This window comes from Streptomyces sp. A0642 (genome assembly GCF_004795105.1).
Lineage (GTDB): Bacteria > Actinomycetota > Actinomycetes > Streptomycetales > Streptomycetaceae > Streptomyces.
The window spans coordinates 399,430-441,419 of the sequence record NZ_SSBL01000005.1; the positions used below are offsets into that span (position 1 = coordinate 399,430).

38 protein-coding genes, 2 tRNA genes and 1 pseudogene (1 of these 41 running past the window's edge) are annotated in these 41,990 nt (G+C 69.0%); 19 read left to right on the top strand and 22 right to left on the bottom strand.

All coding sequences use genetic code 11. The features are described 5' to 3' along the window. The 5 genes from E6R60_RS13445 to pknB all read left to right on the top strand — a co-directional run. Positions 1-470, top strand: partial view of an FHA domain-containing protein gene (locus tag E6R60_RS13445; protein ID WP_136326722.1) — the 3' portion only. The gene continues 46 nt to the left of window position 1, outside the view; only the last 470 of its 516 coding nucleotides appear in the window; the start codon falls outside the window, past its left edge; its stop codon occupies positions 468-470. Positions 471-599: 129 nt separating this feature from the next. Next, the gene (locus E6R60_RS13450) at positions 600-2,096 is read left to right on the top strand and encodes a Stp1/IreP family PP2C-type Ser/Thr phosphatase (RefSeq protein WP_136326723.1); all 1,497 of its coding nucleotides are present in this window, start codon (positions 600-602) and stop codon (positions 2,094-2,096) included. A 23-nt stretch (positions 2,097-2,119) separates the two neighbouring features. Continuing rightward, positions 2,120-3,532, top strand: a complete 1,413-nt coding sequence (locus tag E6R60_RS13455; protein ID WP_136326724.1) for an FtsW/RodA/SpoVE family cell cycle protein — start codon at positions 2,120-2,122, stop codon at positions 3,530-3,532. Then, positions 3,529-4,992: a penicillin-binding transpeptidase domain-containing protein gene (locus E6R60_RS13460; protein ID WP_136326725.1), complete on the top strand. Its 1,464-nt coding sequence runs from the start codon at positions 3,529-3,531 to the stop codon at positions 4,990-4,992. The genes E6R60_RS13455 and E6R60_RS13460 overlap by 4 nt, the downstream gene beginning before the upstream one ends. Positions 4,993-5,159: 167 nt before the next feature. Continuing rightward, on the top strand, positions 5,160-7,160 hold the full coding sequence (pknB, locus tag E6R60_RS13465) for a Stk1 family PASTA domain-containing Ser/Thr kinase (protein WP_136326726.1): 2,001 nt from the start codon (positions 5,160-5,162) through the stop codon (positions 7,158-7,160). A 96-nt stretch (positions 7,161-7,256) separates the two neighbouring features. On the opposite strand, the gene E6R60_RS13470 is transcribed toward pknB, so the two are convergent. From E6R60_RS13470 to E6R60_RS13495, 6 genes are all read right to left on the bottom strand, one after another. Continuing rightward, entirely contained in the window at positions 7,257-7,985 is a 729-nt protein-coding gene (locus tag E6R60_RS13470) for a class E sortase (RefSeq protein WP_136326727.1), read from the bottom strand. Between the two features lie 34 nt (positions 7,986-8,019). Beyond that, on the bottom strand, positions 8,020-9,441 hold the full coding sequence (locus E6R60_RS13475) for a class E sortase (RefSeq protein WP_136326728.1): 1,422 nt from the start codon (positions 9,439-9,441) through the stop codon (positions 8,020-8,022). Beyond that, positions 9,438-10,076 (bottom strand): aminodeoxychorismate/anthranilate synthase component II, encoded by a 639-nt coding sequence (locus E6R60_RS13480; RefSeq protein WP_136326729.1) that lies wholly within the window; start codon positions 10,074-10,076, stop codon positions 9,438-9,440. The genes E6R60_RS13475 and E6R60_RS13480 overlap by 4 nt, the downstream gene beginning before the upstream one ends. Further along, positions 10,073-10,255 carry a hypothetical protein gene (locus E6R60_RS13485; RefSeq protein WP_136326730.1) on the bottom strand — a complete coding sequence of 61 codons (183 nt, stop codon included), beginning with the start codon at positions 10,253-10,255 and terminating at the stop codon, positions 10,073-10,075. The genes E6R60_RS13480 and E6R60_RS13485 overlap by 4 nt, the downstream gene beginning before the upstream one ends. 159 nt (positions 10,256-10,414) lie before the next feature. Further along, positions 10,415-11,125, bottom strand: a complete 711-nt coding sequence (locus E6R60_RS13490) for a class E sortase (protein WP_136326731.1) — start codon at positions 11,123-11,125, stop codon at positions 10,415-10,417. Between the two features lie 25 nt (positions 11,126-11,150). Beyond that, the gene (locus E6R60_RS13495; RefSeq protein WP_206309405.1) at positions 11,151-11,918 is read right to left on the bottom strand and encodes a DUF881 domain-containing protein; all 768 of its coding nucleotides are present in this window, start codon (positions 11,916-11,918) and stop codon (positions 11,151-11,153) included. Positions 11,919-12,059: 141 nt separating this feature from the next. Between E6R60_RS13495 and crgA the strand changes: the two genes are divergently transcribed. Beyond that, on the top strand, positions 12,060-12,314 hold the full coding sequence (crgA, locus tag E6R60_RS13500) for a cell division protein CrgA (protein WP_136326732.1): 255 nt from the start codon (positions 12,060-12,062) through the stop codon (positions 12,312-12,314). Between the two features lie 309 nt (positions 12,315-12,623). Here the strand turns inward: crgA and E6R60_RS13505 are convergent, their stop codons facing one another. Next, positions 12,624-13,523 (bottom strand): rhomboid family intramembrane serine protease, encoded by a 900-nt coding sequence (locus tag E6R60_RS13505; protein ID WP_136326802.1) that lies wholly within the window; start codon positions 13,521-13,523, stop codon positions 12,624-12,626. Between the two features lie 155 nt (positions 13,524-13,678). Beyond that, on the bottom strand, positions 13,679-14,206 hold the full coding sequence (locus tag E6R60_RS13510) for a peptidylprolyl isomerase (RefSeq protein ID WP_136326733.1): 528 nt from the start codon (positions 14,204-14,206) through the stop codon (positions 13,679-13,681). A 381-nt stretch (positions 14,207-14,587) separates the two neighbouring features. Between E6R60_RS13510 and E6R60_RS13515 the strand changes: the two genes are divergently transcribed. Further along, a complete protein-coding gene (locus E6R60_RS13515) occupies positions 14,588-15,307 on the top strand; it encodes a DUF5324 family protein (protein ID WP_136326734.1) in 720 nt (239 codons plus the stop codon). A gap of 71 nt (positions 15,308-15,378) precedes the next feature. On the opposite strand, the gene E6R60_RS13520 is transcribed toward E6R60_RS13515, so the two are convergent. Beyond that, positions 15,379-15,451 (bottom strand) — tRNA-Ala (locus E6R60_RS13520). 170 nt (positions 15,452-15,621) lie between these two features. Between E6R60_RS13520 and E6R60_RS13525 the strand changes: the two genes are divergently transcribed. Together E6R60_RS13525 and E6R60_RS13530 are read left to right on the top strand one after the other, a co-directional pair. Continuing rightward, the gene (locus E6R60_RS13525; RefSeq protein WP_136326735.1) at positions 15,622-16,170 is read left to right on the top strand and encodes a DNA-binding protein; all 549 of its coding nucleotides are present in this window, start codon (positions 15,622-15,624) and stop codon (positions 16,168-16,170) included. Positions 16,171-16,292: 122 nt separating this feature from the next. Then, entirely contained in the window at positions 16,293-17,669 is a 1,377-nt protein-coding gene (locus E6R60_RS13530) for a serine/threonine-protein kinase (RefSeq protein ID WP_136326736.1), read from the top strand. Between the two features lie 16 nt (positions 17,670-17,685). On the opposite strand, the gene E6R60_RS13535 is transcribed toward E6R60_RS13530, so the two are convergent. The 3 genes from E6R60_RS13535 to E6R60_RS37355 all read right to left on the bottom strand — a co-directional run bounded on the left by E6R60_RS13535 (position 17,686) and on the right by E6R60_RS37355 (position 20,636). Then, positions 17,686-19,011, bottom strand: coding sequence for a hypothetical protein (locus tag E6R60_RS13535; protein ID WP_206309406.1), 1,326 nt, complete (start codon positions 19,009-19,011; stop codon positions 17,686-17,688). Positions 19,012-19,983: 972 nt separating this feature from the next. Continuing rightward, positions 19,984-20,352, bottom strand: coding sequence for a hypothetical protein (locus tag E6R60_RS37350; RefSeq protein WP_240802532.1), 369 nt, complete (start codon positions 20,350-20,352; stop codon positions 19,984-19,986). 149 nt (positions 20,353-20,501) lie between these two features. Continuing rightward, positions 20,502-20,636: a DLW-39 family protein gene (locus E6R60_RS37355; RefSeq protein ID WP_003958712.1), complete on the bottom strand. Its 135-nt coding sequence runs from the start codon at positions 20,634-20,636 to the stop codon at positions 20,502-20,504. A 317-nt stretch (positions 20,637-20,953) separates the two neighbouring features. Between E6R60_RS37355 and E6R60_RS13550 the strand changes: the two genes are divergently transcribed. Next, entirely contained in the window at positions 20,954-21,325 is a 372-nt protein-coding gene (locus E6R60_RS13550; protein ID WP_136326739.1) for a DUF6344 domain-containing protein, read from the top strand. A gap of 456 nt (positions 21,326-21,781) precedes the next feature. Here the strand turns inward: E6R60_RS13550 and E6R60_RS13555 are convergent. From E6R60_RS13555 to dnaA, 9 genes are all read right to left on the bottom strand, one after another. Further along, a tRNA-Ile gene (locus E6R60_RS13555) sits at positions 21,782-21,855 on the bottom strand. Between the two features lie 77 nt (positions 21,856-21,932). Continuing rightward, a complete protein-coding gene (locus E6R60_RS13560) occupies positions 21,933-22,544 on the bottom strand; it encodes a DUF3566 domain-containing protein (RefSeq protein WP_136326740.1) in 612 nt (203 codons plus the stop codon). Positions 22,545-22,637: 93 nt separating this feature from the next. Next, positions 22,638-25,307: a DNA gyrase subunit A gene (gene gyrA, locus E6R60_RS13565; RefSeq protein ID WP_136326741.1), complete on the bottom strand. Its 2,670-nt coding sequence runs from the start codon at positions 25,305-25,307 to the stop codon at positions 22,638-22,640. A gap of 67 nt (positions 25,308-25,374) precedes the next feature. After that, positions 25,375-27,462 (bottom strand): DNA topoisomerase (ATP-hydrolyzing) subunit B, encoded by a 2,088-nt coding sequence (gene gyrB, locus E6R60_RS13570; RefSeq protein WP_136326742.1) that lies wholly within the window; start codon positions 27,460-27,462, stop codon positions 25,375-25,377. Positions 27,463-27,876: 414 nt separating this feature from the next. After that, positions 27,877-28,422, bottom strand: coding sequence for a DciA family protein (locus tag E6R60_RS13575; RefSeq protein WP_240802533.1), 546 nt, complete (start codon positions 28,420-28,422; stop codon positions 27,877-27,879). Between the two features lie 23 nt (positions 28,423-28,445). Then, positions 28,446-29,576, bottom strand: coding sequence for a DNA replication/repair protein RecF (gene recF / locus E6R60_RS13580; RefSeq protein WP_136326744.1), 1,131 nt, complete (start codon positions 29,574-29,576; stop codon positions 28,446-28,448). 76 nt (positions 29,577-29,652) lie between these two features. Continuing rightward, positions 29,653-30,531: a phosphogluconate dehydrogenase (NAD(+)-dependent, decarboxylating) gene (gnd, locus tag E6R60_RS13585; RefSeq protein ID WP_136326745.1), complete on the bottom strand. Its 879-nt coding sequence runs from the start codon at positions 30,529-30,531 to the stop codon at positions 29,653-29,655. Positions 30,532-30,676: 145 nt separating this feature from the next. Then, on the bottom strand, positions 30,677-31,807 hold the full coding sequence (dnaN, locus tag E6R60_RS13590; protein WP_136326803.1) for a DNA polymerase III subunit beta: 1,131 nt from the start codon (positions 31,805-31,807) through the stop codon (positions 30,677-30,679). Positions 31,808-32,758: 951 nt separating this feature from the next. Further along, positions 32,759-34,606 carry a chromosomal replication initiator protein DnaA gene (gene dnaA, locus E6R60_RS13600; protein ID WP_136326746.1) on the bottom strand — a complete coding sequence of 616 codons (1,848 nt, stop codon included), beginning with the start codon at positions 34,604-34,606 and terminating at the stop codon, positions 32,759-32,761. 380 nt (positions 34,607-34,986) lie between these two features. On the opposite strand from dnaA, the gene rpmH reads away from it, so the two are divergent. The 9 genes from rpmH to E6R60_RS13645 all read left to right on the top strand — a co-directional run bounded on the left by rpmH (position 34,987) and on the right by E6R60_RS13645 (position 41,805). Continuing rightward, positions 34,987-35,124, top strand: a complete 138-nt coding sequence (rpmH, locus tag E6R60_RS13605) for a 50S ribosomal protein L34 (RefSeq protein ID WP_010985740.1) — start codon at positions 34,987-34,989, stop codon at positions 35,122-35,124. A gap of 21 nt (positions 35,125-35,145) precedes the next feature. Further along, positions 35,146-35,517, top strand: coding sequence for a ribonuclease P protein component (gene rnpA / locus E6R60_RS13610; protein WP_136326747.1), 372 nt, complete (start codon positions 35,146-35,148; stop codon positions 35,515-35,517). Further along, complete coding sequence (gene yidD / locus E6R60_RS13615) at positions 35,514-35,873, top strand: membrane protein insertion efficiency factor YidD (RefSeq protein ID WP_136326748.1); 360 nt, start codon at positions 35,514-35,516, stop codon at positions 35,871-35,873. Before rnpA ends, yidD begins: the two co-directional genes overlap by 4 nt. A 3-nt stretch (positions 35,874-35,876) precedes the next feature. After that, positions 35,877-37,133 (top strand): membrane protein insertase YidC, encoded by a 1,257-nt coding sequence (gene yidC, locus E6R60_RS13620; protein ID WP_136326749.1) that lies wholly within the window; start codon positions 35,877-35,879, stop codon positions 37,131-37,133. 14 nt (positions 37,134-37,147) lie between these two features. Further along, on the top strand, positions 37,148-37,657 hold the full coding sequence (locus E6R60_RS13625) for a R3H domain-containing nucleic acid-binding protein (protein WP_136326750.1): 510 nt from the start codon (positions 37,148-37,150) through the stop codon (positions 37,655-37,657). 107 nt (positions 37,658-37,764) lie between these two features. Then, positions 37,765-38,481: a 16S rRNA (guanine(527)-N(7))-methyltransferase RsmG gene (gene rsmG, locus E6R60_RS13630; RefSeq protein ID WP_136326751.1), complete on the top strand. Its 717-nt coding sequence runs from the start codon at positions 37,765-37,767 to the stop codon at positions 38,479-38,481. A 245-nt stretch (positions 38,482-38,726) separates the two neighbouring features. Further along, positions 38,727-39,803, top strand: coding sequence for a ParA family protein (locus E6R60_RS13635; protein ID WP_136326805.1), 1,077 nt, complete (start codon positions 38,727-38,729; stop codon positions 39,801-39,803). Next, positions 39,800-40,903: a ParB/RepB/Spo0J family partition protein gene (locus E6R60_RS13640; protein ID WP_136326752.1), complete on the top strand. Its 1,104-nt coding sequence runs from the start codon at positions 39,800-39,802 to the stop codon at positions 40,901-40,903. Before E6R60_RS13635 ends, E6R60_RS13640 begins: the two co-directional genes overlap by 4 nt. Positions 40,904-41,187: 284 nt before the next feature. Beyond that, complete coding sequence (locus tag E6R60_RS13645) at positions 41,188-41,805, top strand: GNAT family N-acetyltransferase (protein WP_136326753.1); 618 nt, start codon at positions 41,188-41,190, stop codon at positions 41,803-41,805. Between the two features lie 87 nt (positions 41,806-41,892). Here E6R60_RS13645 and E6R60_RS13650 read toward each other — a convergent pair. Next, positions 41,893-41,990 (bottom strand): annotated as a pseudogene (locus E6R60_RS13650) (thiol reductase thioredoxin); the annotation flags it as partial.

A 41,990-nucleotide genomic window follows, 5' to 3' on the forward strand; every position in this document is an offset into this window, starting at 1 on the left:
TTCTGTGGCTGTTCGTGATCGTGGCCGTCCAGGTCATTCGAAGTGACCTGTTCGGAACGCGCGTCACGCAGCGCGGCTCACGCCGCACTGCTGCCGACGCGCGGCCTCCACAGGCACGCCAGAACGCTGCGGCACCGCCGCAGCAACGCCAGCAGCCCGGCCGCCAGCGCCGGGGAGCACCGACCAAACTGGTCGTTTCCGAGGGGACGCTCACCGGCACCACGGTGGCCCTCCAGGGGCAGACCATCACGCTGGGCCGGGCCCATGATTCAACGATCGTGCTGGACGACGACTACGCGTCCAGCAGGCATGCCAGGATCTACCCCGACCGTGACGGCCAGTGGATCGTCGAGGATCTCGGGTCCACCAACGGCACGTATCTTGACCGGACCCGCCTCACCACCCCGACGCCCGTTCCGCTGGGCGCGCCGATCCGGATCGGCAAGACCGTCATCGAGCTGCGGAAGTAGTACGACAATGAGCGAGCGGAGCGAGCGAGCCGCGGCGGCCCGGGCAACGGACCCGGGCAGGCTCCCGACCGGAGGGTGGGCAGTGTGGCTCGAGACCGGCTGTACCCCGAACCGACGGGCGAGGTGCGCATGAGTCTTTCCCTGCGCTTCGCCGCCGGATCGCACAAGGGCATGATCCGGGAGGGCAACGAGGACTCCGGCTACGCCGGACCGCGCCTGCTCGCCATCGCCGACGGCATGGGCGGACAGGCGGCCGGTGAGGTCGCCAGCTCCGAGGTGATCTCCACGCTCGTCCAGCTCGACGACGACGTGCCCGGCTCCGACATCCTCACCTCGCTCGGTACGGCGGTCCAGCGGGCCAACGACCAACTGCGCATGATGGTCGAGGAGGACCCCCAGCTGGAGGGCATGGGCACCACGCTCACCGCCCTGCTGTGGACCGGCCAGCGCCTCGGCCTCGTACACGTCGGCGACTCACGCGCCTATCTCCTGCGGGATGGCGTCCTGACGCAGATCACGCAGGACCACACGTGGGTCCAGCGACTGGTCGACGAGGGCCGGATCACCGAGGAGGAGGCCACCACCCACCCGCAGCGCTCCCTGCTGATGCGCGCGCTGGGCAGCGGCGACCACGTCGAACCCGATCTCTCCATCCGTGAGGTCCGGGCCGGCGACCGCTATCTGATCTGCTCCGACGGCCTCTCCGGCGTCGTCTCCCACCAGACGATGGAGGAGACGCTCGCCAGCTACCAGGGCCCGCAGGAGACCATCCAGGAGCTCATCCAGCTCGCCCTGCGCGGCGGCGGTCCCGACAACATCACCTGCATCGTCGCGGACGTCCTCGACGGCGACAGCAACGACACCCTGGCCGGTCAGCTCAACGACACCCCGGTGATCGTCGGAGCGGTCGCGGAGAACCAGGCCGCCCAGCTGAACGACGGCGGCGCCATGGAGACCCCGGCAGGACGCGCGGCCGGCCTCGGTCGCCCCGTCCCGCCGCCCTCCGGCGGCTTCGGCCCTCCCGGCAGCGGCGACGACGTCGGCTACGACGGACTGCCCGACGGGTCCTTCGGTTCCTACTCCGACGAGGACTTCGTCAAGCGCGGCGGCCGCAAGTGGCTCAAGCGGTCCCTGTACACCGTGCTCGCCCTGGCGGTCATCGGCGGCGGTCTGTACGGCGGCTACCGCTGGACCCAGGGCCAGTACTTCGTCGGCGTGAAGAACGAGAACGTCGCGCTGTACCGCGGCATCAGCCAGGACCTCGCGTGGGTCTCGCTCTCGAAGGTCGAGACGGACCATCCCGAGATCGAACTCAAGTACCTCCCGCCCTACCAGCGCAAGCGGGTCGAGGCGACCATCGCCGAGGGCAGCCTGGCCGACGCACGCAAGAAGATCACCGAGCTCGCCACCCAGGCAACGGCCTGCAAGAAGGACGCTCAGCGCCGCGCAGCCGAGAAGAACGCCCCGAGCGACGAGGGCCAGGCCGGCGGTACGGACACGGACGCCGCCAAGACGTCCGCGGCATCCGGCACCACCAAGACCAAGCAGACTTCAGCGACTCCCACTCCCGGTCCCAGCCTCTCGGAGGAAGAGAAGAAGCTGGTCCCGCAGTGCGGTAAGCAGTAAAGCCGTAGGGGGCCTTCAGCACCATGAGCGTTGTCACCAACACGACCACGATCGGCGCGATCGACGCACCGAGCCGGCGCAACACCGAACTGATGATGATGGTCTTCGCCATCGCCATCTCGGTGTTCGCCTACGCCAACGTGGGCCTCGCCATCGATGGCTCGCTGCCTTCCGGCATGTTCGGATACAGCCTCGGCCTGATCCTGCTCGGCGGCGTGGCCCACCTCGTGGTGCGCAAGTTCGCCCCGTACGCGGACCCGCTGCTGCTGCCGCTCGCCACGCTGCTCAACGGGCTGGGGCTGGTGCTGATCTGGCGTCTGGACCAGTCGCAGAGGCTCATCCACCGTGCGGAGACTCTGTACGGGGCGTACGCCCCGGACGCCCCCAAGCAGCTGATGTACTCGGCGATCGGCGTCGCACTCATGGTCGGGGTGCTGGTAGTCCTCAAGGACCACCGCATCCTGCAGCGGTACACCTACATCTCGATGGTCGCGGCGCTGGTCCTGCTGGTCATGCCGATGTTCTTCCCCGCGGTGAACGGTGCGAAGATCTGGGTCAGCCTGGGGCCCTTCTCCATCCAGCCCGGTGAGTTCGCGAAGATCATCATCGCGGTCTTCTTCTCCGGCTACCTCATGGTGAAACGCGATGCCCTGGCCCTGGCCAGCCGCCGCTTCATGGGGATGTACCTGCCGCGCGGACGCGACCTTGGCCCGATCCTCGTCATCTGGGCGCTGTCGATCCTAATCCTGGTCTTCGAGACCGACCTCGGTACGTCCCTGCTGTTCTTCGGCCTCTTCGTGATCATGCTGTATGTCGCCACGGAGCGGACCAGCTGGATCGTCTTCGGGCTGCTGATGTCCGCGGTCGGCGCGGTGGGCGTCTCCACCTTCGAGTCCCATGTGCAGCAGCGTGTGGATGCCTGGATGGACCCGTTCGGCTGCTATGCGACGGACGGCGCGTGCGAACAGATCGGCAACGCCATCATGTCCTTCGGGTCCGGCGGCACCCTGGGCACCGGCTGGGGCCAGGGCCACTCCGACCTGATCGGCTTCGCAGCCAACGCCGACTTCATCCTCTCCACGGTCGGTGAGGAGCTCGGCCTCGCCGGAATGATGGCCGTCCTGCTGGTCTACGGCCTCATCGTCGAGCGCGGTGTCCGTACGGCACTCGCCGCCCGCGACCCCTTCGGCAAGCTCCTCGCGATCGGCCTCTCCGGCGCCTTCGCCATCCAGGTCTTCGTCGTCGCCGGCGGTGTCATGGGGCTCATCCCGCTGACGGGTATGACGATGCCGTTCCTCGCCGCCGGCGGGTCCTCCGTGATCGCCAACTGGGCCCTGATCGGAATCCTGATCCGGATCAGCGACACCGCCCGGCGCCCCGCCCCGGCTCCCGCCCCCTCCTCCGACGCCGAGATGACCCAGGTGGTCCGACCGTGAACAAGCCCCTGCGCCGGATCGCGATCTTCTGCGGCGTCCTCATCTTCGCCCTGCTCGCACGGACCAACTACCTCCAGTACGTGAAGGCCGACGAGCTCAACACCCGCGACGAGAACCGCCGCGTCCGCATCGAGCGGTACGCCCACGAGCGCGGCAACATCATCGTGGACGGCGGCACGGCCGTCACCGGGTCCGCCGAGACCAAGGGCAGCGACTTCAAGTACAAGCGGGTCTGGAAGGACGGCCCCCTGTGGGCGCCCGTCACCGGCTACTCCTCGCAGGCCTTCGGCGCCACCCAGCTCGAAAGCATCGAGGACGGCATCCTCACCGGCAACGACGACCAGCTCTTCTTCGACCGCACCATGTCGATGTTCACCGGTGACGAGAAGCAGGGCGGCAACGTCGTCACCACCCTGAACAGCGCCGCGCAGCGGGCCGCCTTCGAGCGGCTCGGCGACAAGAAGGGCGCCGTCGCCGCCCTCGATCCGCAGACCGGTGCCATCCTGGCGCTCGTCAGCACCCCCTCGTACGACCCCTCGACCTTCGCGGGCAACGACGCCGCCGACACCAAGGCCTGGCAGTCGCTGCTGAAGGACAAGGACAAGCCCATGCTCAACCGGGCCCTGCGCGAGACGTACCCGCCGGGCTCCACCTTCAAGGTCGTCACCGCGGCCGCCGCCCTGGAGAACGGGCTCTACACCGACATCGACGCGAAGACGAAGTCGCCGCTGCCCTGGCGGCTTCCGCTGACCACCGGCCAGCCGCTGGCCAACGAGGGCAACATCCCGTGCGAGAACGCCTCGCTCCGGGAGGCCCTGCGGATGTCCTGCAACACCGTCTTCGGCAAGATCAGCGATGACCTGGGCAACCAGAAGATGATCGACGAGGCCGACAAGTTCGGCTTCAACAAGGAGATCTTCACTCCGGTCCGCGCCGACGCGAGCATCTATCCCAAGGACAACCGGCCGCAGAACGCCATGGCGGGCATCGGCCAGGCGTCCAACCGTGCCACCCCGCTCCAGATGGCCATGGTGGCCGCCGCGGTCGCCAACGACGGCAAGCTGATGCAGCCGTACATGGTCGCCAAGCGTCAGTCGCCCGGCCTCGACGACATCTACACCCACGAGAAGGAGCAGCTCAGCCAGCCCCTCTCGGGTGAGAACGCCCAGAAGCTCCAGCAGATGATGGAGACCGTCGTCAACTCCGGCACGGGAACGAACGCCAAGATCAGCGGCGCCACGGTCGGCGGCAAGACGGGTACCGCCCAGCACGGTCTCAACAACAGCGAGAAGCCGTACGCCTGGTTCATCTCGTACGCGAAGACCGACAGCGGCTCCCCCGTGGCCGTTGCCGTGGTCGTCGAGGACGGCGACGCCAACCGGGACGACATCTCCGGTGGCGGCCTGGCCGCTCCCATCGCGAGGGCGGTCATGAAGGCAGTCATCGACAGCAAGAAGTGACACCGCTCACGCCCGAGCGCGTATCCGCCCCTGTGGATACCGGTCGGATATCAGGTATTGCCTGCGGGCTGATCAGGTAGTGCGCGGCCGGTAGCGTATGCGCGAACAGCACACCGCCGGACCGCACACCGGTGCGGTCAGGACTGACGGAGAGGGCTGGAACAGTTATGGAAGAGCCGCGTCGCCTCGGCGGCCGGTACGAGCTGGGCTCGGTGCTCGGCCGTGGTGGCATGGCCGAGGTCTACCTCGCTCACGACACCCGGCTCGGCCGCACCGTAGCTGTGAAGACGCTCCGGGCGGACCTCGCCCGCGACCCGTCCTTCCAGGCCCGGTTCCGCCGTGAGGCCCAGTCCGCCGCCTCGCTCAACCATCCGGCGATCGTCGCGGTCTACGACACCGGTGAGGACTACGTGGACGGGGTCTCGATCCCGTACATCGTCATGGAGTACGTCGACGGGTCGACGCTCAGGGAACTGCTCCACTCCGGTCGCAGGCTGCTGCCCGAGCGCACGCTCGAAATGACGGTCGGCATCCTCCAGGCGCTGGAGTACTCGCACCGCGCCCAGATCGTCCACCGCGACATCAAGCCGGCGAACGTCATGCTGACGCGCACCGGCCAGGTCAAGGTCATGGACTTCGGCATCGCCCGCGCCATGGGCGACTCCGGCATGACGATGACCCAGACCGCGGCCGTCATCGGCACCGCCCAGTACCTCTCCCCGGAGCAGGCCAAGGGCGAGCAGGTCGACGCACGCTCCGACCTCTACTCCACCGGCTGTCTGCTCTACGAGCTGCTGGCGGTCAGGCCGCCGTTCGTCGGGGACTCACCGGTCGCGGTGGCCTACCAGCACGTACGGGAAGAACCCCAGCCGCCCAGCAACTTCGACCCCGAGATCACGCCCGAGATGGACGCGATCGTGCTGAAGGCCCTCACCAAGGACCCCGACTACCGCTACCAGTCGGCCGACGAGATGCGTGCGGACATCGAGGCCTGCCTCGACGGTCAGCCGGTCGCGGCGACCGCGGCGATGGGCGCGGCCGGATACGGCGGCTACGGCGGTTACGACAACGACCAGCCCACCACCGCCCTGCGGCCCGCGGACCACGGCGGCGACCGCACGTCGATGCTCCCGCCGGTCAACCCGGACGACGGCGGCTACGGCTACGACGACCGCCCCGACCGCCGCCGGCAGAAGAAGGGCAACACCTCCACGATCCTGCTGGTCATCGCGGGAATCCTGGTGCTGATCGGCGCGATCCTCATCGGCAAGGCCGTCTTCGGCGGCGACGGTGACAGCGGCGACGGCACGTTCAAGGCGCCGAACATGATCGGTTCGACCGTCAAGGAAGCGCAGCTGCTCGCGGACAACACCAACACGGTCCTCAAGGTCGGTCCGAAGGAAGAGTGCGAGGAACAGCCCGCGGGCAAGATCTGCCGGCAGACGCCGACGAAGGACGCCATGGTGGCGGAGAACGACACCATCACGGTCTTCGTCTCCAGCGGCGCGCCGAAGGTCGAGGTGCCGGACGTCACGGAGAAGTCCGAGGACAACGCCCGGAAGCTCCTTGAGGAAAAGGGCTTCACCGTCACGGTCAACTCGGTCGAGTCCGGCGACGCCGAGCCGGGCACCGTCCTGGAGCAGACGCCGAAGGGCAACGCGAAGGCCGAGAAGAACTCCGAGGTGAAGCTCACGGTCGCGACCGAGAAGCTGCTCACCATGCCGCCGGTGACCGACCGCTCGTACGACGATGCGGTCGCCCAGCTCAACGGGATCGGCTTCACCAACATCGGCAAGACCGAAGTCGACAGCGAGAAGCCCGCAGGCGTGGTCGTCGGCCAGAACCCGGCGGCCAACGAGAAGGTGGGCAAGGACACCTCGATCATCCTCAAGGTGTCCAAGGGCCCGACGCAGCCCCCGACCGTCCCCGTCCCGGAGGTCAGGGGCGGGAAGGTGTCCGAGGCCAAGCAGAAGCTGGCCCAGGCGGGCTTCACGCAGATCAAGTTCGCCGACGGCAGCTCGCCGGACGACAACGCGACCGTCATCAACATGGACCCGCAGCCGAACACCCAGGGCGACCCGGCCACCACCGTCATCACGCTCACCACGGTGGGCGGAGGCGGGGGCGGTAACGGCGGCGGCCTCTTCGGCGGGGGCGACGGCCACTAGCGGTCGGCACGCCCCAGCCCACCAGCGGTCACGACACGGCACAGGGCCCCGGTCACCTCTGAGGTGACCGGGGCCCTGTGCTGTGTGCCGTGCGGGTCAGCGCAGCTCCGCCGGCTTCGTGCGGTCCCGATCGACCTTCTCCGTACGCACCAGCTCGCCCCAGACGATGTAGCGGTACTTCGACGTGAAGACCGGCGTGCACGTCGTCAGCGTGATGTAGCGGCCGGCCTTCTTGGCGCCCGAACCCTTCGGAACGGCCCGGAGCACGTCGACGTTGTACTTCGACGTCTCGGGCAGTTCGTTGAAGACCTTGTAGACGTACCAGGTGTCCTTGGTCTCGAAGACGATCGCGTCCCCGGTCCGCACCTTGTCGATGTTGTGGAACTTCGCCCCGTGACCGTCGCGGTGGGCGGCCAGGGTGAAGTTGCCCTGCTTGTCCGAAGGGAGCGCCGACTTCACCGGATCGGTGTAGTAACCGGCGATGCCGTCGTTGAGGCTCTCGGTGTCGGTGCCCTTCTTGACGAGCACCTCGCCGTTCCTCATCGACGGGACGTGCAGGAAGCCGATCCCGTCCTTGGTGTCCAGTGCTCCCGGTCCGCCGGCCCAGCGGTCGCGGATGGTGTGGCTCTGCTTGGTGGCCTCGCGGTCGGCGAGCACGTTCGTCCACCAGAGCGAGTAGACGACGAAAAGCCCGAGCACCAGGCCCGCGGTGATCAGGAGTTCACCGAAGACGCTGACGGCGGTCGCCACGGGATGACGGCCCCTTGGCCCCACCGGGGGCGCGGACTCACCGGTCAGCTCTTCGTCCTCGGTCGTCGCTGCCACCGCACCGTCCCTGTCGTGATGTCGTCCGGCCCGCTCAGTCCAGCAGCGCGTCGGGTTTGCCCTTGCTGCGCGGCCGTTCCTCGACCATCTTGCCCCAGACGATCAAACGGTACGTACTCGTGAATTCGGGCGTACAGGTCGTCAGTGTGATGTAGCGGCCGGGCTTCTTGAACCCCGACTGCGGCGGAACCGCACCGATGACCGACACGTTGGACGGCGAGGTCTGGGGAAGGGTGCTCGTCATCTCGTACGTGTAGTACGCGTCCTGCGTCTCGACCACGATCGGGTCGCCGGGGCGCAGCCGGTTGACGTAGCGGAACGGTTCGCCGTGCGTGTTCCGGTGACCGGCCAGGGCGAAGTTGCCCTGCTTGTCCGAGGGCATGGCCGTGCGGAGCGGTTCCTCGCCGTAGTGCCCGACCATTCCCCGGTCGAGGACCTTCTCCTTGCTGATGCCTTCCGCGATCGGTGTGACCACGTCCAGCTTGGGGATGTGGATGATCGCGAAACCCTGCCCCGGCGCGAACACACCGGGGTTGCGATTGCCCTTGGCCCAGTCGTCCTGGATCTTGTGCGTCTCCTTGCCGGCGATCTGGTCGGCACGCACGTTCGTCCACCACAGCTGGTACGTGACGAACAGCAGCATCAGTACACCCAGCGAGATGAACAGCTCGCCGACCACCCGGCTGACGACGACCGCGGGGCTGTCCTTGGCCGCCTTGGCCGCCCGTCGGGCCTCGACGCGCGACATCGGTTTCGGGGGTGCGGCGCCCACGCCTCCGGCCCCCGCCGGCGCCGCCTCCGCGGGCCCCTCGCCGCGCCTGCGGCCCCGGCCCTTGGCGGCACGGCGCCGCTCGGCCCGCCCGCCGGTGGGCGGGGCGGAAGAGCCCGGAGCGGAGGGATCCAGCGCATCGGCGTCCCCGCCCTCACGCTCCGGCCGCGGGCGGGGGGCCGTCACCGGCAGGACCGCCGTCACCGCCTGGTCGGCGACGGCCGTGTGCCGGGGCTCCGGCCTCCGCAGCGCGACCGTCTCGTCGTGGCGGACGGGCGGGGCGGGCGACGCGGGGACGGCCGAGGCGGGGGCGGGCGGAGTGGGCGCGGGCGGCACAGGCGCGGGCGACGCGTGCGCAGGCCCCTGGCGGCCGTACCAGTCCCGTTCATAGCCCGCGGGGTCGTACCACTCGCGCGGAGGCTCCTGGGCCTCCTGCGACCCCTGTGGCGGCCGCGCCGAAGCCGTCACGGCGTCCGGCTCGCTCGGCGCCCCCCCGTCCGCGGCCGCCTGCCCGGCAGGGCCGTTCTCCGTCCGGAACCACGGTGCCGCGTGACGCCCCGGCAGCGGGTCGTTCAGCGGGTCCGCCATATGGTCCACCGCCGCCTCGAACGCACCTGCGGCCTCGAACCCGCCCGGTTCGTGCGGGCCGTCCTGTCCGGCGTGGGATCCGTGGCGGGGTGGGGTCACGCGACGGCCTTGCCCACCACCGGCGCGAGTCCCGCCGACCTCTCGACGGCTCCGGTGTCACCGCACTGCGCCAGCCAGTTCGCCAGCATCAGATGGCCGTGCTCCGTGAGCACCGACTCCGGGTGGAACTGCACCCCTTCGACCGCCAGCTCGCGGTGGCGCAGCCCCATGATGATGCCGTCGGCCGTGCGCGCGGTGACCTCCAGCTCCTCGGGGACCGTGTCCGGCTCCGCGGCGAGCGAGTGGTAGCGGGTCGCGGTGAAGGGCGACGGCAGACCGGCGAAGACGCCCCTGCCCCCGTGGATCACCGGAGACGTCTTGCCGTGCAGCAGCTCGGGCGCGCGGTCCACCACGCCCCCGTACGCCACCGCCATCGACTGCATGCCCAGACAGACGCCGAAGACCGGGACACCGGTCGCCGCGCAGTGCCGCACCATGTCGATGCAGACGCCCGCGTGCTCGGGGGTGCCGGGCCCCGGCGAGAGCAGGACGCCGTCGAAGCCGTCCTGGGCGTGGGCCGTGGTCACCTCGTCGTTGCGGAGCACCTCGCACTCGGCGCCCAGCTGGTAGAGGTACTGGACGAGGTTGAAGACGAAGCTGTCGTAGTTGTCGACGACCAGGATGCGGGCGCTCATCGGCCGGCCCCCATCGCGTTCGTACCGTCCACCGTCACGTCGCCGAACGGAAGCAGCGGCTCCGCCCACGGGAAGACGTACTGGAACAGGACGTAGACGACCGCCAGGGCGAGCACGAGCGAAATGACCCCGCGCACCCACGCGTTGCCCGGCAGATGCCGCCAGATCCAGCCGTACATGCTGACCCCTTCATTCGGTACGGGACCAGACTAAAGGGCCGGGGCATTGCCGTGGGTCAGCCGGGGAAAGCGACCGGGGCATCGCCAGGGCCGCCGGGAAAGCCGGCGGGGCGCGGCCGTGATCCGCCCGGGGAGGGCGCACCGCGGAAGCCGGGCGGCTCAGCGGGGGAAAGCCGCCGGCCTGCCGGCGGTGACGGGCTGGGTCGCGTCCAGGTGCGCCCAGGCGATCAGCCGGTGGCTGCTGCCCCACTCGGGCTCGCAGGTGGTCAGCGTCAGATAGCGGCCGGGCCCGTCGAAGCCCGACTTGCGGGGAACCGGGTCGATGACGCCCACGTCGCCCGGCACGGTGCGGTAGGGCTTCTTTTCGATGCGGTACGTGAACCACGTCGTCCCGTCGGTGAGCAGCACCGCGTCACCGGGGCGCAGCTTCGGGAAGTCCTTGAACGGATCGCCGTAGGTGCGACGGTGTCCGGCCACCGCGAAGTTGCCTGTCGCCCCCGCCGCCGCGGTGCCCCGGTAGTGCCCGAGACCCTTCTGCAGGGTCTTGACCTCCGTGTTCTCCAGGACCGGCCACTCCCAGCCCTTTCCGAAACGGGGGATGTAGAGCATCGCGAACGGCTTCCCGTCGCGGTAGGCCCGGGGTGCGGCGGGCGGGGCCGTCGGCTTCGGGGTCCCTCCGGATCCCTGCGGTGCGGGCGCGGCCACCGCCCCCCGGGCCCACCGGCTCTGCAGGTCGTCGATCTGTCCCTCGGTCGCGCCCGCGGCCTTCACTCCGGTCCAGAACAAGACATAGACCACGAAGAGGATGATCAGGGCTCCGACGGTGATGCACAGCTCGCTGAACGTCCTGACGATCAGTCGCACCGACACCGGTCGGCCTCCCCGCAGCTGCTCGCTACTTCACCGGCTCCGCATAGTGGAGATCCACTGTGCCCGAGTAGCCGGGAAGAGTCACCGCCCCGTGCTCGTCGACTTTCCAGCCGAGCCCGTACGCCTTCACGTACAGCAGGTAGTTCTGGATCGCCGGGGAGGCGTCGAGCGCCCGCTGCAGCTTTCCGGGATCGCCGACGGCGGTGATCTTGTACGGCGGCGAGTAGACCCGGCCCTGGAGGATCAGCGTGTTGCCGACGCAGCGCACCGCACTGGTGGAGATCAGCCGCTGGTCCATGACCTTGATCCCGCGGGCGCCGCCCTGCCAGAGGGCGTTGACGACGGCCTGGAGGTCCTGCTGGTGGATGACGAGGTCGTTGGGCTGCGGGTCGGGGTAGCCGGGGCTCGCGGTGGCGTTCGGCGGGGCGTCGTCGAGGGTGACGGAGACGGCACGGCCGGAGAGCTTCGCCGTACCGGCGGCGCGCTCCAGCGCCTGGAGCCTCGCGTCCTCCGCCTTCGTGCTGCCGTCGTCGCGCTGGGCGAGGGTGTCGATGTCCTCGCGCACGGAGGCGGCGGACTCGTCGAGGCCGGCATTCTTCTCGCTGCGCTGCTGAATGAGATCGGACAGCTTCAGCAGGGAGGAGTCCGTACGGATATTGGTGCCCTTGGCGGTATTGGCGCTGGTGACGAAGATGAGACCGGCCAGGGCGAAAACGGCAGCCGTGAGCACTTTGGCCGGATGCCGGAAGGTGCGCCGGACCGGGCCTGGGGGAGAGTCGGCAGAATTGCTCAACGTACCCTTATCTCCTTCGGCGCCACGGAAGCACTACGCTAACGGACGCCCCGGGGAGGCAGCATTCCCCCTCGCGCCCAGCCCCGGCGCCAGCCACAGTTCCCTGCGCGGTCACGCAGCGCATCGACAGGAGAGTCCCTCGTGCCGAAGTCACGTATCCGCAAGAAGGCCGACTTCACGCCCCCTCCGGCGAAGCAGGCAACCAACATAAAGCTGACCAACCGCAGTTGGGTGGCGCCGGTGATGCTGGCGCTGTTCCTGATCGGTCTGGCCTGGATCGTCGTTTTCTACGTGACCGACGGCGATCTGCCGATCGATTCGCTGGGGAACTGGAACATCGTCGTCGGCTTCGGCTTCATTGCCGGTGGCTTCGGCGTCTCGACCCAGTGGAAGTAGCTCCCCGAGCCACGTAGGACCACAGCGGGCGCACGTTCCGCAACCCCTGCCCTGAGTTACCCACAGCGTTATCCACAGGCGGGGGAAAAGGTCAGACGATCTGTGGATAACTCCTCGGCGGTTGACGCCGATGTGACTGCAGCCACCCCTCTCCGCGGGCGGCACGCCCCTTGTCCTGACTGGAAAAACCCAGCTCAGCGGCAAGGGGCACAGTTGTACCCACGAAATGCACAAGATCGGGTACACGCTGTGGACAACTTCGATCACAAACGGTCCATACCGGACTGACGGAGGTGCATGGCCTCCCCTTTACGTCAGCGAGGCCGTTCTGGCGAGGACGATCAGGACCACCACCGCCAGGACGGCGGCGCAGGTGCCGTACTGCACGAGATTCCGCCGCTCGCGCGGGGCGTGCACCATGCCTATCCCGATCAGCGCACCCGCGACCAGGCCGCCGACATGCGCCTGCCAGGCGATTCCGCCCCAGGGGTTGAAGGTGATGACCAGGTTGAGCGCCAGGATCGTGAAGACCGGACGCATGTCGTAGTTCAGTCGGCGCATCACCACCACGGTGGCGCCCAGCAGGCCGAAGATCGCTCCCGAAGCGCCCAGCGAAGGCTGGTTCGGCGCCGCGAGCCAGTAGGTCAGAGCGCCGCCCGCCAGGCCGGACAGCAGATAGAGCGCGAGATAGCGGACACGGCCGAGCGCCGCCTCCAGCGGACCGCCGAGCCACCACAGCCCCAGCATGTTGAAGGCGAAGTGCCACACCGCCTCGTGCAGGAACATCGAGGTCACCAGCCGGTACCACTGGCCTTCGGCGACACCCTCGGGCGGCCCGCCGTAGTAGAAGTTGGCTCTGCCCAGCAGTGTCAGATGGTCGATCAGCGCGCTGTCGGCCAGCACCGCCAGGAACACCGCGGCGTTGATCCCCAGCAGGATCTTGGTGACCAGCCGGGGGTCCGCCGCGATGGTGCCGCCGGCGAGAGTCCGCGGCCGGGCGGCGGCCGGGTGGTGCCCCGTACCCGACGCCTGGCGCACGCAGTCCGGGCACTGGAAGCCGACCGAGGCGCTGACCATGCAGTCGGTGCAGATCGGCCGGTCGCAGCGGGTGCAGCGGATCGCCGTCTCCCGGCCCGGGTGGCGGTAACAGTTCACCGGACCGTCGACGGACGAGGTCGGGTCCTGGCCGCCCGGCGGCTGCTGGTCCATCGGTCCCATCGCTTCCCGGTCTCCTCGGTCCTCGTCGCGGCCGCAGCGCGCGAGGTCCCGCCCCGCGCATCCGCTCTCCTATGAAGTACGGACAGACGGGGCGGTTCGTTCCCGGAAACCGGAACGGAGAGTGAGCTGGTCCCTACAACCTGCGATCAGCGCTTCTCGATGACGACCGATTCGATGACCACGTCCTGCACGGGTCGGTCCGTGCGGCCGTTGGTCGGGGTGGCCGCGATGGCGTCCACCACCTTCTGGCTCGCCCCGTCGACCACCTCACCGAAGATGGTGTGTTTGCCGGTCAGCCAGGCGGTGGGCGACACCGTCACGAAGAACTGCGAGCCGTTGGTGCCCGGACCGGCGTTGGCCATCGCCAGCAGGTACGGCTTGGTGAAGGCGAGGTCGGGGTGGAACTCGTCACCGAACTCGTAGCCCGGGCCACCGGTGCCGTTTCCCAGCGGGTCGCCGCCCTGGATCATGAAGCCGCTGATGACCCGGTGGAAGACGGTGCCGTCGTACAGCCGGTCCGTGGTCCTGGCCCCGGTCGCGGGGTGGGTCCACTCGCGCTCACCGGTGGCGAGCTCGACGAAGTTCTTCACCGTTTTGGGCGCGTGGTTCGGCAGGAGCCGGATCTCGATGTCGCCCTGATTGGTCTTCAAGGTGGCGTAAAGCTGCTCGGCCACGGTCTGCCTTCCGTAAGTCTGATCTGACGTCAGGCCGATCCTCGCACGGCCCACCCCGCCCGGCGCCCGGCCCGGCTGCGCCGCACACAGCCCTTGCACCGTTTCACCTCTTCACGCGCCGCCCGCCTGCGGTTTCACGGCCCAACGGACGGAATCGGCGCGGGACACACGCGGCCGAATGCGTGCCGAACCGGCGCGCGGCGGACCGAACCATGGCATTCTCGTCGGCAGGCTCCCCTTGCACCTGCTTGTCCCGGGGCATCCCTGATGGCCTGAATGACCCGGATGCCCGCCCCGCGTGCCGCAAAGGTCCCCTGCAGGCATGATCTCGAACTGGGTGGAAAGGCGGAGTATCTACCCGCCACCAAGGAGGAGGATCCCGTGACCCGCATCGACAGCGTGCGCGCCGCAACCGACTCGGCGAGGGACAGCGTGCAGCACGCCGCGGTAGTGGTGGCGCCCTACGCCGACTCGGCCAAGGAACAGGCCGTTCACTATGCGCACGAGGCTCGCACACTGCTCGCACCGAAGGTGTCGAAAGCAGCCCAGCAGGCCCGAGTCCAGTACGACGCGCACCTCGCACCACGCATCGAACTCGCCCGCGCCCACGTGCCCCCGAAGGTCGACGAGGCCGCGCAGCGCGCCGCGCAGCGCAGCCGGCAGGCCGCCCGGAGCGCGGCGGACTACACCGTCCCCCGCGTCGGCCACGCCATCGCCGCGGCCCAGCCCGTCGCCGAGGAGGCCACGGCCCGCAGCGCGGCCGCACTGGCCGCTCTGCGCGGACAGGTCACGGCGAAGGAGATCAGGAAGCTGGCCCGGAAGCACGAGCGGCGGGCCAAGTGCGGCCGGGCGTTCAAGGGGCTCGCCGTGGCCGGCGTCCTGGCGGGCGGCGCCTATGCCGTCTGGCGGTGGTGGGACAAGCAGGCCAACCCCGACTGGCTGGTCGAGCCCCCCGCCCCCACCGAGGTGGACGACCGCGATCCGCTGGCCTCGGTCGACGGCAGCGACCCGTCCGTCCTGGACCCCGAGGTCCAGGCCAAGCAGTCCGACGCGGAGGCGGAGGACCTCCTGGACGGCCAGGACCCGGACGAACGCCCCTGACGCCGGAGCGCACAAGAACAAAAAAAGACCCCCTGACCTGCGAAAACGCCGGCCAGGGGGTCTTTTGCGCGTGGAGCCTAGGAGATTCGAACTCCTGACATCTGCCTTGCAAAGGCAGCGCTCTACCAACTGAGCTAAGGCCCCGAAAAGGAAGCAGCACCCGACGTCCGACGTCGTGGGCCACCGCCGCAGACCAGAGTACCGGGTGACCCCCTGAAACCTCCAAAAAGATAGGGACTCCCGGTGGACAACCACTCTCCGTAAGATGCACGTCGAGGTTCGCAGCAGCGAAGCCGCAGCGAAGGGGAGACGCCATGGATGCAGCGCAGCAAGAGGCAACGGCCAGAGCCAGGGATCTTCAGCGCAGCTGGTACGGGGAGCCGCTCGGCGCGCTCTTCCGACGGCTGATAGACGACCTGGGCCTGAATCAGGCCCGGCTCGCCGCGGTGCTCGGGCTGTCCGCCCCCATGCTCTCCCAGCTCATGAGCGGTCAGCGGGCGAAGATCGGCAACCCGGCGGTCGTCCAGCGCGTCCAGGCTCTCCAGGAACTCGCCAGCCAGGTGGCGGACGGCAGCATCAGCGCGGGAGAGGCCACCGACCGCATGGAAGAGATCAAGAAGTCGCAGGGCGGCTCCGTGCTCACCGGCACCGGTCAGACCACGACGACCGGGGGCGCCCCCACCGTGCGCCGCGTGGTCCGCGAGATCCAGTCGCTGCTGCGGTCCGTCGCGGCGGCCGGTGAGATCATCGATGCCGCCGACTCCCTCGCCCCGGCCCACCCGGAACTGGCAGAGTTCCTCAGGGTGTACGGCGCAGGGCGCACCTCGGACGCGGTGGCGCACTACGAGGGCCACCAGAGCTAGAGCAGACAGACCGGGCACCCGCCCGGCAACCGGAGCATCCGGGTCCGGGCGCGGGCAGAGCCACGGAACAGGCACAGCCACACGTACGGGCCGAGACAGGGACGGGGAGCGGGCGCAGCGCAATGGGTGAGGTCTTCGCTGGTCGGTACGAGCTGATCGATCCGATCGGACGGGGTGGGGTCGGCGCCGTCTGGCGTGCCTGGGACCACCGGCGCCGCCGCTACGTGGCGGCCAAGGTCCTCCAGCAGAGCGACGCGCACACGCTGCTGCGCTTCGTGCGCGAGCAGGCGCTGCGGATCGAGCACCCGCACGTGCTGGCCCCGGCGAGCTGGGCGGCGGACGACGACAAGGTCCTTTTCACCATGGACCTGGTCAGCGGCGGTTCGCTGGCCCATGTCATCGGCGACTACGGCCCGTTGCCGCCGCGATTCGTCTGCACGCTGCTCGACCAGTTGCTGTCGGGTCTCTCGACGGTGCACGCCGAGGGGGTCGTGCACCGGGACATCAAGCCCGCCAACATCCTGATGGAGGCCACCGGCACCGGCCGGCCGCATCTGCGGCTCTCCGACTTCGGGATCTCCATGCGCAAGGGCGAGCCCCGCCTCACCGAGACGAACTACGTGGTGGGGACGCCGGGTTACTTCGCGCCCGAGCAAATGAGGGGAGCCGAGCCGGACTTCCCCGCGGACCTCTTCGCCGTCGGTCTCGTCGCCCTGTATCTGCTCCAGGGCCAGAAGCCCGACTCCCAGGCGCTCGTCGAGCACTTCACCTCCTACGGGACGCCCAGCGCCCCGCAAGGCATCCCCGAGCCGCTGTGGCAGGTCCTCGCTGGGCTGCTGCAGCCGGACCCGCAGGCCCGCTTCCGTACGGCCACGGGTGCGCGCAAGGCCCTGACGGCCGCGGCGGAGATGCTCCCCGAGCCCGGGAGCGACGACGAGCCGGTGGAGGTCTTCGACCAGATCGGCCCGCTGCCCGCCGGCTTCGGCCCCGACGGCCCCGTACAGAAGGCGCAGGCCGCGCAGAACGCACAGACCACGCACGCGCCCCAGCCCACCGGACAGCAGCCCTCCACAGGTCAGCAGGCCACGGGGGGCCAGCCGTACGCGCCGCCCCCGGCCACCATGTCGGAGACGGGCAGCTTCCACCTCCCGCCGCCTCCGCAGCCCGCCGCACCCGCCCCCGCCCCCGCCTCCCAGGCCGCGCATCCCCTCGCCCCGCACCCGGCGACCCACACGGCGGCTCCCTTCCCCGCCGCCGTACCGGACCCCTCACAGGCCCCCACCTCCGCGGTGCAGCACGAGCACCCGCCCACCCGCGCCTACACGGCCCAGCACCCGCAGGCACCGGTGGCGGCGTCCCCCGGGCCGTCGCCCGCCCCGGCGGTGGCCGCGAACGCCCCGCGAACGCGTCCGGGACCGCCCCCGAAGGTGGCGGTCCCGGTGCTGCTGGTGGCGCTGATCTGCTTCGCCGTGGGCATCTGGGCGCTGACCCAGGCCTGAGTGGGGCGCGGTCGCGCTACCAGGCCTGCGGCGGCCCTCCGTACGGAGGCGGGGCGGTGGCCGCCCGGTGCCGCGCGAGCAGCGTCCACACGCCCAGGGCGAGGACCAGCACCGTCCCCGTGCCGATCCCGGCCGCTCCGACCAGCTTCATGGTGGTGCTCTCGCTCTCGGCCGCCTGCGGCCCGCTCTGGCCCCGCGCGGCCAGGTCCTTGTCCTTCTCCGTGACCGCGAAGATCCCGGCCTCGCCCGCGTACGGGGACCCCTGCGCCTTGCCCTCGACCTTCACCGACAGCGTCAGCGGGAACGGCTTGGCGCCGTAGGCCTTCTTGAGCTCCGGGCTCAGCGTGACGGACAGGTAGTACCAGCCCGCGAAGCGCATGGCGCTGACACTTTCGGTCGAGGAGAACCTGTTCCGGTACGCGACCGGAGGTACGGGGTCCAGGGACACGGAGGCCGGCTTGCCGGAGTACGCCATGGGCGAGACGTCGTCGACATGGCCCTGGGCGGGGTTATCCAGGGACATCGCGAGAGCGCTGCCGATGTAGTCGTCCGAGGCGGTGCTGTTGCCGAGGCCGGCCGTGGCGAAGATCTGCTGCCCCCAGTCCACCGGCACCCGGTAGAAGAGGGTCTGCCCCGGCGTGATCTCGGCCTTCCATTCACCGGTTTCCAGACTGGTGGCGTCGTAGTAACCGGTCCCGCCGCTCCTGCGGTTGTCGGTGGCGGGCGTGGGCGGGGCGGGGGAGGCGGACGGCCAGTCCTGCGGCGCGTCGGTCGGCGTCGCGGCCTGGTCGGAGAGCTCCGGCTCCGCCGCGTACCGCAGCTCCAGGTCCCAGTCCCCGGGCTCCGAGGTGGCCTTGCTCTCGCGCTCGACCAGGACGTTGTACGTGCCGGGGCCCTGGCAGGTGCTGCTGTCCTTCTGCACGACCCGGTAGGCGTAGGCGGCGATCGGACGCGGGTACTCCGCGGACTCGAAACGGGCGTCCTCGGAGCTGCACTGCAGATCCGAGGAGTTCCGGATGCTGACCGTGATGCCGTCCCCGTAGGCGACCTTGCCACCGCCCTTGGGCACGGCGACGGCGGAGACGTACGCGTTGGTCGTCGCGTCCAGGTTCAGACGGTAGTAGAGCTTCTGACCGGCCTTGATCGAACTCCTGTAGACCGCACCGGCCTTCAGTTCCGCAGCCTCGGTGTTGACCTCCGCCCCGGCCACCGCCTCGGCGCCCGGGTCGAAGGTGTACGCGGCGGTCCCGCCGTCCGCGTACGCCGGTCCCGGCAGCGCCGCCACCGCGCACATCGCCGCGGCCGCCGCCAGCGTCACCCGGCCCCTGCTGCGCTGCCTCATCACGCGCTTCCCCTCGTCGTCCGTGCGGCTGCCCCGCGGCGGCTGCGTACCTATACGAACACGGCGGCCGGCGCGGCCATGACGGCAGCCCCGGCGGCAGCCGCGATGCCGTCCATCCTGCCCCTCCCGCCCCACCGCTGTCTGCGGACGCGATCGAAACGCCCTTCTCGCCCCCGTCCGCCGCCTTGGTCCCGGGGGCCCCGTGCTCCCGGCCGGTCCGTGCGTCGCCGAGCACCGATACGCGCAGCACGAGGCCGGTGTGCGGGTTCTCCGCGATCTCCGCGGCCCGCGCTCCCAGCGTCACCGAGCAGGAGAAGCCGCCCGCGGCATGCACCGGCTGGACATCGGTCCGGATTCCGCAGCGGTGGGTCCGGGCGACCGGAAGCCCGCCCCGCGCCGCCGCGGCTGGACGGCCGCTGTACATCGTGCGCGGGTTGCACTCGTCGCCGCCCGTCAGCGGGTGGCGGGCCGGCGTGCAGCGCCGGGTCGTCCCGTACGCGTACGGGACGATGGCTCCGTCCACCGCGGGCTCATGGGCGAACTCGACTTCGTAGCGCCCCTGCTGGCCCCCCTCCCGCCGGAACCCGGCACCGGAGCGTCCGGGACGGCGGGATGCGGTCGCGTCCCACCCCCTCACCGATCGTGCGGGGGCGTTGAACCCGGTGCCACCACACACATCCCGGGGGGGCGCCCGCCGGCAGCGTGGCCTCCTTGGCGCCCGGCCCGTACCCGTCTGCGACGAGGCCGGCGGCGCCTCGACCCCGTACACGGGCTCCAGGGGCCAACGCGCGGCGGCGGAGCCCTTGTTGCTCTCCCGCCCCACCACCGGCCGGTACCGGCCCGCACGGTCGCAGGTGCGGGCGACCTGCTCCGAGCGCATGCGGGCGACCGCCGAAGTCAGCACAACCGCCCCCTCCTTCGGGAGAAAGCGCGCGGTGTCCGTCCCGCACGAGCCGTGCTCGGAGAACTCGATCATGGTGCTGGCCGTGCCGAGTCCACGGCCGCCCCCGGCCGCGGCACCGCCGTCGCCGCGAAGCCCGCCGTGGACACCGCGTCCGGGTCGACCGCGTCGTACCCGTCGGACAGACCGTCCCCGAGCGTGCCGGCTGCTGAGCGGGCCCTCTCCATCCGGGGGCGCCCCGTGCCGTCGTCGTCCCCCCGCGAGCCGGACGAGTCGAGGACCCTGACCGGGCCGCCTTCCCCGGACAGGACCGCCTCCCGCGCCTCAGGGACGTCCGGCGGGCCCGCCAGGGCCCGCGGTGTGCCCGCCACCGGGGCGGACCACGCCCCGCCGATCACTGGGCCCACCCACTCGGTGCGGTGGTGCCTGCGAGCCCTCACCCGTGCCCCCTCGGCCGAAACCCCAGCCTCTTTGCTTGAGCAAGCTATTGATTTGCTTGAGGGAACTCAAGAGCACAGGTGTCACGGTCCCGCAACAGCACGAAGCCCCGGCCGCTCATGCGACCGGGGCCCCGACAGGCTGTTCTGTCTCACACGCCCGAACCTGCGGGCACGGAGTCAGTCGCCTCCGTCCACAGGTCCTGCTCGGCGCGATCCGCCTGGATCTGGCGGTACACGAGGAGCCCGCCGATGGCAGCCAGTGCGACCAGGAGAAGCTTCTTCACCGCGCGACCTCGTCTTTCCTTGGCGTTGGGGAGTTCTGCTGCCCGACTATACACATCGGCCGATATCGACCGGTGACCTCCCCGCAACCCAACTGGGGCCTGTGGACGAGCGCGCGTCGCCGGGCTGTGCATCAGTGGCCGACGACGCCGGCGGCCCCCGTGGGACCGCCGGGACACCGCTTCTCGGGACCGGTTGCACCATACGAGTGGTGTTCATCCGAAGAACGGCATATCGGCGGCGTCGGTCCATGAAATCGCGAGCCGGATCCACATCATCAGAAAGGTAAGCAAACCGGACCACCTGAAAGTGAGGGGCCATGAGCACCTTCAAGGCCAAGAGCATCTGGACCGCCTTCATCACCGCGTTCTTCGCACTTCTCGCGTCGCTGGGCCTCGCAAGCTCCACCGCCGCGGCCACGGAAGCCACGGTCACGGAGCCGGCGAGCACGAGCCACGAGCACAGGGGCGCCACCGCCGCAACTCCTGCCGCCCCGTCGGTGCGATGGACCCTTCCGCGTGACCGGGCCCTGCCGCCCACGATGAAGCAGCGCATCCGCGCCGAGGCACACGGCTCCTCACCCGCCACCCGGCACCTGTCCGCTGACACCGGCGACACCACGCACAGCACCGGCACCGCCCGCGCCTCGCACGGCGCCCCGGCGGGAGACGCCTCCCTCCTTCCGCCCTGAGAGCGGCGCACCTGACACCCAGAGCCCCCGGGCCGGTTCCCACCGGACGGGGGCTTTCCCGTGCGCCCGCACGCCCTCTCGTGCCGCACGCCTGCGTGCGGCGTTCCGCGCCCTTCGCGTGCGGCCTTCCGTCCGCCGCACGTACGGCTTTCCGCGCGCCTCGCGCAGGGGCGGGCACGCACCCGCACACGCCGCCGTACGCGCTTGCACGCGGGCCCGGGTGCGCGCGCGGAAGCCGAGGGCGGCGTACGGATCGGCCCGGGAGCTCTTGCGGACACGGAGGCCGGCACCGGTGCCGGACGGGGGCCGGCACCCCGGCCCGCACCGCCGCTCCGCCCGGTGGCGAAACCGAGTTCCAGCGGGGCAACCCACCGGCACCCGGCTGACACGAACGCCCCGCTCCCACGCAGAAGGCCCGGTCCCTCCGAAGAGGAACCGGGCCTTCTGTCGTCACTGTGGGGCTAACAGGATTTGAACCTGTGGCCTCATCCTTATCAGGGATGCGCTCTAACCAACTGAGCTATAGCCCCGCCGCGCTTTTGTGTCGCGCTGACGTGAAGAAGATTAGCGCACGTCGGGGCCAGTCCCAAAATCGATAGCCGCGCCCCTACTCGTCCTCGGCCAGCGTGAGCTCGACTCCGCCCACGAAGCCGGCCGACAGGTTGTAGATGAAGGCGCCCAGCGTCGCCAGCGCGGTCGCCAGCACCACGTCGATCACCGCGATGACCGAGGTGAAGATCAGCACCCGCGGCAGCGACAGGAACGACTGCAGGTCGAACCCGTTGCCCTCGTTGGAGCCGGTCGCCTCGCTGATGGTGCCGCCGACGGTCTCGAAGACGCCCATCGCGTCCATCACCATCCACAGCACCGCCGACGCGACCACCGTGCAGATGCCGAGCGCGATGGACAGCAGGAAGCTGACCTTCATCACCGACCACGGATCGGCCTTCGCTACCCGCAGACGCGCCTTGCGGGTACGCGGAGTCGTCCGCGCCCCCGTCCGCGGCCTGCGGGTCGCCTGGGCCGCGCCCGCGCCCGGCACGGCGCCCTGCTGCCCGCCGTAGGAGCGCCCGCCTCCCTGAGTCCCGCCCGGAGGCGAGGGATAGGCCTGCGGCGGGTGATACGGGCCCGCCTGGCCCGGTGCGGGTTCCCGCTCACCGGGCAGCGGCCCGGTCGCGTAACCCTCGTACTGGGGCTGAGGTCCCCGGGTATCCGTCACAGTGCCCCCTTGGGAGTCCGTGGCAGGGCCACGGGCACCGTTCCCGCCGGCTCCGGAAGCGGCCGAACCGGCGCCCGTGGCTCCACTCACGATCTACTCCTCGTGCTCCCCGGTCGAGGACGTGGTGCCCTCGACTGTGCCGTCGACCGTGTTCTCGGCAGTCGCCTCGGCCGTGGTGGCCTCAGCTGTCACTGCCCCGGTCGTCTCGCCTTCGGCATCAGCGTCGACGGAACCGTCGACCTCTTCGGCCTCGCGACCTGCCTCGGCGTTGCGAGCGATACCGACAACGGCGTCGCGCTTGCCCAGATTGATCAGTTGGACGCCCATGGTGTCACGGCCCGTCTCCCTGACTTCATTGACTCGCGTACGAATCACACCACCGCCGAGCGTGATGGCGAGAATCTCGTCCGTCTCCTCGACCACCAGCGCACCGACCAGCGAGCCCCGGTCCTCGACGATCTTGGCGGCCTTGATGCCCAGGCCACCGCGACCCTGAACGCGGTACTCGTCGACAGGGGTTCGCTTCGCGTACCCGCCGTCAGTGGCAGTGAACACGAAAGTACCGGGCCTGACGACATTCATCGAGAGCAGTTCGTCTCCCTCGCGGAAACTCATGCCCTTCACACCCGAAGTGGCGCGGCCCATCGGACGCAGCGCGTCGTCCGTAGCGGTGAACCTGATCGACTGGGCCTTCCTGCTGATGAGCAGCAGGTCGTCGTCGGACGAGACCAGCTCCGCGCCGATCAGCTCGTCGTCGGAGCCGTCGGCGGTCTCCCGCAGGTTGATGGCGATGACACCGCCCGAGCGCGGCGAGTCGTAGTCCTTCAGCGCGGTCTTCTTCACCAGACCGCCCTTCGTGGCCAGGATCAGATACGGCGCCGCGTCGTAGTCGCGGATCGCCAGGATCTGCGCGATCTGCTCGTCCGGCTGGAAGGCCAGCAGGTTCGCCACGTGCTGGCCGCGGGCGTCCCGTCCGGCGTCCGGGAGTTCGTAAGCCTTCGCGCGGTAGACGCGGCCCTTGTTGGTGAAGAACAGCAGCCAGTGGTGGGTCGTCGACACGAAGAAGTGGTCGACGATGTCGTCTTCCTTGAGCTTCGTGCCACGCACGCCCTTGCCGCCGCGCTTCTGCGAGCGGTAGTCGTCCGTCTTCGTGCGCTTCACATAGCCGCCGCGGGAGATCGTGACGACGATGTCCTCCTCGGCGATCAGGTCCTCGATGGACATGTCGCCGTCGAAGGGCACGAGCTTGGAGCGCCGGTCGTCGCCGAACTTGTCGACGATCGCCGCCAGCTCCTCGCTGACGATCTGCCGCTGCCGCTCCGGCGAGGCGAGGATCGCGTTGTACTCGTTGATCTTCGCCTGGAGCTCGTCGTGCTCGGCAGTGATCTTCTGGTGCTCCAGCGCGGCCAGCCGGCGCAGCTGCATCTCCAGGATCGCGTTCGCCTGGATCTCGTCGATCTCCAGCAGGCCCATCAGGCCCTCGCGCGCGATCTCGACGGTGTTGCTGCGCCGGATGAGGGCGATGACCTCGTCGATGGCGTCCAGGGCCTTGAGCAGGCCGCGCAGGATGTGCGCGCGCTCCTCCGCCTTGCGGAGGCGGAACTTCGTGCGCCGGACGATGACCTCGATCTGGTGCGTCACCCAGTGGCGGATGAACGCGTCGATCGACAGGGTGCGCGGCACCCCGTCCACCAGCGCCAGCATGTTGGCGCCGAAGTTGGTCTGCAGATCGGTGTGCTTGTACAGGTTGTTCAGGACGACCTTGGCGACCGCGTCCCGCTTCAGCACGACGACCAGGCGCTGGCCGGTGCGCGACGAGGTCTCGTCACGGACGTCCGCGATGCCGCCGACCTTGCCGTCCTTCACCAGGTCGGCGATCTTCTGCGCGAGGTTGTCGGGGTTGGTCTGGTACGGCAGCTCCGTCACGACCAGGCACTGGCGGTTCTGGATCTCCTCGACCGCCACGACCGCGCGCATCGTGATCGAGCCACGGCCGGTGCGGTACGCCTCCTCGATGCCCTTGCGGCCCACGACGAGCGCGCCCGTCGGGAAGTCCGGGCCCTTGATCCGCTCGATCAGGGCGTCCAGGAGCTCCTCCTGCGAGGCCTCCGGGTGCTCCAGGTACCACTGCGCGCCCGACGCGACCTCGCGCAGGTTGTGCGGCGGGATGTTGGTGGCCATGCCGACCGCGATGCCCGCCGAGCCGTTGACCAGCAGGTTCGGGAAGCGCGCCGGGAGGACCGTCGGCTCCTGGTTGCGGCCGTCGTAGTTGTCCTGGAAGTCGACGGTCTCCTCGTCGATGTCCCGGACCATCTCCATGGACAGCGGCATCATCTTGCACTCGGTGTACCGCATGGCGGCGGCCGGGTCGTTGCCCGGAGAACCGAAGTTGCCGTTGGAGTCCACCAGCGGCATGCGCATCGACCAGTGCTGCGCGAGGCGCACCAGGGCGTCGTAGATCGACGAGTCGCCGTGCGGGTGGTACGTACCCATGACGTCGCCGACGACGCGGGCGCACTTGTAGAAGCCCTTCTCGGGCCGGTAGCCGCCGTCGTACATCGCGTACAGCACCCGGCGGTGGACGGGCTTGAGGCCGTCCCGCACGTCGGGCAGGGCACGCGACACGATGACGGACATCGCGTAGTCGAGGTAGGAGCGCTGCATCTCCGTCTCGAGCCCGACGGGCTCGACACGCATGCCCACGCCCTCGACGGGCGGAACCTCTTCGGGCGTCACGGGGACAGGGGTGTTCTCGTCGGCCATTGCTGGTCAAAGTCCTTTCGCGCTGCGGCTTGGAGGGTCGCCGGACCCTCCTCCTTGTACGGCCGACTCAGATGTCGAGGAAGCGGACGTCCTTGGCGTTGCGCTGGATGAACGAGCGCCGCGCCTCGACGTCCTCACCCATCAGCACCGAGAACAGGTCGTCGGCCTGCGCCGCGTCGTCGAGCGTGACCTGGCCGAGCACACGGTGGTCGACGTCCATCGTGGTGACACGCAGTTCCTCGGCGTTCATCTCGCCGAGGCCCTTGAAGCGCTGGATCGAGTCTTCCTTGATCCGCTTGCCGTTCTGCTTGCCCAGGGCCACGAGGGCGTCGCGCTCGCGGTCCGAGTACGCGTACTCGAAGTCGTCCCGGCCCCACTTGATCTTGTAGAGCGGCGGGCGCGAGAGGTAGACGTGGCCGGCCTCGACCAGCGGTCGCATGAAGCGGAAGAGGAAGGTGAGCAGCAGGGTGTTGATGTGCTGGCCGTCGACATCGGCGTCCGCCATCAGGATGATCTTGTGATAGCGGAGCTTCTCGATGTCGAAGTCCTCGTGGACCCCGGTGCCGAAGGCCGAGATCAGCGCCTGGACCTCGGTGTTCTGCAGGATCTTGTCGATCCGGGCCTTCTCGACGTTCAGGATCTTGCCGCGGATGGGCAGGATGGCCTGGTACATCGGGTTCCGGCCGGACTTCGCCGAACCACCGGCGGAGTCACCCTCGACGATGAAGATCTCGCACTTCGTCGGGTCGTTCGACTGGCAGTCGCTCAGCTTGCCCGGCAGCGAGGCGCTCTCCAGGAGCCCCTTGCGACGGGTCAGGTCACGCGCCTTGCGGGCCGCCACGCGGGCGGTCGAGGCGGCGATGCCCTTACGGATGATGTCCGCGGCCTCGTTCGGGTTCCGGTCGAACCAGTCCGTCAGCTGCTCGTGGACGACCTTCTGCACGAAGGTCTTGGCCTCCGTGTTGCCCAGCTTGGTCTTGGTCTGGCCCTCGAACTGCGGCTCACCCAGCTTCACCGAGATGATCGCCGTCAGACCCTCGCGGACGTCCTCACCGGTGAGGTTGTCGTCCTTCTCGCGCAGCAGCTTCTTGTCGCGCGCGTACCGGTTGACCAGCGAGGTCAGCGCGGCCCGGAAGCCCTCCTCGTGCGCACCGCCCTCGTGCGTGTGGATCGCGTTGGCGAAGGAGTAGACACCCTCGCTGTACTGCGTGTTCCACTGCATGGCGATCTCGGCCGAGAGGAGACGCTCCTTGTCCTCGGCCTCGATGTCGATCACCGACTGGTGGATGACGTCGCCCTTGCGGGAGTTCAGGTACTTCACGAAGTCGACGATGCCGTTTTCGTAGTGGTACGTGACCGTGCGGGCCGGCTCCTCCTCGGGAACCTCGACCGCCTCGGCGCTGTCCGCTCCGGCCGTCGCCTTCGCCGACTCCCGTTCGTCGGTCAGCTTGAGGGTGAGGCCCTTGTTGAGGAAGGCCATCTCCTGGAAGCGGCGCGAGAGCGTCTCGAAGGAGTACTCGGTCGTCTCGAAGATGTCCCCGTCGGCCCAGAAGCTGACGGTCGTGCCGGTCTCGTCCGTGGCCTCGTTACGGGCCAGCGGGGCGGTCGGGACGCCGAACTTGTAGTCCTGGGTCCATCGGTAGCCGTCCGTCCTGACCTCGACGGCCACGCGGGTGGACAGGGCGTTGACGACGGAGACGCCGACGCCGTGCAGACCGCCGGAGACCGCGTAGCCGCCGCCTCCGAACTTGCCGCCCGCGTGGAGCACCGTGAGGACGACCTCGACGGCGGGCTTGCCCTCGGACGGCACGATGCCGACGGGGATGCCACGGCCGTTGTCGATCACGCGCACTCCGCCGTCGGCGAGGAGCGTGACGTCGATGGTGTCCGCGTGCCCGGCCATGGCCTCGTCGACCGAGTTGTCGACGACCTCTTGCACGAGGTGGTGGAGACCGCGCTCACCGGTCGAGCCGATGTACATGCCAGGTCGCTTGCGGACCGCGTCCAGACCCTCGAGCACGGTGATCGCGCTGGCGTCGTACGAGGCTTTCACCTCGCCCGAGGCGGGAGCGACGCTGCTCTCACCGGGGGTGGACGGAATGTTCTCGTTGGGGTTGCCGGAATCGGCCACGAAGCGCCCTTTCTGGCACAGCACAGGCCGTTCTCCGGACAGGCGGGAGCGGCTGCGTCGTTCGGCTTGTATCGACGAATCCCGCAAGGACGCGGGATTGTCCACCAGTCTACCGGTAGCGCCGACCCGAATGGGGGTTTGCCGGTACCTGAGTCCGCATGTGCCGCCCTGAATGAGCGCCTGACGACTCCCCATATTCGGGAAGGGGCCTCAAGAGGCTCACACGGGCATTGAGCGCTTCGGCCTGTCAGCCTCCCACTACGGTGAGGGACGCCCGCTCACAGCCGTACGGTTTCCACCACCGCACACCCCTGCAACTCGGGTACCGAGGGCATCGGGGACAACAGGGCCACACCGGTCACCCGGCGTGCGGCCCGCAGTGCCCGGACCGCTGTCGGAGCAGGGCGAAGGCAGGGGAAAGCGCCAGGTCAAGCGCGGTCAGCCGTAGGTGTCGCCGGGGCCGGTGCTCCCCGGCGCGCGCAGCGGACCGTAACCGCGCTGCGGACCGCCCGGCCCCAGCACCTTGATCAATCTCACGGTGCCGTGCCCCAGATCCGCGTTCAGCCGGGCCACCAGCTGAGGGGCCAGCAGCCTCAGCTGGGTCGCCCACGCCGTCGAGTCGCACTGCACCGTCAGCACCCGCTCGTCGGGGTCCTCGTCGTAACGCAACGGCACACAGTGATTGGCCAGATCGTCACCCACGATCTGCGGCCAGCGGCCCATCACACCGCCCACCGCGGCCGGCGTCTCCCAGCCCCGTTCGGTGATCAGGCGATTGATCGCGGCCCCCAGCGGCAGCGGGTCCCTGCCGTCCGCCCGCGCGCCGGAACGCAGCCCGCCACCGCGCCGGGCCTGCTTCTTCTGCTGCGCTGCCGCGCCACGGGCCCGCGCCTGCTCCTTCGCCGCGCGCAGGGCCACCCGCGCCAGGTCCACGCCCGAGGGTTCCGGTTGCTTCGCCGGTTCTCCGCCGGGCCCGGAATTCACAGGGGGTCCGTCTCCGTCGCCGCTCACAGCCGGTCCACCTCGCCCGCCGACACCGCGTACCGCGTCCCCGCCAGCACGCCCGGGACGTCATCGTCGACCGCCGCCGTCACCAGCACCTGTTCGCCCTGGGCCACCAGCTCAGCCAGCCGCTCCCGGCGCCGCGCGTCCAGCTCGGCGAAGACGTCGTCCAGCACCAGCACCGGTTCGTTGCCTTCGGAGCGCAGCAGATCGTACGAGGCCAGCCGCAGGGCCAGCGCGTACGACCACGACTCCCCGTGGCTCGCGTACCCCTTGGCCGGCATCCCGCGCAGGCCGAGAACCAGGTCGTCGCGGTGCGGGCCGACCAGCGTCACGCCCCGTTCGATCTCCTGTTTGCGCACCTCTGCCAGGGCCGCGATCAGCTGCGCGTACAACTCCTCGCGCGTGCGCGCGTGCTCCACCTCCGTGCCCACCGAGCTGCGGTACTCCAGCATCACCGGACCGCCGCCCGGCGCCACGTCCGCGTACGCCTTGTCGGCCAGCGGCTGAAGCGTCGCGATCAGGTCCAGCCGCTGCGCCAGCAGCTCGGCGCCCACCCGGCCCAGATGCTGGTCCCACACGTCGAGCGTCGACAGGTCCATGGAACGGCCCCCGTGCCGTCGCGCCATCGCTGCGGACTTCAGCAGCGTGTTGCGCTGCTTGAGCACCCGCTCGTAGTCGGAACGCACTCCGGCCATCCGCGGCGAACGCGCCGTGACCAGCTCGTCGAGGAACCGCCGGCGCTCGCCGGGGTCGCCCTTGACCAGTGCGAGGTCTTCCGGGGCGAACAGCACCGTGCGCACTATCCCCAGCACATCCCGGGGCCTGACCTGCGACGACCTGTTGATCCGGGCCCGATTGGCCTTGCCGGGGTTCAGCTCCAGTTCGACCAGCTGGGAGCGTTCGCCCTGGGTGACGGCCGCCCTGATGACAGCGCGGTCGGCGCCCATGCGCACGAGGGGGGCGTCGGAGGAGACGCGGTGGCTGCCGAGCGTCGCGAGATAGCCGACGGCCTCGACGAGATTCGTCTTGCCCTGGCCGTTGGCCCCCACGAACGCGGTGACGCCCGGGTCGAGAGGCACCTCGACCCGGGCGTACGAGCGGAAGTCGGCCAGCGACAGATGCGTGACATGCATGGTGTACGCCGACCTTTCCGGCTTCCTGCTCCGTGGGGCGGGGCGGACCGTCCGGTCCTGCCCGCCCCTCGTCGCGCTACTTCTTGTTCTCGACCGCGTGGCCACCGAACTGGTTGCGCAGTGCGGCGATCATCTTCATCTGCGGGGAGTCGTCCTGGCGCGAGGCGAAGCGCGCGAAGAGCGACGCGGTGATCGCGGGCAGCGGCACGGCGTTGTCGATCGCCGCCTCCACCGTCCAGCGGCCCTCGCCGGAGTCGGCGGCGTAGCCACGGAGCTGGTCCAGGTGCTCGTCGTCGTCCAGCGCGTTGACCGCCAGGTCGAGCAGCCAGGAACGGATGACCGTGCCCTCCTGCCAGGAGCGGAAGACCTCGCGCACGTCGGTGACGGAGTCGACCTTCTCCAGGAGCTCCCAGCCCTCGGCGTAGGCCTGCATCATGGCGTACTCGATGCCGTTGTGAACCATCTTCGCGAAGTGGCCGGCGCCGACCTTGCCCGCGTGGACGGACCCGAAGGCGCCCTCGGGCTTCAGCGCGTCGAAGACCGGCTGGACCTTCGCGACGTTCTCGGCGTCGCCGCCGTACATCAGCGCGTAGCCGTTCTCCAGGCCCCAGACACCGCCCGAGACTCCGCAGTCGACGAAGCCGATGCCCTTGATGCCCAGCTCGACCGCGTGCTTCTCGTCGTCGGTCCAGCGGGAGTTTCCACCGTCCACGACGATGTCGCCGGGCGAGAGCAGCTCGGCCAGCTCATCGATGGTGGACTGGGTCGCGGCACCGGCCGGGACCATGACCCACACGACGCGGGGGCCCTTCAGCTTGCCCACAAGCTCTTCGAGGCTGTGGACATCGGCGACGTCCGGGTTGCGGTCGTAACCGATGACGGTGTGGCCAGCGCGGCGGATGCGCTCGCGCATGTTGCCGCCCATCTTGCCGAGGCCGACGAGACCGAGCTCCATCAGAGATTCCTTAAGCGTTGTGCCGATTCGTACCCGGAACCGAGCCTACGCCCGGCAGGGGACAGGACGCCGGGCATGCTCGGCGCTGAACATGCCCGTCGGGTCCTGCCGCGACTCCTCGGCCGCCGGCAGGACCGGTGACCGGTCAGCCCGACAGGCGGACCGGCATGATCAGGTACTTGTACGCGTCGTCCGCCTCGGCGTCCACGGCCGGCCGGCCGCTGAGCAGCGCGGGCTTGGTGGACGTCGTGAACGAGAGCTGGGCGACCGGGGAGTCGATGGCGCTCAGGCCGTCGAGCAGGAAGGTCGGGTTGAAGGCGATGGAGATGTCGTCGCCCTCCAGCACGGAGTCGACGCGCTCCACAGCCTGTGCATCGTCGCTGGAACCCGCTTCGAGGATCAGGACGCCCTGCTCGAAGCTGAGTCGCACCGGCGTGTTCCGCTCGGCCACCAGGGCCACGCGCTTGACGGCCTCGACGAACGGCGCGGTCTCGATGACCGCGACGGAGTTGAACTCGGTGGGGAAGAGCGTGCGGTACTTCGGCAGGTCGCCTTCGAGCAACCGGGTGGTGGTCCGCCTGCCCGCGCCCTCGAAGCCGATGAGGCCCTCACCGGCGCCGGAGCTCGACAGAGCGAGCGTCACGGTGTCACCGCTGGTCAGCGCCTTGGCGGTGTCCAGGAGCGTCTTGGCGGGGACCAACGCGACGGCGGAGGCGTCGGCGTTCTCCGGCTTCCAGAGGAACTCGCGGACCGCGAAGCGGTAGCGGTCGGTGGAGGCGAGGGTGACCGTGTCGCCCTCGATCTCGATGCGCACACCGGTGAGGACGGGCAGCGTGTCGTCGCGTCCGGCGGCGATGGCGACCTGGGCGGCGGCCGAGGCGAAGACCTCGCCGGGCACGGTGCCGGTCGCGGTCGGCATCTGCGGCAGGGCCGGGTACTCCTCCACAGGAAGGGTGTGGAGTGTGAACCGCGAGGAGCCGCAGGCGACCGTCGCCCGTACACCGTCTGTGGAAATCTCCACCGGCCGGTTGGGGAGGGCGCGGCAGATGTCGGCGAGCAGGCGGCCGGAGACGAGCACCGTGCCGTCCTCCTCGATCTCGGCGTCCACCGAGACACGGGCCGAGACCTCGTAGTCGAAGCTCGAGAAGCTGAGGGCGCCGTCCTCAGCCTTCAGCAGAAGGCCCGCGAGAACGGGCGCCGGCGGACGGGCCGGGAGGCTACGGGCCACCCAGGCCACAGCCTCCGCGAGTACATCGCGCTCCACCCGGATCTTCACCGGAACCGCCTCCTGCTGTTGCTCGCTCGCCCTGCCGGCCTTCGTCATCTGGTCGGGTCGCTCCACCGCTGCCGGGGAGGACGCCGGGGACCAGTCTGACGTACGGCACCGACACTCGGTGCTGCTCGGGGTCAAGTCGCGACGAGCGGGTCGGGGAGCTCCGGCGCCGAGTTGTGCACAGGCCCCACTTCGAAGCAGATTCCGGGCTAACTATAGGTGGTAGTAGTAGTAGGGCCTGTGGATACGGTGGATAACGTCGTTTTCCCAGGTCAGGCCCCGTTTTTTATCCACCGCCCCTGTGGGTGGCACCGGTGGACAACCCGGTGTTTCTGTGGACACCCGAAAGTTGTGCACACCCGGTACACAGGGCAGGGGGGTTTGTCCCCAGAGCCGTCCCCAGCTTTACCCACGTTCCCCACAGCCCAACCAGCCCTCTTGGTGTGACGCCTTTCACTCGGGGCGGTGAAAGCGGGTGTTGCGTTGCCGAACAGTGGACAGCGGTGTGGAGAAGCCCGCCCTCCCTGGGGAAAACAGCCGCGCTCCTGTGGGCCGATGGTGGACAACGTCGGCGGGGGCCTGTGGACGAAAAACTTGTCCACAGGCTGTGGATCATTGTTGACCACAAATCCCCAGCCCTCTGAGCTGGCCTGATGAGGTGTCGGCCGTCCTGCCTGTGGAAGCAGTATGGACAACTTTTGAATCCCCAGGCTGTGGAGGGGAAATTCTCCCCAGATCTGTGGAGAACACCCGTGTCCTGGCAGCTATTCGAACAGCGCGGCCGGCCGGCAGCCCCCGGGCTCGCCGCCAGGGCGGCGTTCAGCGCCTCGTCAGCGACACGCATCAGGGTTGCCGAGCGCTCGGCGGGGAAGCGGAGAAGGGCGCTGTGCGGACTCCTGACGAGTCCGCACAGCGCCCTTCCGGTGCGTGCGTGTGCTGGCGGCGAGAGGGCCGTCAGCCGTTCTTGATGCGGTTGGTGAGCTCGGTGACCTGGTTGTAGATGGAGCGACGCTCCGCCATCAGCGCCCGGATCTTGCGGTCGGCGTGCATCACCGTCGTATGGTCCCGGCCACCGAACTGGGCCCCGATCTTGGGCAGCGACAGGTCCGTCAGTTCGCGGCACAGATACATGGCGATCTGGCGCGCCGTCACCAGCACGCGGCTGCGCGAGGATCCGCAGAGATCCTCCACCGTCAGACCGAAGTAGTCCGCGGTCGCCGCCATGATGGCCGTCGCCGTGATCTCCGGAGCGGAGTCCTCACCGCCGGGGATCAGGTCCTTCAGCACGATCTCGGTCAGCCCGAGGTCCACCGGCTGACGGTTGAGACTGGCGAAGGCCGTCACGCGGATGAGAGCGCCCTCCAGCTCCCGGATGTTGCGGGAGATACGGGAGGCGATGAACTCCAGGACCTCCGGCGGGGCGTTGAGCTGCTCCTGCACCGCCTTCTTGCGCAGGATCGCGATGCGCGTCTCCAGCTCCGGAGGCTGCACATCGGTGGTGAGGCCCCACTCGAAACGATTCCGCAGCCGGTCCTCCAGGGTCACCAGCTGCTTGGGCGGGCGGTCCGAGGACAGGACGATCTGCTTGTTGGCGTTGTGGAGCGTATTGAAGGTGTGGAAGAACTCCTCCTGCGTCGACTCCTTGCTCGCCAGGAACTGGATGTCGTCGACCAGCAGGATGTCGACGTCGCGGTACCGCTTGCGGAAGGTGTCTCCCTTGCCGTCGCGGATCGAGTTGATGAACTCGTTGGTGAACTCCTCCGAGCTCACGTACCGCACCCGGGTGCCCGGATAGAGGCTGCGGGCGTAGTGCCCGATGGCATGCAGCAGGTGGGTCTTGCCGAGACCCGACTCCCCGTAGATGAAGAGCGGGTTGTACGCCTTGGCGGGCGCTTCGGCGACGGCGACGGCTGCCGCGTGCGCGAAACGGTTCGACGCCCCGATGACGAAGGTGTCGAAGAGGTACTTGGGGTTCAGCCGGGCGTGGGGTTCGCCGGGGCCGGGCGCCGGCGACGGCTGCGCGCCCATCGGACCGGTTCCGCCCCCGGGCCGCCCGGTTCCGCCGCCCTGCCGGTGCTGGGGCTCCTGCATGTCGCGGCGCTCGGGGCGCTGGGACTCGTATCCCTGGCGCTCGGGCTGCTGGGACTCGTATCCCTGGCGTTCCGGCTGCTGGGACTCGTACCCCTGGCGTTCCGGCTGCTGCGGACGGTAGTCGTGCTGCTGCGGGGAGCGGCCGCCGCCGTACGGCTCGCGCCACTGCTCGGCGGACGAGTCGCGGTCCTGGAACCCGCCGAGCCGGGGCTGCTGCCAGGAGAGGTCCTCCTGGGTGCGCGGCCACGCGCCGGGTTCGGGACGCTGCTGTTGGTAGTCGGGGTAGGCGGGCCGGGCCGTCGGCATGCCGTCGTCCGAGGGCCGGTGGCCGTAACCGTCGTAAGTGTCGTTGTGCTGGCGCTCGTCGTGCGGGGGGCCCTGGTAGCGGTGCTGCTGGGACTGGTGCATCGGGGGCGCCGGCGGGTTCGGCGGCTCGCCCGCCGAGTCGTCGACCGTGATCGCGATCCGGATCGGCCGGCCGCACTCGCGGGTCAGCGTCTCGCTGATGAGCGGCGCGAGCCTGCCCTCCAGGACGCGCTTGCCCCATTCATTGGGGACGGCGAGCAGAGCGGTGTCGGCGACCAGGGCGAGCGGCTGACAGCGCTCGATCCACTGCTTGTCCTTCGGCTCGATGCCCTGCTGCCCCTCTCCGAGGAGTTGCTCCAGCACGCGTGGCCACACTGCGGCAAGATCGGCAGGTACGTCAGCCACAGGGCACGCTCTCTCGCTGGTCCCACGAATGTGTGGTTCTCGGGACGGATGGGTCGGGATGGGTGAGGACCGGCAGGGGGGAAGAAAAAGAACCGGAGTTCAGCCACGGTAGGCGGGTCGGCCCATGCGGTTCAAGTCGTTGTCCACAGGCTGTGCACAATGGGGGGTCCGACAGGGTCGGTTTGACCGGATGGCGTAGCCGCGCGTACCGTGACCAGGTCGAGTTGTCGATGGCTGCTGCCGCCTGCCTCCGATGGGCAAAGATCACGATCTGTGATTGTGAAGCGGTGCAACTAGGGCGTTTACGCGAGTCTCTCGTGGGCGCACGGTGACAGCCAGGCGATGTCCCGCCAATACACGATCATTACTGGAGCCCCCGAGTGAGCAAGCGCACCTTCCAGCCGAACAACCGTCGTCGCGCGAAGACCCACGGTTTCCGTCTGCGTATGCGGACCCGTGCCGGCCGCGCGATCCTCGCGTCCCGCCGTGGCAAGGGCCGCGCCAGCCTGTCCGCCTGATCGCGTACAGGTCGTCATGACGTGCTGCCTACCGAGAATCGGCTGAGGCGGCGCGAGGACTTCGCGACCGCAGTACGGCGAGGACGCAGGGCCGGCCGCCCTCTACTCGTCGTTCATCTACGCAGCGGTGCAACGGACCCGCACGTGACTGGGGAGACTGCTCCCCCGCCGCGTGCGGGTTTCGTTGTCAGCAAAGCCGTGGGTGGTGCGGTCGTACGCACAGCGGTGAAGCGAAGGCTTCGCCATCTGGTCCGAGAACGGCTGGCCATGCTGCCCCCCGGTAGCCTGGTTGTCGTACGCGCGTTGCCCGGTTCGGGTGACGCCGACCATGAACAGCTGGCCCGAGACCTGGATGCCGCCTTGCAGCGGCTGCTGGGAGGGGGCGCGCGATGAAGTACCCGCTGCTGGCTCTCATCAAGCTGTACCAGTGGACGATCAGCCCACTTCTCGGGCCTGTCTGCCGTTACTACCCGTCGTGTTCCCACTATGGATATACGGCGATCGACCGGCACGGAGCGATCAAGGGAACGGCGCTGACGGCCTGGCGCATCCTGCGATGCAATCCGTGGTCACCCGGCGGCGTGGATCACGTTCCACCACGCAAACGTCCGCGTTGGCACGAACTGCTGCGTAGTGCCGTACGCGGCAGCAAGGGCGGGGACTCCGCCGCTGATGTGCCTCCCGGGGGGTCGGCCACCGACCGTCCGAGCCCGGCCGCAGAGACTTCGCCCAATGCTCAAGGAGCCTGATTAGTGGACACGATTGCCAGTCTGTTCAGCTTCATCACGTGGCCCGTTTCCTGGGTCATCGTCCAGTTCCACAAGTTGTACGGGGCGATCTTCGGCCCCGACACCGGATGGGCCTGGGGTCTGTCCATCGTGTCCCTCGTGGTGCTGATCCGCATCTGCCTGATCCCGCTGTTCGTCAAGCAGATCAAGTCGACGCGGAACATGCAGGTGCTCCAGCCGAAGATGAAGGCGATCCAGGAGCGCTACAAGAGCGACAAGCAGCGTCAGTCCGAAGAGATGATGAAGCTGTACAAGGAGACGGGCACCAACCCGCTCTCCTCGTGCCTGCCCATCATCGCGCAGTCGCCGTTCTTCTTCGCCCTGTACCACGTGCTCTCGGCCATCGCGTCGAACAAGAAGATCGGCGTCATCGACCAGTCGCTGCTGGACAGCGCTCGTCAGGCCCACATCTTCGGTGCTCCGCTGGCCGCCAAGTTCATGGACAGCGCGGACAAGGTCGAGGCGCTCGGCGCCTCGCTGACCGACGTCCGGGTCGTCACCGCCGTCATGATCGTGATGATGTCGGCCTCCCAGTTCTTCACCCAGCGCCAGCTGATGACGAAGAACGTCGACCTGACGGTCAAGACGCCGTACATGCAGCAGCAGAAGATGCTCATGTACATCTTCCCGCTGATCTTCGCCGTCATGGGTATCAACTTCCCCGTCGGTGTCCTCGTCTACTGGCTGACCACGAACGTCTGGACCATGGGTCAGCAGATGTACGTGATCAACCAGAACCCCACCCCGGGCAGCAAGGCGCAGGAGCAGTACCTCGGGCGTCTCCTGAAGAGCGTCACCTCGCACGGTGAGGTGCGGGGCCGGACCCGGCGCAACACGGTCAAGCGGATCGTGGCCAAGGGCACGGACCGCAACGACATCGAACGGAAGTTCGTCACGGGACTGGCCAAGCTCGGTTTCGCCCCTCAGGAGGACGGCACGGTGGCCAAGAGCGACACCGCCGTCGCCGAGGCCGAGGGCGGAGCCGCACAGCGGCGCCAGCAGCCCAAGCGGCAGACGAAGGCGAAGCGCCAGACCACTGCCGGCCATCAGGGCAAGGACACCGATCCCACCGGCTCCGAGCCCAAGACCTCCCTGCAGAAGAGCGCACCGCAGGAAGACAAGTCGAAGCCGGCGGGCAAGCCCGCTTCCGGCTCCTCACGCCAAGCCAAGTCCGGACAGCGCAAGGGCCCGCAGCGGCCCAAGCACCCGTCCAAGAAGTAAGAAGGAGTCCATCCGTGACGGAAGGCACCACCTCCACGGCCGCTGAGGGCAGCGACACCTTGACCCGCCTTGAGCAGGAAGGGGAGATCGCAGCGGACTACCTCGAGGGCCTGCTCGACATCGCCGACCTGGACGGCGACATCGACATGGACGTCGAGGCGGACCGGGCCGCGGTCTCGATCATCAGTGAATCGGCACGTGAACTGCAGAAGCTCGTGGGCCGCGACGGTGAGGTGCTGGAGGCGCTCCAGGAGCTGACGCGGCTGGCCGTTCACCGGGAGACCGGTGACCGCAGCCGCCTGATGCTGGACATCGCCGGTTTCCGGGCCAAGAAGCGCACGGAACTCGCCGAGCTGGGTGCCAAGGCCGCGGACGAGGTCAAGAGCACCGGCGAGCCGGTGAAGCTCGACCCGATGACGCCGTTCGAGCGCAAGGTTGTGCACGACGCGGTTGCGGCCGCAGGTCTGCGCAGCGAATCGGAGGGCGAGGAGCCGCAGCGCTTCGTCGTCGTCCTTCCGGCCTGACCGGACCTTTCCTGTCGGCCCCGTCTGTTCGCAGGCGGGGCCGATCTTTGTCAGCCTGATAGTCAGCCACCCATGGTGCGGTAGTGCGGTATGGAAGGACGGTTCCCGTGACGGAGGAAGTAGCGCTTCCCCAGGCGCCCGACGAGGCCCGGGCGGTGTTCGGCGAGTGCTTTCCCGAGGCCGTCCGGTACGCGGAACTGCTGGCCGATGCGGGGGTCAAGCGAGGCCTGATCGGTCCACGTGAGGTCCCGCGCCTGTGGGGGAGGCATCTGCTGAACTGCGCGGTGCTCTCCGAGGTCGTTCCTGAGGGGGTCACGGTCTGCGATGTGGGCTCCGGTGCGGGCCTTCCCGGGATCCCGCTCGCGCTGGTGCGCCCAGATCTGAAGATCACCCTGCTCGAACCGTTGCTGCGGCGTACGAACTTTCTCCAGGAGGTCGTCGAGCTGCTGGGCCTTGATCATGTGACGGTTGTCCGTGGGCGGGCCGAGGAGGTCCTGGGGACACTTTCGCCGGTACACGTGGTGACCGCTCGTGCGGTGGCTCCGCTGGACCGCCTGGCGGGCTGGGGAGTGCCCCTGCTGCGCCCGTACGGGGAGATGCTGGCGCTCAAGGGCGATACCGCCGAGGAAGAGGTCAACGGCGCACGCGCGGCCCTCAGCAAGCTCGGCGTCGTGGAGGCCGAGGTGCTTCAGGTGGGCGAGGGCATCGTCGACCCGATGTCCACCGTGGTGCGTGTGGTGGTCGGTGAGAGCCCCGGCGGTGTGAGGTTCGCCGCAAAACGCGCCAAGGCTGCCAGGGTCAGCCGGACACGCCGTCGTCGCTGAGCGCGGTCCGTACGTGCCCTGAGGGCGGCCGTACGCACCCCGCGCGGAGTGTCGTGCCCCTGTAGCTACGCTGCAGGGGCATCGTGTTTCACGTGAAACGTCGCTCTCTGCTGCATGGAATCATCGGCCGCGGTCGTGCGGCCGCCGCCCCTCGCCATCGCAGGCCCGTTAGGGCTACGGAGTTGTCCACAGAAGTGGATTCATCCACAGAAGAGCGGGCCTCGCTGGTTCACGACCCCGAAACCATGGCAGGCTCTGCTCATTGCGAGCCTGAAGCCGAGGAGAGTGAATCCTTGCGGTCCGACGCCAACATCGCGGGACCGATGACCGATCCGGTCCCCGGTCCCCGAACCGAATCGGCGGGGGACGGTGTTTCACGTGAAACACCGCCGCCGATGGACGACACACCCATCGGTCGTGCGGCCCAGCTGGCGGTGGAGGCCCTCGGCCGAGCCGGCGAGGGGCTGCCCCGGCCTGACCAGACGCGGGTCATGGTGGTCGCCAATCAGAAGGGCGGGGTGGGTAAAACCACCTCGACAGTGAACCTGGCGGCGTCGCTTGCGCTCCATGGCGCACGTGTTCTCGTGGTCGACCTCGACCCGCAGGGGAACGCCTCCACGGCGCTGGGTATCGACCACCATGCTGAAGTCCCCTCGATCTATGACGTCCTGGTGGAGAGCAAACCGCTCTCCGACGTGGTCCAGCCGGTCCCGGACGTCGAAGGTCTCTTCTGCGCCCCCGCCACCATCGATCTCGCCGGTGCGGAGATCGAGCTGGTGTCGCTGGTGGCGCGGGAGAGCCGACTTCAACGCGCGATTCAGGCCTACGAGCAGCCGCTCGACTACATCCTGATCGACTGCCCGCCCTCGCTCGGCCTGCTGACGGTCAACGCCTTGGTGGCCGGTGCGGAGGTGCTGATCCCCATCCAGTGCGAGTACTACGCGCTGGAAGGGCTGGGTCAGCTGCTGCGCAACGTCGACCTGGTGCGGGGCCATCTCAACCCCGACCTCCACGTGTCGACGATCCTGCTCACCATGTACGACGGCCGGACCCGGCTCGCCTCGCAGGTGGCGGAGGAGGTGCGCAGCCACTTCGGCAAGGAAGTGCTGCGCACCAGCATTCCTCGGTCGGTACGGATCTCCGAGGCGCCGAGCTACGGACAGACGGTGCTGACCTATGACCCGGGTTCCAGCGGGGCCCTGTCCTACCTCGAAGCCGCCCGTGAGATCGCGCTGCGTGGGGTCGGTATCCAGTACGAGGCACAGCATGCCCAGACGGGCAGTCGGAACAGCCCGCAGAACAGTTCGGAGGGGACCCAGTGAGTGAGCGTCGTAGAGGTTTGGGGCGGGGGCTCGGTGCCCTGATCCCCGCCGCTCCGCAGGAGAAGCAGGTCCCGGCCCCCGGGGCGGGTGCCTCCGCACCCGGAACGGCGCCGGTGCTGACGTCCGACCGGGGGGTGGCCGTCGCGAAGGTGACCACCCTGGGCACGGGTGGCCCTGTGGTGCCGGAGCCGAGTGCACCCGTCTCGGTGTCCGAGGGAGCCGGCGGCCCGGCAGAGGTGGCCGGGGCATACTTCGCCGAGCTTCCCATCGACTCCATCACGCCGAACCCTCGCCAGCCCCGCGAGGTGTTCGACGAGGACGCGCTGGCCGAGCTGGTCACCTCCATCAAGGAGGTCGGTCTTCTCCAGCCGGTCGTCGTGCGGAAGGCGGGATCCGGGCGCTATGAGCTCATCATGGGCGAGCGGCGCTGGAGGGCCTGCCGTGAGGCCGATCTGAAGCAGATTCCCGCGATCGTCCGGGCTACGGACGACGAGAAGCTCCTTCTGGACGCACTGCTGGAGAACTTGCACCGTGCGCAGCTGAACCCCTTGGAGGAGGCGGCTGCGTACGACCAGCTGCTCAAGGACTTCAAGTGCACCCACGACCAGCTGGCGGACCGGATCGGGCGCTCACGGCCCCAGGTGTCCAACACCCTGCGTCTGCTGCGGCTGTCCCCGCCGGTGCAGCGCAGGGTCGCGGCCGGGGTGCTGTCGGCCGGCCACGCGCGCGCGTTGCTGTCGGTGGACGACTCCGAGGAGCAGGACAAGCTGGCGCACCGGATCGTGGCCGAGGGGCTGTCCGTGCGTGCGGTCGAAGAGATCGTGACGCTCATGAGCTCCAGGCCGACGAGCACCGCCAAGTCCAAGGGACCTCGGGCCGGCGGTCGGCTGTCGCCCGCGCTGACCGACCTGGCGTCCCGGCTGTCCGACCGGTTCGAGACCAGGGTCAAGGTGGACCTCGGGCAGAAGAAGGGAAAGATCGTCGTCGAGTTCGCTTCGATGGAGGATCTGGACCGCATCCTCGGAAGCCTGGCGCCGGGCGAGGGCCGTGTTCTGGACCGGGCGTCCGCGGAGGAGAACACCGAGGACGGCGAGGGCTGACGCTCTGAGTGGTGAAGGGCGGGCCGTGCTCCGGCGCATGACGGAGAGCGGCCCGCCTTCTGCCTTTCTGCGGAAGCCGGTCTACCCCTGTCTCCCTGGGGAAGACAGGAGGAGTTTGCCTTCTGCCGAAGACGGCGCGCCCTTTGCTTCTTCACGGTGTCGGCTTGATCCCTCGGTGGATACGATGCGTTCTGGCAGGACGCATCCAAGTGATCCACTGCCGTGAACGGAATCCATCGGCCGTCACGGCGTGCGGTGGGTGAGGGAAGTGAGGAACAGCCTCCATGGGGCGTCGGCTTGTACCGCTCACACTGGACAATCTGTCTGATCTCCCCCGGCCCTGCCGCTCGTGTGTGTTCTGGGAGCTTGATCCGGTGCGAGGGGAGGCCGCGGTCAAGGACGGCAGAGCCGAATCGGAAAAGGAAGCCTGGATCTCCTCCGTTCTGCTGGAGTGGGGGTCCTGCGGCCGCGTCGTCTATGTCGACGACGTTCCGGTCGGCTTCGTCCTCTACGCCCCGCCCGCCTACGTGCCGAGAGCGACGGCCTTTCCGACGAGCCCCGTCTCCCCCGACGCGGTCCAGTTGATGACTGCCTTCATCCTGCCGGGATACCAAGGCCAGGGACTGGGCCGGGTGATGGTGCAGACCGTAGCCAAGGACCTGATTCGGCGAGGGTTCAAAGCGATCGAGGCCTTCGGGGACACTCGCTGGAAGGAACCTGCCTGTGTGCTGCCCGCGGATCACTTGCTGGCCGTGGGCTTCAAGACGGTGCGCCCCCACCCGGTGCACCCGCGGTTGAGGCTGGAGCTGCGTACGACGCTTTCCTGGAAGGAAGATGTCGAACTGGCCCTGGACCGGTTGCTGGGGGTCGTACAGAAGGAACCCGCGCTGCGACCGTTGTGAGTGCCGCGCAGCAAGGAACGTGAAACGGGCCCGTCCCCCGGAGGGACGGGCCCGTTTCACGTGAAACAACGGTGCTGCGGTTCTGCCTTACTCAGCGATGAAGCCCTCGAGGTCGCGGAGGATCGCGGCCTTCGGCTTGGCCCCGACGATCGTCTTGGCGACCTCGCCACCCTGGTAGACGTTCA

Excerpts from the sequence above, each read along its gene's own strand:
- E6R60_RS13450 (WP_136326723.1), top strand. The coding sequence starts at position 600 with ATGAGTCTTTCCCTGCGCTTCGCCGCCGGATCGCACAAGGGCATGATC.
- E6R60_RS13455 (WP_136326724.1), top strand. The coding sequence starts at position 2,120 with ATGAGCGTTGTCACCAACACGACCACGATCGGCGCGATCGACGCACCG.
- pknB (WP_136326726.1), top strand. The coding sequence starts at position 5,160 with ATGGAAGAGCCGCGTCGCCTCGGCGGCCGGTACGAGCTGGGCTCGGTG.
- E6R60_RS13480 (WP_136326729.1), bottom strand. The coding sequence starts at position 10,076 with ATGAGCGCCCGCATCCTGGTCGTCGACAACTACGACAGCTTCGTCTTC.
- E6R60_RS13485 (WP_136326730.1), bottom strand. The coding sequence starts at position 10,255 with ATGTACGGCTGGATCTGGCGGCATCTGCCGGGCAACGCGTGGGTGCGC.
- E6R60_RS13505 (WP_136326802.1), bottom strand. The coding sequence starts at position 13,523 with ATGGACCAGCAGCCGCCGGGCGGCCAGGACCCGACCTCGTCCGTCGAC.
- E6R60_RS13525 (WP_136326735.1), top strand. The coding sequence starts at position 15,622 with ATGGATGCAGCGCAGCAAGAGGCAACGGCCAGAGCCAGGGATCTTCAG.
- E6R60_RS13530 (WP_136326736.1), top strand. The coding sequence starts at position 16,293 with ATGGGTGAGGTCTTCGCTGGTCGGTACGAGCTGATCGATCCGATCGGA.
- E6R60_RS13535 (WP_206309406.1), bottom strand. The coding sequence starts at position 19,011 with ATGAGGCAGCGCAGCAGGGGCCGGGTGACGCTGGCGGCGGCCGCGGCG.
- E6R60_RS13550 (WP_136326739.1), top strand. The coding sequence starts at position 20,954 with ATGAGCACCTTCAAGGCCAAGAGCATCTGGACCGCCTTCATCACCGCG.
- gyrA (WP_136326741.1), bottom strand. The coding sequence starts at position 25,307 with ATGGCCGACGAGAACACCCCTGTCCCCGTGACGCCCGAAGAGGTTCCG.
- recF (WP_136326744.1), bottom strand. The coding sequence starts at position 29,576 with ATGCATGTCACGCATCTGTCGCTGGCCGACTTCCGCTCGTACGCCCGG.
- gnd (WP_136326745.1), bottom strand. The coding sequence starts at position 30,531 with ATGGAGCTCGGTCTCGTCGGCCTCGGCAAGATGGGCGGCAACATGCGC.
- yidD (WP_136326748.1), top strand. The coding sequence starts at position 35,514 with ATGAAGTACCCGCTGCTGGCTCTCATCAAGCTGTACCAGTGGACGATC.
- E6R60_RS13635 (WP_136326805.1), top strand. The coding sequence starts at position 38,727 with ATGGCAGGCTCTGCTCATTGCGAGCCTGAAGCCGAGGAGAGTGAATCC.
- E6R60_RS13645 (WP_136326753.1), top strand. The coding sequence starts at position 41,188 with ATGGGGCGTCGGCTTGTACCGCTCACACTGGACAATCTGTCTGATCTC.